53 protein-coding genes and 1 tRNA gene (1 of these 54 running past the window's edge) are annotated in these 57671 nt (G+C 69.4%); 20 read left to right on the forward strand and 34 right to left on the reverse strand.

Annotated features, from left to right (window positions below; all coding sequences use genetic code 11):
• The 5 genes from N553_RS24520 to N553_RS0119285 form a co-directional block, all read left to right on the forward strand.
• A partial coding sequence (locus N553_RS24520; RefSeq protein ID WP_156043915.1) for a hypothetical protein occupies window positions 1-271 on the forward strand: 271 nt, incomplete at its 5' end.
• A gap of 73 nt (window positions 272-344) precedes the next feature.
• Complete coding sequence (locus N553_RS0119270) at window positions 345-542, forward strand: hypothetical protein (RefSeq protein WP_028047884.1); 198 nt, start codon at window positions 345-347, stop codon at window positions 540-542.
• Window positions 543-546: 4 nt separating this feature from the next.
• Window positions 547-1116: a DUF2231 domain-containing protein gene (locus N553_RS23780; RefSeq protein ID WP_231505328.1), complete on the forward strand. Its 570-nt coding sequence runs from the start codon at window positions 547-549 to the stop codon at window positions 1114-1116.
• A gap of 97 nt (window positions 1117-1213) precedes the next feature.
• Window positions 1214-1939 (forward strand): histidine phosphatase family protein, encoded by a 726-nt coding sequence (locus N553_RS0119280; protein ID WP_081844775.1) that lies wholly within the window; start codon window positions 1214-1216, stop codon window positions 1937-1939.
• Window positions 1923-2783 (forward strand): NAD(P)H-hydrate dehydratase, encoded by an 861-nt coding sequence (locus tag N553_RS0119285; protein ID WP_028047886.1) that lies wholly within the window; start codon window positions 1923-1925, stop codon window positions 2781-2783. Before N553_RS0119280 ends, N553_RS0119285 begins: the two co-directional genes overlap by 17 nt.
• 31 nt (window positions 2784-2814) lie before the next feature.
• On the opposite strand, the gene N553_RS0119290 is transcribed toward N553_RS0119285, so the two are convergent.
• Genes N553_RS0119290 through N553_RS0119305 form a run of 4 tightly spaced genes read right to left on the reverse strand, consistent with a single transcriptional unit; the run spans window position 2815 to window position 7141 of the window.
• Window positions 2815-3321 (reverse strand): metallophosphoesterase, encoded by a 507-nt coding sequence (locus N553_RS0119290; protein WP_197030144.1) that lies wholly within the window; start codon window positions 3319-3321, stop codon window positions 2815-2817.
• 59 nt (window positions 3322-3380) lie between these two features.
• Window positions 3381-3809: a hypothetical protein gene (locus N553_RS0119295; RefSeq protein ID WP_034623598.1), complete on the reverse strand. Its 429-nt coding sequence runs from the start codon at window positions 3807-3809 to the stop codon at window positions 3381-3383.
• On the reverse strand, window positions 3806-6262 hold the full coding sequence (locus N553_RS0119300) for a molybdopterin oxidoreductase family protein (RefSeq protein WP_028047889.1): 2457 nt from the start codon (window positions 6260-6262) through the stop codon (window positions 3806-3808). The genes N553_RS0119295 and N553_RS0119300 overlap by 4 nt, the downstream gene beginning before the upstream one ends.
• A gap of 15 nt (window positions 6263-6277) precedes the next feature.
• A complete protein-coding gene (locus tag N553_RS0119305; protein ID WP_028047890.1) occupies window positions 6278-7141 on the reverse strand; it encodes an SDR family oxidoreductase in 864 nt (287 codons plus the stop codon).
• A 177-nt stretch (window positions 7142-7318) separates the two neighbouring features.
• On the opposite strand from N553_RS0119305, the gene N553_RS25220 reads away from it, so the two are divergent.
• The gene (locus tag N553_RS25220; RefSeq protein ID WP_156043916.1) at window positions 7319-7474 is read left to right on the forward strand and encodes a hypothetical protein; all 156 of its coding nucleotides are present in this window, start codon (window positions 7319-7321) and stop codon (window positions 7472-7474) included.
• A gap of 127 nt (window positions 7475-7601) precedes the next feature.
• Here N553_RS25220 and N553_RS0119315 read toward each other — a convergent pair whose 3' ends face one another.
• The gene (locus N553_RS0119315; RefSeq protein ID WP_197030137.1) at window positions 7602-8717 is read right to left on the reverse strand and encodes a glycosyl hydrolase 53 family protein; all 1116 of its coding nucleotides are present in this window, start codon (window positions 8715-8717) and stop codon (window positions 7602-7604) included.
• Between the two features lie 764 nt (window positions 8718-9481).
• Between N553_RS0119315 and N553_RS23785 the strand changes: the two genes are divergently transcribed.
• From N553_RS23785 to N553_RS0119330, 3 genes are all read left to right on the forward strand, one after another.
• Entirely contained in the window at window positions 9482-10336 is an 855-nt protein-coding gene (locus N553_RS23785; RefSeq protein ID WP_051640387.1) for an inositol monophosphatase family protein, read from the forward strand.
• Window positions 10337-10707: 371 nt separating this feature from the next.
• A complete protein-coding gene (locus N553_RS0119325; RefSeq protein ID WP_156043917.1) occupies window positions 10708-11691 on the forward strand; it encodes a diguanylate cyclase domain-containing protein in 984 nt (327 codons plus the stop codon).
• Between the two features lie 244 nt (window positions 11692-11935).
• Complete coding sequence (locus tag N553_RS0119330) at window positions 11936-12223, forward strand: hypothetical protein (protein WP_028047893.1); 288 nt, start codon at window positions 11936-11938, stop codon at window positions 12221-12223.
• A 237-nt stretch (window positions 12224-12460) separates the two neighbouring features.
• On the opposite strand, the gene N553_RS0119335 is transcribed toward N553_RS0119330, so the two are convergent.
• The 3 genes from N553_RS0119335 to N553_RS0119345 form a co-directional block, all read right to left on the reverse strand.
• On the reverse strand, window positions 12461-12640 hold the full coding sequence (locus N553_RS0119335; protein ID WP_028047894.1) for a hypothetical protein: 180 nt from the start codon (window positions 12638-12640) through the stop codon (window positions 12461-12463).
• Window positions 12641-12736: 96 nt separating this feature from the next.
• Window positions 12737-13333, reverse strand: coding sequence for an alpha/beta fold hydrolase (locus N553_RS0119340; protein WP_028047895.1), 597 nt, complete (start codon window positions 13331-13333; stop codon window positions 12737-12739).
• A 1214-nt stretch (window positions 13334-14547) separates the two neighbouring features.
• The gene (locus tag N553_RS0119345; protein WP_028047896.1) at window positions 14548-15693 is read right to left on the reverse strand and encodes a hypothetical protein; all 1146 of its coding nucleotides are present in this window, start codon (window positions 15691-15693) and stop codon (window positions 14548-14550) included.
• 670 nt (window positions 15694-16363) lie between these two features.
• On the opposite strand from N553_RS0119345, the gene N553_RS0119350 reads away from it, so the two are divergent.
• On the forward strand, window positions 16364-17011 hold the full coding sequence (locus tag N553_RS0119350) for a hypothetical protein (protein ID WP_156043918.1): 648 nt from the start codon (window positions 16364-16366) through the stop codon (window positions 17009-17011).
• A gap of 460 nt (window positions 17012-17471) precedes the next feature.
• Here N553_RS0119350 and N553_RS0119360 read toward each other — a convergent pair whose 3' ends face one another.
• On the reverse strand, window positions 17472-17993 hold the full coding sequence (locus N553_RS0119360) for a DUF6650 family protein (RefSeq protein WP_369796729.1): 522 nt from the start codon (window positions 17991-17993) through the stop codon (window positions 17472-17474).
• Window positions 17994-19076: 1083 nt separating this feature from the next.
• On the opposite strand from N553_RS0119360, the gene N553_RS0119365 reads away from it, so the two are divergent.
• The 5 genes from N553_RS0119365 to N553_RS23800 all read left to right on the forward strand — a co-directional run bounded on the left by N553_RS0119365 (window position 19077) and on the right by N553_RS23800 (window position 26153).
• On the forward strand, window positions 19077-19982 hold the full coding sequence (locus tag N553_RS0119365; RefSeq protein WP_081844777.1) for an SDR family oxidoreductase: 906 nt from the start codon (window positions 19077-19079) through the stop codon (window positions 19980-19982).
• 91 nt (window positions 19983-20073) lie between these two features.
• The gene (locus tag N553_RS0119370) at window positions 20074-23271 is read left to right on the forward strand and encodes a BTAD domain-containing putative transcriptional regulator (RefSeq protein ID WP_028047900.1); all 3198 of its coding nucleotides are present in this window, start codon (window positions 20074-20076) and stop codon (window positions 23269-23271) included.
• Between the two features lie 191 nt (window positions 23272-23462).
• Complete coding sequence (locus N553_RS23790; RefSeq protein WP_051640388.1) at window positions 23463-24251, forward strand: CPBP family intramembrane glutamic endopeptidase; 789 nt, start codon at window positions 23463-23465, stop codon at window positions 24249-24251.
• A 68-nt stretch (window positions 24252-24319) separates the two neighbouring features.
• Window positions 24320-24979, forward strand: coding sequence for a hypothetical protein (locus N553_RS23795; protein WP_051640389.1), 660 nt, complete (start codon window positions 24320-24322; stop codon window positions 24977-24979).
• A 370-nt stretch (window positions 24980-25349) separates the two neighbouring features.
• Window positions 25350-26153 carry a hypothetical protein gene (locus N553_RS23800; protein WP_034623551.1) on the forward strand — a complete coding sequence of 268 codons (804 nt, stop codon included), beginning with the start codon at window positions 25350-25352 and terminating at the stop codon, window positions 26151-26153.
• Window positions 26154-26165: 12 nt separating this feature from the next.
• On the opposite strand, the gene N553_RS23805 is transcribed toward N553_RS23800, so the two are convergent.
• From N553_RS23805 to N553_RS0119510, 22 genes are all read right to left on the reverse strand, one after another.
• Window positions 26166-26498, reverse strand: coding sequence for a hypothetical protein (locus tag N553_RS23805; protein ID WP_034623552.1), 333 nt, complete (start codon window positions 26496-26498; stop codon window positions 26166-26168).
• 748 nt (window positions 26499-27246) lie between these two features.
• Window positions 27247-29328 carry a hypothetical protein gene (locus N553_RS0119395; protein ID WP_156043919.1) on the reverse strand — a complete coding sequence of 694 codons (2082 nt, stop codon included), beginning with the start codon at window positions 29326-29328 and terminating at the stop codon, window positions 27247-27249.
• A 493-nt stretch (window positions 29329-29821) separates the two neighbouring features.
• Entirely contained in the window at window positions 29822-30115 is a 294-nt protein-coding gene (locus N553_RS0119400; protein WP_028047903.1) for a hypothetical protein, read from the reverse strand.
• Window positions 30108-30425: an AlpA family transcriptional regulator gene (locus tag N553_RS24860; protein ID WP_081844779.1), complete on the reverse strand. Its 318-nt coding sequence runs from the start codon at window positions 30423-30425 to the stop codon at window positions 30108-30110. The genes N553_RS0119400 and N553_RS24860 overlap by 8 nt, the downstream gene beginning before the upstream one ends.
• A 1080-nt stretch (window positions 30426-31505) precedes the next feature.
• Complete coding sequence (locus N553_RS0119415) at window positions 31506-31838, reverse strand: hypothetical protein (protein WP_156043920.1); 333 nt, start codon at window positions 31836-31838, stop codon at window positions 31506-31508.
• Between the two features lie 265 nt (window positions 31839-32103).
• The gene (locus N553_RS0119420; RefSeq protein ID WP_028047906.1) at window positions 32104-32730 is read right to left on the reverse strand and encodes an RHS repeat protein; all 627 of its coding nucleotides are present in this window, start codon (window positions 32728-32730) and stop codon (window positions 32104-32106) included.
• An 860-nt stretch (window positions 32731-33590) separates the two neighbouring features.
• Window positions 33591-34022 carry a hypothetical protein gene (locus N553_RS0119425; protein ID WP_156043921.1) on the reverse strand — a complete coding sequence of 144 codons (432 nt, stop codon included), beginning with the start codon at window positions 34020-34022 and terminating at the stop codon, window positions 33591-33593.
• Window positions 34023-34113: 91 nt separating this feature from the next.
• Window positions 34114-35619 (reverse strand): alpha/beta hydrolase, encoded by a 1506-nt coding sequence (locus N553_RS0119430; RefSeq protein ID WP_028047908.1) that lies wholly within the window; start codon window positions 35617-35619, stop codon window positions 34114-34116.
• Between the two features lie 576 nt (window positions 35620-36195).
• Entirely contained in the window at window positions 36196-37245 is a 1050-nt protein-coding gene (locus N553_RS0119440) for a site-specific integrase (RefSeq protein ID WP_231505329.1), read from the reverse strand.
• A 177-nt stretch (window positions 37246-37422) separates the two neighbouring features.
• Window positions 37423-37683, reverse strand: coding sequence for an AlpA family transcriptional regulator (locus N553_RS23820; RefSeq protein ID WP_081844782.1), 261 nt, complete (start codon window positions 37681-37683; stop codon window positions 37423-37425).
• Between the two features lie 182 nt (window positions 37684-37865).
• A tRNA-Pro gene (locus tag N553_RS0119450) sits at window positions 37866-37939 on the reverse strand.
• Window positions 37940-37966: 27 nt separating this feature from the next.
• Window positions 37967-38998 carry a hypothetical protein gene (locus tag N553_RS0119455; RefSeq protein WP_081844783.1) on the reverse strand — a complete coding sequence of 344 codons (1032 nt, stop codon included), beginning with the start codon at window positions 38996-38998 and terminating at the stop codon, window positions 37967-37969.
• A complete protein-coding gene (gene der / locus N553_RS0119460; RefSeq protein ID WP_028047911.1) occupies window positions 38995-40470 on the reverse strand; it encodes a ribosome biogenesis GTPase Der in 1476 nt (491 codons plus the stop codon). Before der ends, N553_RS0119455 begins: the two co-directional genes overlap by 4 nt.
• Before the next feature lie 44 nt (window positions 40471-40514).
• Entirely contained in the window at window positions 40515-41195 is a 681-nt protein-coding gene (locus N553_RS0119465) for a 1-acyl-sn-glycerol-3-phosphate acyltransferase (protein WP_051640391.1), read from the reverse strand.
• Window positions 41192-41902: a (d)CMP kinase gene (gene cmk, locus N553_RS23825; protein ID WP_231505330.1), complete on the reverse strand. Its 711-nt coding sequence runs from the start codon at window positions 41900-41902 to the stop codon at window positions 41192-41194. The genes N553_RS0119465 and cmk overlap by 4 nt, the downstream gene beginning before the upstream one ends.
• Complete coding sequence (locus N553_RS0119475) at window positions 41899-43008, reverse strand: prephenate dehydrogenase (protein WP_028047913.1); 1110 nt, start codon at window positions 43006-43008, stop codon at window positions 41899-41901. The genes cmk and N553_RS0119475 overlap by 4 nt, the downstream gene beginning before the upstream one ends.
• Window positions 43005-43751 carry a pseudouridine synthase gene (locus N553_RS0119480; protein WP_028047914.1) on the reverse strand — a complete coding sequence of 249 codons (747 nt, stop codon included), beginning with the start codon at window positions 43749-43751 and terminating at the stop codon, window positions 43005-43007. The genes N553_RS0119475 and N553_RS0119480 overlap by 4 nt, the downstream gene beginning before the upstream one ends.
• Before the next feature lie 536 nt (window positions 43752-44287).
• Window positions 44288-44962 carry an SMC-Scp complex subunit ScpB gene (scpB, locus tag N553_RS0119490; protein ID WP_034623558.1) on the reverse strand — a complete coding sequence of 225 codons (675 nt, stop codon included), beginning with the start codon at window positions 44960-44962 and terminating at the stop codon, window positions 44288-44290.
• Window positions 44959-45858 (reverse strand): ScpA family protein, encoded by a 900-nt coding sequence (locus tag N553_RS23835; protein ID WP_051640403.1) that lies wholly within the window; start codon window positions 45856-45858, stop codon window positions 44959-44961. Before N553_RS23835 ends, scpB begins: the two co-directional genes overlap by 4 nt.
• Window positions 45842-46708: a ParA family protein gene (locus N553_RS0119500; RefSeq protein ID WP_028047917.1), complete on the reverse strand. Its 867-nt coding sequence runs from the start codon at window positions 46706-46708 to the stop codon at window positions 45842-45844. Before N553_RS0119500 ends, N553_RS23835 begins: the two co-directional genes overlap by 17 nt.
• 64 nt (window positions 46709-46772) lie before the next feature.
• The gene (locus N553_RS0119505) at window positions 46773-47708 is read right to left on the reverse strand and encodes a site-specific tyrosine recombinase XerD (protein ID WP_028047918.1); all 936 of its coding nucleotides are present in this window, start codon (window positions 47706-47708) and stop codon (window positions 46773-46775) included.
• A 4-nt stretch (window positions 47709-47712) separates the two neighbouring features.
• Complete coding sequence (locus tag N553_RS0119510) at window positions 47713-48624, reverse strand: heme o synthase (RefSeq protein ID WP_231505331.1); 912 nt, start codon at window positions 48622-48624, stop codon at window positions 47713-47715.
• 409 nt (window positions 48625-49033) lie between these two features.
• Between N553_RS0119510 and tkt the strand changes: the two genes are divergently transcribed.
• From tkt to pgl, 5 genes are all read left to right on the forward strand, one after another.
• Window positions 49034-51199, forward strand: a complete 2166-nt coding sequence (tkt, locus tag N553_RS0119515) for a transketolase (protein WP_028047920.1) — start codon at window positions 49034-49036, stop codon at window positions 51197-51199.
• 65 nt (window positions 51200-51264) lie between these two features.
• Window positions 51265-52407, forward strand: coding sequence for a transaldolase (tal, locus tag N553_RS23840; RefSeq protein WP_034623560.1), 1143 nt, complete (start codon window positions 51265-51267; stop codon window positions 52405-52407).
• The gene (zwf, locus tag N553_RS0119525) at window positions 52404-53945 is read left to right on the forward strand and encodes a glucose-6-phosphate dehydrogenase (RefSeq protein ID WP_028047921.1); all 1542 of its coding nucleotides are present in this window, start codon (window positions 52404-52406) and stop codon (window positions 53943-53945) included. The genes tal and zwf overlap by 4 nt, the downstream gene beginning before the upstream one ends.
• Complete coding sequence (locus N553_RS0119530; RefSeq protein ID WP_028047922.1) at window positions 53942-54859, forward strand: glucose-6-phosphate dehydrogenase assembly protein OpcA; 918 nt, start codon at window positions 53942-53944, stop codon at window positions 54857-54859. Before zwf ends, N553_RS0119530 begins: the two co-directional genes overlap by 4 nt.
• Window positions 54856-56301 carry a 6-phosphogluconolactonase gene (gene pgl, locus N553_RS25950; protein ID WP_369796730.1) on the forward strand — a complete coding sequence of 482 codons (1446 nt, stop codon included), beginning with the start codon at window positions 54856-54858 and terminating at the stop codon, window positions 56299-56301. The genes N553_RS0119530 and pgl overlap by 4 nt, the downstream gene beginning before the upstream one ends.
• Before the next feature lie 72 nt (window positions 56302-56373).
• Here the strand turns inward: pgl and N553_RS0119545 are convergent, their stop codons facing one another.
• The 3 genes from N553_RS0119545 to tpiA form a co-directional block, all read right to left on the reverse strand.
• Entirely contained in the window at window positions 56374-56721 is a 348-nt protein-coding gene (locus N553_RS0119545; protein WP_034623562.1) for an RNA polymerase-binding protein RbpA, read from the reverse strand.
• A gap of 11 nt (window positions 56722-56732) precedes the next feature.
• Entirely contained in the window at window positions 56733-56975 is a 243-nt protein-coding gene (gene secG, locus N553_RS0119550) for a preprotein translocase subunit SecG (protein ID WP_028047924.1), read from the reverse strand.
• 161 nt (window positions 56976-57136) lie between these two features.
• Window positions 57137-57671 carry the 3' portion of a triose-phosphate isomerase gene (gene tpiA / locus N553_RS0119555; RefSeq protein ID WP_028047925.1) on the reverse strand. 260 nt of this gene lie beyond the right edge of the window, so only the last 535 of its 795 coding nucleotides appear in the window; its start codon lies beyond the right edge, outside the window; the stop codon is at window positions 57137-57139.

Genomic DNA, 57671 nt, shown 5'->3' on the forward strand with positions numbered 1-57671 from the left:
CGACGTCACGTTTGACCTCATCTCCGTGCAGTACCACTCCCTCAAAGCAGGGCACGACTACGGCCAGTACGTGCGCGACGCACGCAACGCGGGCAAGGACGACATCGCCTCGTTCTTCGAGCAGGTCATGAGCGAGGACTCCCAGCGCGCCCAGCGCTGCCACGAGTTCCTCTCCGAGCTGACCAAGAACGGGACCTCCGCCACCTCACCGCGCGACGGCGACGGCGCCACGAGCAGCGGCGCCCTGCAGGACGTGGCTTCCGCCGAGTGAGACCCCGGGCGGTGGGCACCCCGTGCCCACCGCCCGCTGCCACGCACGACCCCCAGACGAACGGAGCACTCCCGTGACGGAACCAGGACGGCACGACCAGGGCGTCCCGCCGGAGCCGGTGGTGGAGGACCGCCGCGGCGACGCCTCCCCCTCGATCGCCCAGGCGGACGACGACGTGGCGGAGATGGTGCTCGGCAGGGCGCCCGTGGCGGACGCCCCAGACGACCCCACGGACCCGCCCGTCAACGACGGCCCCGTCAACTCGGCGTGAGCGCATGATGAACCGGACCCGTTCGCCCCTCCCGCGACGCCTGGCTGAGCAGCTCGAGACGTCGTCGACGCTGGAGACCGTTGCCGACGCCCTGCGCCCGGTCGCGGACCTCCTCACAGCACCGCCACGCCTGCGCTCAGCGCTGAGGGGAGAGCCGTTGGGCCATGCGCTGCACCCGCTGCTCACCGACCTGCCCATCGGCTTGTGGACCAGCAGCTCCGTGCTCGACGTCCTGGGCCACGACGACGCCCACGCAGCGGACCGGCTGCTCGGGCTCGGCATCCTCGCAGCCGCACCGACCGCGCTGGCCGGAGCCGCCGACTGGCGACGAGGCGACGGTCGCGTCCACCGCGTCGGCGCCCTCCACGCCGTGCTGAACTCGGCCGCACTGGCGCTCTACACGAGCTCATGGGTGCTGCGCCGGCGAGGTCGACGCGGGGCGGGCATCGCCTCGAGCCTCCTGGCCAGTGCGCTGACGGCGGCGAGCGGGTACCTCGGCGGGCACCTGGTCTTCGTCCTCGGCTCACCGTACGAGCAGGTCCCCGACGCGTCCGCGCGAGGGCCACGCCCATGAGCCGGCCGCATCGCGGCCCGATGGCACGTGCCTCGCGTCGCCCAGCTCGGCCGGCGCCGGAAGTGAGGTGAGGGTGCCCGAAGGACGAGGCGACGGCGTGCGCGAGCTGATCCTCGTGCGCCACGGCGAGAGCGTGGGCAACATCGCCGCGACGGAGGCCGAGAGGGCCGGACGCGAGGAGCTCGAGCTCGAGACGCGGGACGCAGACACGCCGCTGTCCCCGCTCGGGGAGCGGCAGGCGACCGCGTTCGGTTCGTGGCTCCGCGACCATGACGCCGACGGGCCGGATGTCGTCTGGTGCTCGCCGTACCTGCGGGCGGTGCACACCGCGACGATCGCCCTGCGGGAGGCCGGCTCCGAGCTGGCGCTGCGCCCGGACGAGCGCCTCCGCGACCGGGAGCTGGGCATCCTCGACCGGCTCACGACGGCCGGGGTCGATGCCCGGTATCCGTCGGAAAGCGTCCGCCGTCGGCTCCTGGGCAAGTTCTACTACCGTCCACCCGGCGGCGAGTCCTGGGCGGACCTGGTGCTGCGCGTGCGGGCGTTCCTGTCCGACCTCGACCGCGCGCAGGACGGTCCACGCGTCCTCGTCGTGGCGCACGACGCGGTCATCATGTCGATCCGCTACGTCTGCGAGGCGCTCTCCGAGCGCGACGTCCTCGAGCTTGCACGCCACGACCCGGTGCGCAACGCCGCGGTGACCCGGCTGGTCCGCGACGGTCGCGGCTGGCGCGCGCTCGTGGTCAACGACGACGACCACCTGGCCCGGCGGAGCACGCCGGCCACGGAGCATGCAGGAGACTCCGATGCCCTCCCCCACTGAGCACCTCACCCCTGCCGTCCTGCGCGACTGGCCCCTGCCGGCACCGGGCACCTCCAAGTACTCCCGAGGCGAGGTCGTGGTGGTCGGCGGCGCGCGGTCCACACCCGGTGCGGCGATGCTCGCCGGCATCGCGGCGCTGCGCGCTGGTGCCGGCCGGCTGACCCTCGCGGTCGCTCGCTCGGTGGCGGTCCAGGTGGCGGTCACGATCCCCGAGGCAGGCGTGCGCGGGCTCCCCGAGACGGAGGCCGGCTCCCCCGACGGAACGGGGACCGACGTTCTCGACGACGACCTTGGGGCGGACGCGATCCTCGTCGGCCCGGGACTCGACGACCCCGACCGGACGACCGACCTCCTGCAGGCGCTCGTGCCCCGCGTGAGCAAGAAGACCCCGATGCTCCTGGATGCCTACGCGCTCGGCGTGCTTCCCCGGGTCGCCGACGTGGCCGACTCGCTCGCCGGACGCCTGGTCCTCACGCCGAACGCGACCGAGGCCGCGCTCCTGCTCGGCGTCGACGAGATCTCGGACGACGCCTCCTCGCGCATCGCCGCGACCTACGGAGCCGTCGTGACGTGTCGGGGCAGGATCGCCAGCCCGGACGGGCGGACGTGGACGATGACGACCGGTTCGTCCGGCCTGGCCACCTCGGGCAGCGGGGACGTCCTGGCAGGGGTGCTGGTCGGCCTGCTCGCCCGGGGCGCCGACGCCGCACAGGCGACCTGCTGGGCCACGCACCTGCACGCGGCCGCGGGCGACCGGCTGGCCGCCAGGGTCGGGCGGGTCGGCTACCTGGCTCGCGAGCTCGTCGACGAGATCCCCGCGCTGCTGACCGAGCTGTCGGCGTAGACCGCCTGGGCATCACGACCACGCGACGCGCTCACCGCTCGACGCGCCGCAGCTCGACCTCGCTGAGCACGCCGTCACGGACCGTCGCGGTGATGAACGTCGCGAACGGCTGACGGCGTCGGTCGGTCGGCGAGCCGGGGTTCAGCAGCCGCATGCCCGACGGCGTGACGGTGTCCCACGGGATGTGACTGTGCCCGAACACCAGCACGTCCACGTCCGGGTGCTCGACGTCGCAGCGTCGCTCCCGACCTGCGGCCTGCCCGGTCTCGTGGACGACGGCCAGCCTGACCCCGGCCAGGTCGACCCGGGCCACCCGAGGCAGGAGCAGGCGAAGCTCCGCGCCGTCGTTGTTGCCGTAGCACCCGACGAGTCGGCGGGACCGGCCCGACAGCTCGTCGAAGAACTGCTCGGACACCCAGTCACCCGCGTGGACGACGACGTCGGCCGCCTCGACGGCGGCCCACACAGCGGCCGGCAGGTCCCGGGCCCGGCGCGGCACGTGCGTGTCGGCGAGCAGGACGAGGTGCACGCCTCCCATCATGCCGCCGGTCGCGTCGGACCGGACGCGGTCACCATCCGGGACCGACGTCGCGGACGTCACTCGTCGAGGATCTGCGCCGCCGACACCTTCCGCTGGGCGCGCAACCACGTGACCTGTCGCCGGTTCCGCGGGGCGCACAGCTCGACCAGGTCGAGCAGCTCGTCGTCCCGGTGCGCCTTCGCCGCCTGACCCAGCACGTCCCAGTCGGTCGCCAGGCCGCACGCCGCCGCGTAGACCGAGCGCAGGTCGCTCAGCAGCGCAGCACCGGGCTCGTCATCGCCGGCCGACGTGTCGGGCGGATCGGGCAGCAGCGCGTCGGCGTGCTCGGCAAGGGCTGCCGCGTGATCCTGCGACCAGTGCGAAAGGTCGCGTGCGACGTGGTGCACGTCCTGCTCGGCCGCGTGGTCGTCGGCGAGACGCGTCAGTGCAGCGGCCAGACCCGCCTCCGACGCGGCCATCTCGATGAGCAGGCGAGCCACCTTCACGGCGCGCTCCACGGTCGGATCGCCTCGTCGGCCTCGGCGTCCGGACCGCCGCTCGTGGCGGGGACGTCACCGGACAGCGGTGCGGACGCGGTCGTCGTCGGAGCAGGGGCAGCCCGCCCGTCCGCCGCAGCAAGCTTGCGCACCCGCGCGGCCCCCGACTTGAACAAGGGCTGCTTCGACACCGCATCCCACTCGGTCGGCGTCAGCTCGTTCGCGGCGCGGCCGGCACCATCGGGCTCGCTGGGGTCTGCGGCGTCCCAGTACCCGTAGTGGAACGGCAGGAAGATGACGCCAGGACGGATCGCGGTCAGCCGGACCTGTGCCCGGACAGAGCCGCGCACGGTCGTCACCTCTGCGAGATCACCCTCCGAGAGCGACAGTGCCTGCGCGTCGTCGGCCGACATCTCGACCCACACGTCGGGCGCGGCCGCCTGCAGCTGGGGCGCACGCCCTGTCTTGGTCCGCGTGTGGAACTGGTAGAGCGTGCGGCCGGTGAGCAGGGCGAGCGGGTAGTCGTCGGACGGCTGCTCGTGCGGCGCACGGTAGTCGGCGCCCTTGAGCAGCGCCTTGCCGCTCGGGTTGAGCGCGCGGTACTCCGTGACCTCGACCGGCGCCCCGGTCAGCAGGTCGCGACCGTACGTCTCGCAGCGGTCCGGGTCCGCCCAGAACCGTCCGTCCGTGTAGAGCCGTTCGGTGCCCGCCGGATGGTCGGGCGTGCACGGCCACTGCACCCCGCCCGAGCCGCGCAGCACGTCGTACGACAGTCCGCTGTAGTCGCACGGGCGGTCTGCGCTGCACCGCTTCCACGCCTCGAACGCGTCCTGGGGAGTGCGCCAGCCGACGAGCGGGGCGCCGTCCTTGTCGACCAACGCCATCCGGTCGGCGAAGTCGACGAAGATGTCCAGGTCCGAGCGCGCCTCCCCTGGCGGCTCAACGGCCTTCTCCGAGAGGTGCACGGTGCGGTCCGCGTTGGTGAACGTCCCCGTCTTCTCGGCCCAGGCCGCGGCGGGCAGCACCACGTCGGCCAGGCTCGCCGTCTCGGTCAGGAACATGTCCTGGACGACGAGGAACAGGCCGTCACGGGAGAGCACCTCCCGGATCCGCGCCAGCTCCGGCAGCGAGACCGCCGGGTTGGTCGCCTGGACCCACAGCATCCCGATCGAGCCCTGCTCGGCATAGCGGAAGATCTGCATGGCGTGCGTGGGTGGCGAGTGGTGCGGGATCGTCGACGGCTCGATGTTCCAGATCTCGGCGAGCTGTGCGACGTGCTCCGGGTTGGCCCAGTTGCGGAACCCGGACAGGTCGCCGTCCGCCCCGCACTCGCGCGTGTTCTGCGCGGTGGGCTGGCCGTTCATCTGCAGCACGCCGCACCCGGGGCGCCCGAGCATCCCGCGCAGCAGGTGGATGTTGTTGACCTGCACCGCGGCGGCCGTCGCCTGGTTGGCCTGGTAGAAGCCCTGGAGAACCGTCGACAGCAGCCGGTCCGCCTTCCCCACCAGGCGCGCGGCGGACCGCAGGTCGTCGACCTCGATCCCGCAGATCGCCGCCGCCCGCTCGGCCGGGTACTCCTGGACGATCGCCTGCAGATCCTCGAACCCGACGGTGTGCGCCGCGACGTACGCGGGGTCGAACCAGTCGTTCGCGATCAGCTCGTGGAGCAACCCGTTCATCAGCGCGACGTTGGTGCCGGGCCGGGGTGCGAGGTGCACGGACGCCGCGCGCGCGACGGGGGTCGGTCGTGGGTCGACGCACAGGATCGCCGGAGGGTGTGGGCCTGCCAGCCGGTCGAGGATCCTGGACCACAGGACGGTCTGCGTCTCCGCGACGTTGTGGCCGTACAGGGCGATGACGTCGGCGTGGTCGACGTCGGTGTACGAGCCCGGCTGACCGTCGCAGCCGAACGACTCCTTGAGCGCCTCGGCCGCCGTCGCCGTGCACAGTCGGGTGTTGCCGTCGAGGTGCGCCGTGCCGATGCCGCCCCGAGCGACGACGGCGAGCGTGTAGTACTCCTCCAGGAAGAGCTGACCCGACGTGTAGAACCCGATGCTGCTGGGCCCACTCTCCGCCAGGAGCTGCCGCGTCCGGGCCACCACCCGGTTCATCGCCTCGTCCCACGACGCCTCCACGAGCCGGCCGCCGTCTCGCACGAGGGGACGCGTGAGCCGGTCCCGCGAATGGTTCGCCTGCCAGCCGAACAGGTCCTTCGGGCCGAGCCGCCCGTGGTTCACCCGGTCGTCGGCACGCCCGCGCACCCCCACGATCGGCCCGTCCCGCACGGCGATGTCCAACCCGTCCCCGTTCGAGTGCAGGACCGACGCGCTCTGCACCCACCGGTCCACCTGCTCGCTGGAGGTGCCCTCGCCGAGGTAGGTGTCCACCCGCACCGGCCACGGCTCGCCCGGGCCGTAGGGCGTGCGGGCGCCCCACGGCTCGGCGATCCGGTCTCGCTTCATGTCGAGTCCCGCGGCTCAGAACACCGGTTTCCCACCGGTCACGCCCAGGACCGTCCCCGAGACGTAGGAGGCCGTGGAGCTCGCCGCCAGGAAGACGAACGCCGGCGCAACCTCCGCGGGCTGACCCGCGCGACCGAGCGGCGTGTCCGCACCGAACTTCTCCACCTTGGCCTCCGGCTGGGTGGCCGGCTGCAACGGCGTCCAGATCGGTCCCGGGGCCACGGCGTTGACGCGGATGCCCCGCGCCCCGAGCTCGCCCGCGAGGTTGACCGTGAAGTTGTTGATCGCGGCCTTCGTCGCGGCGTAGTCGAGCAGCGACTCCGTCGGCTGGTACGCCTGGATGGACGACACGTTGATGATCGAGCCACCCTCACCCAGGTGCTCGAGCGCGGCCTGGGTCACCCAGAACAGTGCGTAGAGGTTGGTCTTGAACGTCCGGTCGAGGTCGTCCGTGGTGATGTCCGCGACCGACTCGCGCCGAGCCCACTGGAACCCGGCGTTGTTGACCAGGATGTCCAGCCCGCCGAGCTCGCTGGCCGCCGACTGCACGGCGCCACGGGCCTCGTCCTCGTTTCGCAGGTCCGCCGGGATCAGGACGCACTTGCGACCGGCGCGCTCGACCCACTCGGCCGTCTGGTCGGCGTCGGGCTTCTCCTCGGGAAGGAACACGATCGCGACGTCCGCGTCCTCCCGCGCGAAGGCGATCGCGACGGCCCGTCCGATGCCCGAGTCGCCGCCAGTGATCAGGGCTTTGCGTCCGCTCAGGAGCCCGGACCCCTGGTAGCTGGACTCCCCGTGGTCGGGCGCGGGGGACATCGGTTCGGTCAGGCCGGGAGGCTGTTGCTGCTGAGGGGGGAACTGCTCGTCGGACTCGGACATGCGGGCTCCTCGTGGGGTGCGAGCTCCGTGTGTCGCCGTCTTCTCCAGCCCAACGAGCCTCCCACTGACCCGGGCCGTCGACCACCCGACCGAAGGACGGCCCCGCGTCGCCTCACCGATTGCCGGCCTGCGCCCACCGGCGCAGGCTGGGAGGGATCCGACGAAGGAGGGCGAGCAATGACTGCATCGGACGACCCCCGGCACGAGGGCAAGGTGGACGACCCCGAGGAGCTCGCCCGGGCGGGTGGCGTCGGCATAGGGGCAGGCGAACCGTCCACGTTCGAGCCCGAGGAAGACACGGAGCCCGTGCAGGACCCGGCCTCGGACGATTGAGGCCGCAGCGCCACGGCGCGACGAGGTTCGGTGAAGTCGAGGATTCCGCAGATGAGCCGACAACGCCCTGCCACCATGCCACGACGCCCCCGACCTCCGGTGCGGGAGGCCGGGGGCATCGTCGTGGTCAGGGCTTCCAGCTGATGCCCGTGTTGAACTTGCCGTTCCAGTCGAAGACGGCCATGTTGTCCCACTGGTTCCCGGTGCCGTTGATGTTGGCCGGGTCCCACCCGTTGCCCTTCACGGCGGTCCAGGTGGGCTCCCACCAGAAGACGCCGATACCGCCCGCGTTCCGGACGGTGTTCTGGACGTACTGGAACATCGTCGCCTGGCTGACCCAGCTCGCGTCGAAGCCGTTGCAGGTGCCGTTGGTGCTGTTCGCCTCAGAGTCCGCGTTGGCCGTCGTGAACGGGTAGGCGGTCTCGACGATGGCGACGGGCTTGCCGTAGCGGGACTTCGCGGTGGTCACGGCCGAGTACAGCTGGTTCAGGTCACCGTGCCACATGCAGTAGTACGAGAGACCGGTGATGTCCCAGCTGACGCCCTTGGCCTTGATGCCGTCGTAGAACCACTGCAGGTTCCCGACGGAGTCGGCGTCGGCGGTGTGGATGATCACCTGGGTCGAGGAGCTGCACGCCTTGACCGCGTTGTAGCCCTGCTTGAGCAGCAGGCTCACGTTGGTGAAGTCGTTGTTCAGGACCTTGCCCTCGTTCCAGAGCATGCCGACGTTGATCTCGTTACCGATCTGGACGCTGTCGGGCGTCGTGCCCTGCGCCTTGAGCTTGGTGCAGGTGTCGTACGTGAAGTTGTAGACGTCGGTCTGCAGCTGCGTGATGGTGTGGCTCGCCCAGGCCGCCGGCTTGTACTGCTTGCCCGGGTCGGCCCAGGTGTCGGAGTAGTGCAGGTCCACCATGAGCTTGAGGCCCTTGCCCTTGACCGTCTTGGCGTCGGTCAGGAGCTTGGCCTGGTTGTTGTAGCCAGACGCCGGGTTGTTCCAGACCCGCAGTCGGGCGTAGTTCATGCCGGCGGTCTTGAGGGTGTCGAGCGGGTTCGCCTGCGCCCCGCTGGCGTTGTAGTACTTGACTCCGAGATCGAGGCTGCGCTGCAGGCTCGACACGTCCGCGCCGAGCATGGTGAGGCTGTTCGCAGCCTGGGCTGGCGGAGCGATCGTCAGGGCCAGAGCGGGTGCCGCCAACACGACGGCGACGGTAGCGATGGCGGCCAGGCGCTTTTGTACCTTCACGGCAATCTCCTTTGATTGTCCTGAGTAGGCAGGCGGAACCGAGGCCAACTCCTCGCCGGAAGAGGTTGTACCGGCGCGGCCCGTAGGCCTCGGAGTGGCGTTGTACGCCATCCGATCCTGTGCACGGTCACAGTAGCCGGGTTGCCATCAGGACGGAAGCAGGGTGCTACAGGGCAAGGCGTTCGCCGAGAGGGCGCGCACTGACAAGTCCTGCCTCAGCTATCCGAGCCGCATACCCGCACTTCAGCGGGGGGATGCGAGGAATACTTTGCGTTCCATGCGGGACGGAGTGGGCCAGGAGTGCTCCACGTCGCCGCCACCGTCTTGCTGAGATCGCTCCCAGCCAAAGCACATTTTGTGAGCCAGCAACCCTCGGCACCGTGGCGACTGGCCTCGCCGCGCCCCTGCCTATCCGCGGTCGCGCGCTTGCCGATCGGCCGAGTGCTGCGCTAGTTGGACGTGGCGCGCGGCTGCCCAAGCAGATGCGTCCTCTCGGCTCATCCAGATGCGTCCTCTCGGCTCATCGCGCCGGCCAACAGTCCATCGATGAGTCGAAGGATCTCGGCTCGGTTTGGAGTCGTCATCGCAGGTACCCCACGTATTTTGCCCAGTTCATCGAAGAGACGGTGTGGGTTCGCCCCCGGCCCCCCAGCTCGGCACCCCCGCTGGGAACGCTCTAGGCCGAGATCCTGGCCCGGCGCACGGACCTCGATCCCTAGTTCGGCGTTCACGTGCCGGACACCGGGTGCCGGGATGCTGGCTCCATGACGACCACCATCGACCAGCCGCGCGTCCCCGCAGACCTAGCCGGCGATGTCGAGCTCGCCCTTCGCGCCACGGCCATCGGGCTGTCCGTAGCTCAAGGGGACGGCGACCGTGGCGTGCTCCGGCTCAAGGGCCCGAACGACCTCGTGACCGCGATCGACCTGGCCACGGAGGCCGCCGTCGTCGGGGCGCTGGCCGAGGGGTCTCTGCTGCCTGTCCAGGGCGAGGAAGGCAGCCCCGGAGAATGTGCTCCGGATCGCTGGATCGTCGATCCGATCGACGGCACCGCCAACTTCGTCACCGGACTCCCCCTCGTCGCGTGCACCCTGGCCCGGCTCGCCGGCGGGAACCCCGTCGTCGGGGTGACTGCGGATGTCACGACGGGCGAGACGGTCTGGGCCGCGCGCGGTGCCGGCGCGTGGCTTCGCATGCCGGGCGCGTCGAACGACGTACGCGTGACCACGCGCTCGGCGGCGATCGACGCGCTGACGGTGACCATCGGCGACCTGTCCTGGACCTCGGTCGCGCCGTGGCCACTCGACGTCCGTTCAGCGGTCCTGCGCGAAGCCGCGACGATGTTCGGCAAGCTCAGGATGGTCGGCACGTCCGCGACCGAGCTCTCCTGGGTAGCGACCGGTCGCACGTCAGCGTCGCTGGCGTTCGGGAACGCAGCCTGGGACGTCGCCGCAGGGGTCGTGCTCGTCCGGGAGGCCGGCGGCGTCGTGCGCGACGCTCGCGGTGAACCATGGTCGCTCGCTTCGGACTCGATCCTGGCCGCGGCGACACCCGAGATTGCCGACGCGATGGTCGACGCCGTCAGGCGGGGCTTAGCAGATGTCCAGGACCCCGCATGACCGGTGTTGCGGGGTGACCCACATCCCGGCTCTCACTTGTGGGCGAGTTGCGCTCGGCCCACATGACCTGTGTTTCGATGCTGGCGGCGGCGTCGATCGGGAGTGAGTGCGAGGCCGGGCGCGACGCGAGCGGCGAGCGATCGGCGACGAGCAGAGCGTGACCGAGTTCGAGACTCGATCATCCGCGACTCCGGTCCCGTACTGGTCGAGCACAGGTTCGCCAGCGCGACTGCTCAGCCACCCACTGCGCGTTCGGAGTGGCAGCCGCCCAGCCGCTGGCCGTGAATGTTGCCTGAACGCTGGGCAAACGCGGTCGATCGCGACTCATCGTCGTCCTGACCTGCGCCGATACTGCTCGAGTGGATTCCGACTTGACTCTGTTGACCCAACGGCTCTCCGGCGCAGTCGGTGAGTACCGCGTCTCTGCCGCGACCACGGTCGCGGACCTCGCGCACGCGGTCGAGGTGGTGGACGCTGCCCTTCCCGTGGCCCAACTGGAGGTCGTCTTCCGCAACGCTCAGGTCGCGAGCGTCGCCGTCCGTGACACGCAGGACCCTCGCCGGATCGGGCTCGTGACCAGACCGCGTTTCACGGCCGCGATGACCGGGCGGCTCGGGTTCGGCCGGGCCGTCTACTCCCGGCGGCCGACGACCGAGATCACGGACTGGGCACCGATGGTCGTCGAGCCGGCGACGCCAGTCTCCGAGGTCGCCGTTCGCGCCATGGCGCGGCTGGACGACCGGCGCTACGACGACGTGCTCGTGGCCAACGACGTCTGGCGGATTGTGACGACCGCTGACCTGGTGCGGTCCTTGTCGACGCTGCTGGCGGTCCGGTCACTGCACGACGCGCTCACGGGTCTGCCGCACCGTTCGATGATCCTGCACTCGCTCGGCCGCCGGTGCACGTCCGCGCTTGGCACCGACGCACGCGTCGTCGTGGTCCTGGTCGACGTCGCCGGGTTCGCCCGCCTGAACGCTGCCCACGGCCAGCAGTTTGGTGACGTGGTGCTCACCGCGCTCGCGGCGAGGTTGCGTGGCGGGGTGACCGCCGGCTGCGAGGTGGCGCGCACCGCGGGCGACGAGTTCGCCGTCATCGCGACCATCCAGGCGGCCGCCTCCCAGGAGCACGCGAACTCGCTCGCTGAGGGCCTGCGGCGCGACATCGTCACGCTCGCCGCTGCTGCCCCGAAGGGGATCGCGCCCGCCGGGTGGCCGTCGCTGCACTCGGCGGTGGTGTGCTCGGCGGCCGGGTCCGCCAACGCAGACGAGCTGTTCCGTGGGGTCCAGGCGCGCCTGCGACAGGCGAAGGAGGGTCGGGCGCTCGTTCAGAGGCCGCCCGGAAACCCCAACTGACGCCAGGCCTCGTAGATCCCGACCAAGGCGGCGCAAGAACAGGTCATCGACCGGCGGTGCGACCTGGGCCGTGCGCGTCACGGCTCTACGCCCTCGGCGGACGCCGCGTGGACCGATCGAAAGTGGGGGTTTTGCGTGGGCTTCTGGTCCGCCCGGTCAAGTCTCAGGCCTGGTGAGACACAGCCTCCCCACGCTGGGCGCCGACCTTCCGGACCTCAGGGTTTGACGTGCCGCCGTCCGCGGGATGAGTTGCAAGGGAAAGGCCGGCGCCTACGGCTACTCGCCCCTGCCCCTCAACCTGGTCCAGGCTGGGTTCGAGCAGGTCGGCAAGCTCGGCACCGCCGACCCCGCCGTAGACGTTGCCGGTAGGGACGCGAGCTCGTGCAACAACCCAACCTTCGTCCCAGGTGACCTGAGCCGCAACAAGCTCGCGCAGATCGCGCCACAACCGGCGGCGTGCGACCAGGCGGGTTTCGGGCCATGCCTGGCGCTGACCTGCATCTCCTACGTCCGCCCCATGATGGGCCGATGACGCCCCGACGCGGATGGCGACGGCCTCAATGACGCGACGATGACGGCGCCCAACCCATGTGTGTTCTCCAGGCCCGTCATGGTGCTGTCTATCGCCCGCACCAAGCACGTCTGGGCGGTGCTCCGGTAGCCCAGGCGCCATTCCGGCTCGCGGCCGTTGCCGGCTACGGCCTCTGCGACAGCACGCCGCCCGCCACGGCCGTTCTGCCGTGCGGGCCTTGCTCGACGGCACACCGGTTTACGCTGGCGTCGCAAGGAATGCGTGCAGAGCAGGCGAAACCTGCGCCCGCGCCGCCGACCCGATCCAGAACAGGTGGCTCGGCGCGTCGAGCTCGACGAGTGTCGCCATCGCGATGGTCTTGGCGAGGTCCTCGGCGTGCCGGAAGGCGACTCCTGCGTCGTCCCGGGACGCAGTCACCAGGGTGGTACACGGGACTCGGGTTTGCATGAGACGGCGGTAGGCGCTGCGCTGGGCCCGCCCCTGACGCAGGTCGTTGGCGAACCCTGCCCCCGACTACATTGACGCGAAGAGCTCCCGGGCACGGTTCCGGTCGTCCGCTGACCACGAGTCCCACCAGTCCTCGAGCGGTCCCGTCGAAAGGGTCGCGACCATCGTGCGCAGGCCCACACCCGAGCCGACCAGCCTCGAGATCGCCGCCCAGACGACGCGCTGCGCGCCCGGACCGAACAGCAGCGGCCCGAACATTGCCTCCCTCGCCGTGTCCGGGTACGGGTGGGTGGACGGTGCACAGCTGTGCAGGACCAGGCGCGGCACCAGGTGGGGTAGCACCACCGCGCACTGGATCGCCTGCATGCCTCCGAAGGACACCCCGACGGCGCCGGAGGTCGCGCTGATTCCCAGCCGCTCGCAGCACTCGGCCACGGCCGGCACGAACTCCGCAGCGCTGAGCTGTCCCACCTGGGTGGCGCCGTACCCGGGCCGGGAGAACGACAGGAGGCCGTAGCCGGACGAGGTATACAGGCTCCACCCCCAGTCGACCGCCGCGGTGCAGTGGCCGCCCGGGAAGAAGAGCACCGGCGGCTTGTCACCCCTCAGCAGCTTGACCTCGACGTCTCCCAGGAGAGTCCGGACCACCGTGGTTGCGTGCACCTGACGAGGATAGGAGCGGGCGCCGGGGGTACGTCGGGCTCACGTCTCTGCTCGGGTGGCGCGCGGGACCGAACCGCAGCGTGACGGTACGGCCGATGTGCGAGCCGTTCAGATGCTCGGCGGCGAGTTGAGTGGCAGGCAGTGCGTTCATGGAAGCCCCCGTTCCAGTGCCTCGCTCGTGTGGTTGCACAAACTTACGACGCGATCACAACCCTCGACCGAACGCAACCGCCGGATCTCCGCCCAGTCCTCCACGGTCATCACCCTCCTCAGTGTTGCCGAGGGGGTCCGTTTTCATCCGTCGCCACGGGGTCAGTTTTCACGCGTCGTCGACACCGTGCGTAATCTGCGGATATACGCGATCCGTGGCGGCCGACATCACGCATCGTCAACCGTTGTCGAGCGCTAACATGCGGCGAATCCGTGGGGTAAATGTGGGACTGCGCTCCGCCGCTGGCCACGTCTTCGCCAATCACTCAAGAATGCCTCAAGGCGCACCCACTGACCACGGTGAGTTGCCACATGCGGGTCTTTCAGGCGACCACAGCATCCACAGTCCCCAGACCGCACCCTGGAACCGGTTCGCGACCAACGGTGGCAGCCACGGCAAGCTCCGATGAGCCGCTATCCGTTCAGACCCGCAACCCAGGCTGCGAGCGCTAGTAGCGGGCGATCACCGCCGGTGGAGTGCTCCACGAAGACTTCTGCTCACAACCGGCCATCGCGTGGCGCTGAAGTGTTCAGGTCATGGACCGCGACGCCGAGGGCGCGTAGCGCGCCGATGTCCGCGTCGAACTCGGTGATCATCGCTCGCATGCCGAGAGGGTCAAGTGCCTGTGTTCTGAGGCGTGCCCCACACTCGAACGGCGAAGTGAGGCCCCGCTCCTCGTCGTAGTGACCCGCAACGCTGCAGGATCGAAGTAGGCCAATAGCTCTGCCGGGACGGGTCGGGGTTGGCACGAGGGACGACTCGGCACCGGTAGACCGCCGCTTCAAGCCGCGTGTCGCAAATGGGCTCCTCCACGAGCTCCCACATGGCGTCCCAGAGCAGCTGGTACAAATCCGGGGACACGAAGCGGCGCGGCGGCCGTCGGCGCCCTGCGGATGGGCTCGCCCCCGCGCCTTCGCCGAGGGCCTCTCTGCTCCAGCCGAACACGTCGGCGATCCGCTGGCCGTGGTGTCGTGTCGTGTCGTGAATTTGCGTTCCGCCAGTATCACACCGCGGCCGCAGCATTCCAAGCAAAGCCGTACGCGACGAATCGCCGCGGGTTCTCAATCCGCAACTCAAAGACCATCATGTCTCCGATTTCTTCTCGAGTTACCGAGCATCGTGACAGTTCGTCGGCATCCGGTACGAGATAGGACCCGGTGGTCCCATACCCGCCCGCAATAGGGACTATGTCATAGTACCCAACACGCAGGCCTCGAGACAACTCGAGTCGCTTGACGAAATGTGTTGTCACCGAACCCACTAAATTCACGTCCACGCAGCGGTACTCGGTCCCGTTGATGGTGGCCGTGAGTCGAGAGGCCTCCGCCTCGATGCTGTTGCGCGCAATGAACCGTGGAGAACTACACGAGAAGTTTATCGTCAGGAGTGCACCCGCCGGGTACTTCCTGGCTGGTTCGAGCGAAATCCGCACGTCTGTCGCAGTGGCTTCAATGGATCGCTGCAAGTCAAAGTCGGTGCCATGCTCGTCGATTCGTAATCCGAATTCGAGCAGCGCGCCGCTGGATACAGCGTCCGGGTCTGGCGCGTCGACACTGTAGTCGACGCGTATCGCTTGCGCGTTGTCGGTGAGGAACTCGATCTCTCGCGAAATTTCTGTGCTCCAAATGAACTCACTCGCAACCCTTTGCCCTCGGGTCAAAACCACATATCGCCGGTCCAGACGCCCCATGGCTTCAATCGTCGACGAGTGGGCGCTTCTTTCGATGTTTCGCCTAAGAGTCGAAAGTGCGGATGCGTGGTCGCCATTCTGCTCTATAAGCGCACCTCGATCGAACGATCCGAAGGTTCCGAAGCCGGTAACGAAACCGAGGGGAGCAACGCCGCTTTCCAGGAAGATGAGAGTCCGCTTGCCGAGGCCGTACGCCATCGCAATCTCGTGCGAAACCGCCTCCGGCATTAGCCAAACGCCGGCTGCAGTTTGTGTACGCCTAGTCGCGACCGCTATGAGCACCTCATATTCGGTAATCATCTGGCGCGCCTGCTCGGGCGGAACGGAGGAAAAAGCCCCGGTTACGTTTCTACAGAGGAACCCGAGAGCCTCCGCAAGCCTCATAAAATATTGGTTCACCTGCTTGTCGTGCGGCGCGAAACTGCAGGAGAAGAAGGCGGTCACCATCTCAGTAGCCACGCGGTGCTCCAATCAAGCGGCAGGAACCATATAGTCACACCGCCCGAGCCATAGGCGCGCGAGCGCGGCTATCCGTGAGCGCGTTGTGACTTGACCCTAGTGTGCGACCTGTGGTTCGGGAGGGCGTTTGTGCAGGCCGAGGTCACCAGAACCGATCGCCATCGGGCGCAACCCTGCGGTCGTCGCGCGGCGTCACGGGGTGTCACGTCGAGCCCTCAATCGGCCAATCTGTCGGCGACCGCCGTGCACTGGGCACGCCGTGGCCGACCATGTGACGGGCGATCGCCGAGGTCCCGAGCGAACCCGGTTCGACTCGACCTTGATAGTCGCCGCCCTGGCGTCCCGGCGCAGGCGTCTGGGTCAACCGGAAGCGGTGCGGCGGGTCATGCGCCTGGGCGGCTGCAACGCTCCCGCAACAGCGCCCGACTGCGTCGACGGGCCGCTTCCGGTCTGGCACCCGAATGAGTTGTAGTACCTGGATATGACCGAGGTTGGACGACGGCGCACACGCCGCGCTGCACTTCGCGGTGGACTGCTCGACTCACGCAGCGTCGTTGCTGCATCTAGCCGCACCAGACGACTGCTGGAACTCCTCCCACGACTGCATATGAGCTGCGGGCCAACTCGGTGGGATATGGACAAACCGGGGCGAACCCGGCATATTCGAGCGATGAGCGATCTAACGTTCGAAGCGGTTCAAGGGCAATCAGCTTCCGCACCGGTACAACCGGCGCCGGAGGTCGCGACAGCGCGCGCAACAGGTCCGAACGCAGACCCGTCCGAGATTGACAACACCCACGCCGTCATCTGGACGACGGTGATCATCGCGGTGATCGTCGCGTTGGCTCATGGTCTGTTGGGCCTCAACTATTGGCTAGGGACGAACGACGATCCGGGAGATGACCTGGGGCTAGCGTGGCAGCCGATTGTCGCGGTGGCCCTGTCGATGACATCGATCGTCACCTTCGGCGGCTTCTACGTCGCGTCACGACGCGCCAGAATCGCGATCGGTTCAGCGTTCATCCTCACGTTCCTCGTGATGCTCCCGTTCGTGCTGACCATTCCCGCGATGGAGAAATCAGCGGACACGGCATTCGCGACGAGTCTGGTTGATCAGTTCTCGACGACGGTGGGTCTAGTGGTGGCGTTCTATTTCGCCACTGAGGGCGCGATTGCCGGCATGAAGATCTTTCAGGTCGCTCGGAATCCGCAGGATGCGGAAATTATCAAGCGGGCCGACCGAGACCTCGCGACTCATCAATCGTCCCCCACCGGCGAGCCGCGGCCGACTTCGGGAATCGCACGACGAGAACAGTAGAGCGCGAGTAGACCGCGCCCGGCACGACACCGTCCGACGCCACGATCGGTTGCCGACTCCCCCGAGCGTGGGCGCGTATCCCCGCGGCGCCGGCCCCCCGGCTTGCTACCAGTCACGTGAGGCGCTCTCTTGCATTGATGTCGAAGGCGACGATGTCACTGTCGTAGGCGATGGCATGAACCGCGTCGGGGTCGTTCGTCACTGCAAGCATCACCGAACTGGTCTGCCTGTCGGCTCGGTGATGACGAGCGCGAGGACGTCCGAGCCAATTGTGCGCGTCAGAGCTACGCGTGCACGGGACAACCGAACAACCGCACCAAGACCGACTGCAAGCGCGGCCACGAGCGCACGCCCCCAAAAGCACTCGTGCCCTAATAAAGGGGGGCCGTGTGTGCCGGACGTGCGCCGGGCGCCCGATGCGAGAAGCCTCGAAAAGAGGCTTTCGACGGGTCGCCTGTTTCTACGCCCCGCCCACCCATTCGAAGAACCAATTGCCCTGGTCGGGGATGATCGTCGCTAGTCGCTCGTCAACATCCAGTTGGTACTTCGAGACGATCACCGCAAGTCGCTCACCCACACCTCGCCGAAGGACTCCGAGAGCGACCTCGAGCCCATTGAAGTCCAGCCGAGGCATGTCCGTCATGTAGTCCGCGAAAAGACTCCGAATCTCCTTTAGCGTCTGGGCGAGGTCACGCCCGATGCCCAGCGTGTTGATCTGTGCCGTGAGTTCAGTACGGGTCCGCGACGCGGAGTCAGCGCATTCACTTGGCGTCTCCCAGGCGTACTCGAGCCATAGCATCCGGCGATCTTCAAGGATCGAGACGACGCGACGAGCGATCTCAGAATCGCCGTCAAGGTACTCCCAGTCCACGCCCCCGCCTAAACCTGACACACCCGTTAGTCGAATTCTCGCCATACGGGAGACGCTAACGCCTCCTGCCCTATAAGGACATACCCCGGGGCCTCCGGCCCCGGACCGCATAGGGCCTCCTTGTGCGCGCGGGTTCCACGGTCGTAGCAATGCCTGTCCGCCAACTCAACGCGCGCCGTCGAGCGCCAAACGCGAACGAGCCGCCCGAACGACACGCCGCAACGGCTTCGCGTCACGCCGCCGCGTGCCGTCGCGGGCGCCGCTCTGCCGCAACGGCACACGCCGGCTGGCGTCATGGGAGTCGCTGAAGGTCGACAAGAACCCATTCCGCGGTGGCGCCGGCGTCGATAGGGGTCGGTTGGGCCGCGCGCGACCCTGACGCGCACGACCTCGGCGCCATAGAGCCGCGTCAGGAGACGACGGGTGCGCGTGCGACGTAGAGGCGCCAACTCCAGCGCTGCGCCGTACTTCGAAAGACACTCAGCTACGCGGCCGAGAAGCGTCACCATTGCGTTGCCAACCGTCCCGCTCGTCCATTTGGTGCTCACGACGATCCACGTCGACGAGGAGGGCGTCAGCGGCGCCGCGAAGACACTGCCGCCACCGTCCGTCGCTCATTGCGGTATCCGTTGCGGCATCAACGGCGAGTGGCCGCCTCCCGAACGTGGCCGACGCCCTGACCTACGCTTTACTGTCAGGCTGACAGGATTTTAACCTGCGAGCCCTTGAAGAATCCCGGGGCGGACAGCGTCTCCCCCGACATTTCGCACCATGGGGTGAAACGGTGTGTGATCTGCAGATTTATGCGGTGCGCGGCACGACCGCCGCGCGCCGTTCCCTGGTGTTCAGCGTCGTCATGCGGCGATTTCCTGGGGTAGACGTGCCATCCCCGCCGACCGGGCACGCGATCCGTGAAGCATGCATTAAGCGACGCTGGGATGCGCCGCCGGAGGCCTCTCGAAGACCTCATCGGCGGCTGATGCGAGGCGTCGGACTCGCCACAAGTGAGTGCTTGCCGTTCTTCAGCTCCGGCTCACCCGGTCTTCCCGCGTCCGGGCGCCCGATGCGGCACCAGTGGCACACCAGTCACCTCCCAGCCGTCACTGCCAGCGTTGCGTCAAGAGGTCGCAGCCAGGTCCTCGAGACCGAGGGTTTGCGCCGCCACGCCCGGATCAGTGAGCGGAAGGAACGACAGTGACGATTTTGGTCGCCGGTGCCACCGGCAACATCGGCAGGGAGGTCATCGCAGGTCTCGTGGCGCGCGGTGCGACCGTGCGGGCCCTGGTCCGGAGCCCTGCGGGAGCTGCGCAGCTGCCGAACGAGGTCGAGCCCGTGCTCGGCGACCTCCGGGACGCCCGTTCGGTCGAGGACGCGCTGACGGGTGTCAGCGCGGCACTGTACGTGTCACCACACGACCCGGACGAGGTGCAGCTGGCGAAAATCTTCGTCAGCGCCTGCGAGCGGCTCGACGTCCGGCTCGTCTTCGCCGGCGTGGCCGTGACCGCGCAGAACCCGTTGCTGCGCTGGGGCATGCGGGCGCTAGTGAACGCGTTCCTCCCGCACTACCGGGGCAAGCTACGGATCGCCAAGCGGATCGGAAGGGCGGTCCGGACACGTCCGGTGATCCTCGGTCTGGCCAACTACTACCAGAACGACGAGCTGATCCGGGACGAGATCCTCGCAGGCGCCTACTGCTTGCCGGCCCATCGGTCCGGGGTGAACCGGGTCGACCTGCGCGACGTCGGCGAGATCGCGGCACGGGCCTTGATCGATCCGGCCTTCCCCGCCGGTGCTTACGGCCTGGTGGGCCCCGCGTCCGTCAGCGGCGTCGAGGCCGCAGCTACGTGGAGCCGAGTGCTCCACCGGCCCGTCGTCTACGACGGCGATCGCCCGGGCCGGCCGGATGTCCTGGCCCGACATCTCGATGGGCCCAAGCTGGCTGACTACCGGCGCAGCTACGCCTTCCTCGGGAAGCACGGCGTACCTACCTCCCGGCGTGACGTCGCTGTCACGACCGATCTGCTGGGACGCCCGCCGCGCGACTACGAGGCCTTCGTCCGGGACACGGCACGTCGGTGGGGCGCGCTGCAGCAAGCCTGACGGGACCCCGTGACGGACCGCGAGCCAACCCGCCGGGCGACCTGAGGCGACCCGCGAAGACGACGCGTTCGGGCCCGGTACTGTGCCTCGCATGCTGGAGGTGCGGGTGCTCGGTCCCACGGCGGTGACCCAGGACGTCGGCGCCGAGCTCGACCTCGGCGCCCGCAAGCACGCCGAGGTGCTCGCGGTGCTCGCTGCACGCCGCGGCCGCCACATCAGCGCCGAGACCCTCGCGGACCTCGTCTGGCGGGGCGAGCCGCCACCCTCGGCGATTACGACACTGCAGGGCTATATCGCCCGGCTGCGCCGGATCCTTGAACCCGACCGTCCAGGGTCGTCGTCGTCCTGCATCGTCACGGTGGCGGACGGATACCGCCTCGATCTCGAGACTGATGCGACCCGGTTCGAGGCCGAAGTCCGAAGTGGCCGAGAGCTGGTCGTGACGGCGCCCGCGCGGGCGGTGGAGCTGCTCGCCGCGGCGCTGGCCCGCTGGCGTGGAACGGCCTTTGCCGACGTCAAGGACATCGGCGCGCTCGGACCCGAGATCCAGCGGCTGGAGGAGCTGCACGTCGTCGCCCGCGAGGCGCACGCGCAGGCTCTGCTGGCAGCCGGGGGCGAGGCTGAGGCCGTCCCGGAGCTGCGAGCGCTCGTCGTGGAGCACCCGTTGCGGGAGCGCGGACCAGAGCTGCTCGCCACCGCGCTCTACCGCGGCGGCCGGCAGGCGGATGCCCTCGCCGTGCTGCGTGAGCTGCGCGAGCGCCTCGTCGAGGAGCTCGGCGTCGACCCGGGTCCCGACGTCGTGGCCTTGGAACAACGGCTGCTCCAGCACGATCCCGGGTTGTCGGCACGACCCGCGGCCGTCCCGGCGCCGTCCCGGCGGGGCTTCGCCGGCCGGGATCGCGAGGTGACGGCCCTGCGCGGTGCTTGGGACCGTGCCCGCGCAGGAACCGTGGCGACGGCCGTGATCCGGGGGGAGGCGGGGATCGGGAAGACGCGGCTGGTCGAGGAGCTGCTGGACCACGTCGTCATCCCGTCGGGCGGGCGCGCGCGCTGGGGACGCTGCCCCGCGGCGCCGGGCGCACCCGCCTACTGGCCGTGGGCGCAAGTGCTCGGCGGGATGCCAGCGATCGACGCGCAGATGGAGGCCGGGCGCTTCGCCATCGGCCTCGACCTCGGCAGGCGCCTCGGCGAGCTGGCCGGCGGCGGCACCGGGGTCGTCGTCGTGCTCGACGACGCGCACTGGGCCGACCCGGACTCACTGCTCGTGCTGGAGATCGCCCTCGACACCCTGGTCAACGTCCCCCTGCTCCTGATCCTCACGGCGCGGGACGACGCTCCCCACGCTCCCGAGGAGCTGGGCCGGGTGCTGGCGGCGGTGGCGCGCCGCCCCGAGCACCTGGATCTCCGGTTGACCGGCCTGTCCTCTCAGGACGCGGCGAGCCTGCTCGTCGAGCTCAGCGACCTCCCCCTGGCCGAGGGAGCCGTTGAACGTCTGGTGGTGAGGACCCAGGGCAATCCCTACTTCCTCCGGTCGCTGGCCGCGCTCGGCCCCGACGCCGACGTACCGAGCGACGTCCGGGACACGGTTCGCTCTCGGGTCCGGGCCCTGCCGAGCGACGGCGTCGACCTCGTGGGCGCACTCGGTCTGGCCGGTCGGGAGCTCCCGCTCGCGGTCGCGGCGGCCGCCGCTGGGACGACGCCCGAGGCGATCGAGCTCCCGCTGGCGGCGGCCATGCGCGCCGGACTGATCGAGGAGTCTGCGCCCGGTCGGCTCCGTGTGACGCATGAGCTGGTCCGCGAGGCCGTGGTGGCCGATCTCGGACCGGGCGCCCGGCTCGCCATCCACACCCGCCTGGCCGATGCGCTCGCGACGGGGGGAACCTCGGCGTCCGCTGCCGTCGCCGAACACCGTCTGGCGGCGGCAGCGGGATCCGCGGACGACCGCGCCTCACGCGCCGCCCTCGCCGCCGCCTCGGTCGCGCTCGCGAGCGCCGCGCTCGACGATGCGGTCTCCTGGGCGCACCGAGGACTGGCCGCGGCCACGGACGACGACGTGCGCGCCGACCTGCATCGCATCGCCGGCACGGCCGCCCGTCGTGCTGGGCGACTCGAGCTGAGCGAAGCAGAACTGCGCGAGGAGGCACTGATCGCCCGTAGATCGGGCGACTGGACGAGGCTCGCCGAGTCGGCGCTGGAGTCGGCACCAGGCGGGATCGGTGGCTACTGGTCCCTGTTCGGGATGCCCTTGCTCGGCCGGAACACCCTGCTGGACGAAGCACTCACCCATGTGGACGATGTCGAGCCCACGCTCGGGAGCCGGCTGCTGGCGGCTGCGTCGACTCAGCTGACCGCCTCGGACTCCCCAGGGGCGGCCGCGCTCGCCGACCGCGCCCTGGCCGAGGCTGGGACCGATCGCGATGCACGGGCCCGCGCGCTGGTCGCGGTGCTCCTGGCCACCTGGACCCCTGACACGGCGGTCCAGCGGCTCGGCCAGGTGCAGGAGCTGCTCGCGCTCGGCGCGCTGAACACCGGACTGGAGGCGACCGCCGCGCACCTCCATCGCTGCGTCCTGCTCGAGCTGGGCCGCCCCGGGAAGTCGGCTCAGGCATCACGCGCGTTCACGGAGATCGCCCGGCGCACCCAGGACCCCGATCTCGCGCTCCTCGACACCTGGTGGGAGGCCGGCCTTCGGCTGTTGCGGGGAGAGCTGGACGAGGCCCGCGAGCTCGCGCGCGCAGCGGCCGGTACCGCGGCGCTGGCATCGCCGGCGGCCGCCACGCTCGACCTGATCTCCCGATCCACCGTCGAAGGGATCGCCGCCTGGCACGCCGGGCGGCTGATCGACGTCGTCGGCCAGGCGGCCGATCTCGCCGCCGACACCGACCCCGCGTTCCTCCTGGTGGTAGCCCTCGGGCACGCCGAGGCCGGGAACGGTGACATCGCGATTCCGCTGATCGACGGGCTGCTCGCCCAACCTCCCACCGGGCAGCGCGCGGCTCCCTGGTCCGTCATGCTGGCGGCCGCCCTCATCGCGTTGGGAGACGCCGGGCGCCTCGCACCTCTTATCCCCATCCTCCGGTCGTTCGGGCCCCATGTCGTGGTGTTGTGGCCAGGCATGGTCACGCTTGGACCGGCCCAGCTCTACCTGGGCGGCGCCCTGGCGGTCACCGGCGAGACCGACGAGGCGCGCCGGGTGTTGTCCGCCGCGTTGGACCAGGCCGAGGCGCTCGGGGCACGCCCCTTCGTCGAGCGGGCACTCAGGCTCTTGCACTCGTTGCCGGCGGCCTAGCACTCTCGCTCGGCGGCTGGCTCCTGTCCTGACGCCCACCAGCGCCGCACCAGCCGTGCACCAAGGCCCGCCGTGATCCTGGCGGCATGACAACTACGACACCTAGCAGTCACGCGCGTACCCCCACGCCGTCCGCACGTATCGCTCGACGCGAGGTCGTTCGCTTCGTCGTCGTGCAAGCCGTCCTCGGAATGGCCTGCACCGCCGTCGCCGCCTCGCAGGGCGTCGACGTGCTCACCCTCGAAGAAGCCTCGCCTCTGGGACAGGCCGCTACCTACGGTCTGGCCCTCACTCCGCTCGTCGCCGCCCTCGCGACACGTCTGAGCACGACGCACCGCATGCGCGGCTGGGGCTTCCGCAGGGTCGGAGGCCGCACCCTGCTGCTCGCCTGGCTCGTCGGACTCGTCCCGGTGCTCGCGGCATACGCCACCGTGTGGCTGAGCCGGGCCGCGGGCTACGACGGCGATCTGCGCTCGGCTCTCCTGGCCGCGACGGTCATGGTCCTGCCCTACCTCGTCCTCGCGATCGCCGAGGACATCGGCTGGCGTGGGCTGCTCGTCGCCCGGCTCGCCGAGCTCGCCCCGACGCGCATCGTCTTCCTGGTCAGCGGCGTGCTGTGGAGCCTGTCCCATGTGGGCCTGATCGTGTTCCTGGGCGGTACTCCGGCGGGGGTGTCGACGGTCTACGCGGTCGCCATGTTCACGATCGCGACGACCGCTCTGGGGTCGATCCTCGCGGCGATGCAGCTGCGCTGGGGGCTGTGGCCAGGTGTCCTCACCCACGCCACGGTGAACGCCGTCCTCTACCAGTTCGCGGACCCCTCGACCGTGCAGACCTCTCCGTGGACGCCGTGGATCGCCACCGAGACCGGCATCGCCTACGCGGTCGCGATGCTGCTCGCAGCCCTCGTCTTCCTGCGCTGGTTCGGAGTTCCGGCCAGACACCAGTCACCCACCAGCGACGTCGCCGACGCTGGCTGAGGTCAGCGCCGCTCGACCGAACGGCCGACCAGGCCCGATCACAAGATCCCCAGACAAGGAGCACTGCCATGAACGCCCTCACCCTCCGCCGCCTCAGTGGCGTCGCTGCCATCGCCGCCGGGCCGCTCTGCCTGCTCGGCGGAGTTCTGCACCCCGTCGTCGAGGGCAGGGCGCACAGCGCCGAGGCGCTCGCCGGACCGCATGCCACCGGGTCTCTGGCCCTGCTGCTTGGCACGCTCCTGCTCCTGCTCGGCCTGCCCGGGGTCTACGGATGGATCGCCCCACGCCTCGGCACCCTCGGCCTGATCGGATACGTGCTGTACTTCCTCGGCAACATGCTCAGCGCCGTCCCACACCTGGTCCTCATGGCCTTCGCGGCATCCGACGTGGCGCACACGCACCCGGAGGTCATCTCGGACCAGGACGCGATCATCGGCGCTCCGGGCTTCGAGGTCGAACAGCTCACGACAGGGTTCGCGATCATGCTCGGCCTGCTGCTGTTGGGCATCGCCCTCCTGCGTGGCCAGGGCGTGCCGCGCTGGATCGGCTGGGCCGGCCTCGCCGGAGCCTTGGTCATGCTGGCCCCGTTGCCTGTCATGCCCGTCGTCAGCGGCGTGCAGATCGAGCTCCTGCGAGGCGCCATGATCGTCGGATTGGGCGCGATGGCCGTCCGGTCGACGCAGGAACGGCCGGTCGCCATCGAGCGGGAGCAAGTCGCCGCCCTCTGACCGGCCGCGACGGGGCCAGGCGGGTCAGGCAGGCCTGGGCAACGGACTGACCCCTCGCCCTCGCCAGACTCCGGTTTGTGTGGTGGACCGCGAACCCCTCGCGGACCGACGCGCACGGCTGGGCGCGCCCGACCCGAGGAAACCGTGCACCCGCACGGGCACGTGCCCGACGCCGGTCGGCACGAGGCGACCAGGGAGTCGGGTCTCGGGAGCTCCATGCGCGGAAGCTACTCCTCCGGCCAGTCGGCGTCACGACCTCCGCGTGGTGCGAAATGTCACGGACTCAGCCCCCTGCGCGGCTGCAAGACTGACCGTGCGCCGATATCCGGGACGCCCGCCCGTGACACGGCGACGACCAGGGGGAATCACCGTGCGACGTCCGAATCTCCTCACCCTGCTCTTCGCCGCCGTCCTGGCGGCCGCTCTGTCCGCCTGCGCTGGTGCCGCTGCCGACTACCCGTCCGAGCCGTCCAGCGCGCCGTCCGCGACGGCGGCCGAGCCGTCGGCGACTCCCACCGCGGTCGCCGACGAGCTGACCGCCCAGACGCTCTTCGCGCGTCTCGACGCCGGGCTGGCGGCGGTCCAGAACTACGACCTCACGATGACGATGACCGGCGTGGCACCGGTGCAGCTGACCGGCTCCGCAGACGTCGCGGACGGCAGGAAGAACTTCGCCGCGTCGGCTTCGAACGGCGCCGAGATCCGGCTCGTCGACGGGGTGCTCTACGTCAAGCCGGGAGAGCTGGCCGGCGGGAAGTTCGTGCGGATCGACCCCGACGATGCCTCCAACCCGCTGGCGGCGCAGTTCTCGGCGGTCCGGGACGACATGCTCAGGTCGGATTACGACGGCATGGACGGCGCGGTCACCAGCATCGCCACCAACGGTGCCCACGAGGCCGTCAACGGCGTCGTGGCGACGCCTTACACGATCATCCTCGACACGTCCTTGCTCACACCCCAAGCCGCCGCGAGCCTGCCCGCGGACCCCGCTGGGGAACTGCCGGCGACCATCCGGTGCACCTTCTGGATCGACGACCGGGACGTGCCCGTCCGCGCGGTGCTCGACATCGCAGGTTCGACGACAACCACGGACATCTCGAACGTCGGCTCCGGCACGCCGGTCGTCGCACCCCCGGCCGACCAGGTCACGACGAAGATGCCGCCGCTCGGCTGACCTCGGTGCGCCTCACGGGGTCGAGCCGATCACCACCCGGTCGCTCTCGCCGTCCGACGGGAACGACGCGGTCGCGGCGCCCTCGTCGGCGACAGCGGAACGCTCCGCGCGGGCCACGGTGCGCAGCGGGGTGACGGACACCGTGGCGGCGTCGACGGTCCACTTCGCCGAGGCGCGGCCGCCGGAACCCACGTCGTCCTGGTCGACGGAGCAGTGCGTTGTCGAGCGCGGGCAGGAACCGCACGGGCGGGGGATGTCACGTACGCGACCACTGAGCACGCGTTCAACGCCTTCAAGACGAACCGACCCGACCGAGAGAACGACGAACCGGTCGATGGCGCTCATCTCGGGATCTCTTCAGAACTGGCCTGGATAGGTGGTCGCAGTGGCGGGGCCGACGGACCCGGGGGGCGTCGCGGGTTGATGCACACGGGTGTGCGACCCGGTGCGCAACATGCGACGGCGATGCGCACCGTTGATGGCGATCGAGGGTGTGACGTGCTGCGTCCGCCCACCCCGGCGGGATAGACACGGGATCGAGCAGGTCCAGAGACTCCTCAGGCCTGGTGAGACACCGTCTCACCAGGCCTGATACGTCGGGCTGACAGGATTTGAACCTGCGACCCCTTGAAAAAGCCCGGGGCCGACCGCGTCTCCCCCGTCATCTGGCACTGCCTGGTGAAACCATGTGTGATCTTCGGATTTACGTGATGCGTGGCGGTGAACACCGTGCATCGTTGACTGCTGTCGAGCGTCGCCGAGCCTTGAATTCGTGGGTAAATGTGGCGGTGTCATCCCCCGCCGACTGCGCGCTCGCCGATCCCTCAAGCCTGCAGCAAGTCACACCACGTCGGCCAGAATGAGGTCCAAGCAGACTCTCGGTACTGGCTGGCCGGGCTCCGACCACGAGCCGCCATCTGTCTAGGCGGTGTCTGCCGGAACGTTGCCGCAGAGCTGTCGCGGGGTCACCGAACCAAGTCCAGCGACTGTGGCGCCGGACCGCGTGCACCCTGCAGGTCAGCTTCTTGCGCCGAGTCGACATTGGGTCCACGTCTCGGCAGGCTCCGTCGGTAGGGATCTGGAAGCAGTCGGGTTAGAGCGTTCCCAGCGGCGCGCTGGCCGCGTGCGTGAGGATGTCCACAGCGGCCTGTGGGCCGGTGTCTGGCCCCAGTGTGTCGCGAATGAATTCCAAGGCGCGCGGAAGGCCGAAGTCCCGGCAGATGGACACGACGTCAGGAACGGCGAGCTCACTCGCGCCGGGGACACTGCGGGCGGCTTCGCCGACTGCCTCACACGACTGGTCGCCATCTCGTGCCGTCAACGTGTCACGCAGCCGAGCGATCACCTGGCTGTCGAGCTCGAGGGCTGGCCATTGGTCTAGGACGGCCGTGCCGTCCGAATCGTAGTGTCCGTTTCCCCGCACCGTGCCCGGGTCGCGCAGTGCTGAGCACGCACGCACAGGGACCTCGTAAGCCCCCCAGCTGCACCGGTACTCCTGGTCACGCGTCGCGCTGAGGTACCAGTCGGGGCACTCGGCCCCGAGGTATCCGCATGACCGAGTGCCGTCTTCGACTACTCGGGACAGCTCGAGGAAGCATGCACCCGGCTGCGCGCAGTCCGGGTACGTGCTGGGGATCTCTCGAACCGATGGTGCATTCAGTGTCGGCGGCACGACTGCTACGGACTGGGAGCCTGGCGCGGCGGGCGTCCAATCGACGCCGAAGGAGTCGAGCGTGCTGCCTGGTGCGCACGTCAGGTCCGGGACGTCGTAGCTTGCGAACGTCGTGATGTTGCCCGACCAGGTGGATTCGATACGTGTGCTCGACACGTCGGGCGTCATGCACACTCCCCAGCGCGTCAGGGTCCCGTCGCCCGGATCGTAGGTCGGTGGCCGTTGCGCGGACCATGCCGGGTACCACGTGTAGCACGTTTTGGAAGGGGCCAACACGGCCCCGCAGCCATCGGAGCCGACGTAGTTCTGGTCGAAAGCGTCGATACGCGTAAGGACGTAATTGCCGTTCTTGGTCGGGATCGAGGACGTTGCGACCCATGGGGACCCGCAACTCAGATCCCGCCAGGATTTGATATCTGTGACGTAGTAGCTCCCTGAGTACGGGTTGGAGTAGTACGCGATCTGGCCGACGACGTCGCTAAAGGAGCTGCCGCCGGAAAGGCACGCCGACACCTGATTCCTGACCTGCACCGAGGTGTCGGCCGCCGGGACGACCGGGTCGTTCGTCACCGACCATGATGCACTGTAGTTGTAGTTCGTCGCATTCTTGGTGTAAACGTGCTGACCGCCGACCCATCCTCGCTCCGCGCGAGGTGGCAAGGGCAAACCGGTTGGGTCGCCCGAGACGTGCAACGTCTGGTCGTGCAGGTAGCCAGTTGCCGACACCGCGAAGGAGTTGTCGTTGGGCTGGCCAAAAGTGAGACCCGAGACCCCGCGGGCCGGTCGGGCGGCCACAGTCGCACCACTGGGCCCGGAGACGCTCGTTGCGTCGACGTACGAGTTCTCATAGGCGATCGTCCGGAAACCGTCCATCCACCAGGGCGCTACCCCGTCACACTCCATGACGCTTAGATAGAAGAATTCCATTTGATCAAAACCTGACGTCCAATCCGCGAAGTCGACGCCCTCGTCGATGGCCTGGAGGTAAAAGTCGATCAGCGGCTTGTACGGCTTCAAGTACGGTTTCAGGGGCTTGATCTTTTCTGCTTCCTTCGTTGCCAACTTGAAGTAGGACCTAAGTTGATCTGTTTGGTGCTTTGCCTGGGCAATGTCATACGCGCTGCGCGCGATCTCCTTGCGCACGCACATTCGCCACGACGCCCGCCCTCCAAATTTAGACACCTCGCCCTCGAGGTCCACGACGAGACTATGATTATGTTCATGCAGATAGGGTGCCGTAAGGGCGGTGACGCCCGCCTCAATGTCGGCGTAAGACAGGTTCCACGCGGTGGTCGACATATCCTGATACCAGTCGAGTGTTGCGCACGACCACTCGTCCGTAAGCGGCGAGGGATGTTCTGAGCACTCGATCTGGCTTGGGTTGATGGGCCAGGGATCATCTGGACCGGCCGATGCGGGCGAACTGAGCAACCCGATCGACAACAACGCGCCAACGGACGCCACCACGACACTGATGCGGCGTCGCGCAGAAAACATGAACATTGACTTCCGTTCCTCCAAAGGCGCCCGCACTTCACTGCGGCACGTTTCCCAACCGAGTGGACTGTTTCACGGGTCACGCCACGCCGAGTTTGTAACGGCCCTCACTCACCCATACGGGTGTACCGGGCGTATCGCCGCCTCGCTGGCCTCGCCCGGCTGGCGGTCGAACGACACCGCGCTGTACTGCTGGCTCTCCGTGTAGCCGCCGGGCGGACGGTTCGGTCCGGCCCGACACGCGGCTGTGCAATGACTGTCAGTCTCTCTGGAGCCGGATCCGCGTGGATCGCCTAGATGCACCGACCTTGAGCGTTGTTGACGCGGTCGATGGGGGCTGGCCCCGATGCCGATGTGGGATCCTTCCAGGTTGTAGTGCGAGAGCCAGGTCGGCAAGAGCGCGCAGCGCTCGTCGTTGCTGGCAGACCCACTGGGGTCAGGCCGTACCACTACACATCCACAGCCCACCCGCCGAAAATCAGGACGCGCGTATTCCCGCTCATCGGCCATGTAACACGAGGCGCACACCGGTCGCTACGTCCGCACACGTCCGTGACGAGGGGTCATCGAGGGCCCTCATGAGAATCCGGGCAACGTGTCTGCCGTCGGAGTCGAACGATCCCAGCTTCAGCTCGATCATCTGCTCCTGGATCACATCGAGCGGCGGATGCTCACCGTCGCGGTCGATAGAGAACAACGGCACGTGCTCACACTGGGACGCGGCTGCCTCAATCTCCTCGAGATCCGCGAGAGTCCTCGGAAACTTGGTAGCCGCACACAGATCGTCAGTCATGCCATGCCATCGGCTGGGGATGCCGACAGAGTGAGCCAATCAGCATGTCGAGTGGCAGCGCTGCCACCTCAGAGTCGCACAACTCCCGGCCCTCGAGGGGACCAGGTTGCACATCCGCCAGCGCGAACTTGAGGTGCCGACCGATGCGCACGGCGCACGGTCCCTTGCCCTCGGTCCGCCACCGGTAGATGGTCACGACGGGAACGCCCACGTACTCCGCCAGCGTCTCCATGCTGAGCAGTGGCTCCAGCCCGTCAGTCGCCAGCGGTGAGGTCGTCAGGGCTTCTTCGGATTGCTTGTTCGTGTTCATGCACACGGGTGTGCGAGCGAGTGCGCAACACGCGACGGCGATGCGCTTCGTTGCGCACGATCGAGGGGGCGACCCGCTGCGTTCGCCCGTCTCGGCGGGATAAACGCGGGGAAAACGCGGGATCGATCATATCTAGAGACTCCTCAGGCCTGGTGAGACACCGTCTCACCAGGCCTGATACGTCGGGCTGACAGGATTTGAACCTGCGACCCCTTGAAGAATCCCGGGGCCGCCGGCGTCTCCCCCGACATCTCGCACCACATGGCAAAACCGTGTGTGATCTGCGGATTTACGCGATGCGCGGCTGGAAACACTTTGCACCGTTGCCTGTTGTCGAGCATCGTTTTGCGGCGAATTCGTGGGGTAAACGTGGGGCGCGCAATCCCCGCCCACTGCGCGCTCGCCGACCTCTCAAGCATGCCTCAAGCCACCCCCCTCGCCCAGGACGGGGTTCTCCGGCCCGGGGCTGTCCGCGCGTGAGACGTCGCCCCTGCGAGCACATTGCCTATCGGATCCATGATGTCGCGCCTTCTCTTCTAGCGTCCGCACGCCCGATGTGGGCGTGCGCAAGGCAAAGTCGGTGTGCTGGGGTGGTCGGGCAGCGACGCAGCACGAGGCCGCGTCGCTGCCCGACCCTGGTGGTACCGGTGGGGTCGGTGGACTCCCCCGCGTACCCGAACCGGCTCGCGGTCGAGACGGCGGTCCCGGCGGTGGCCAGCGGTTGGCCGTAGGTGTCGTAGTCGGCGTCGGAGGTTACCGCGCCGGCCTGGTTGGTGGTGGTGCGGACCGAGCCGATCAGGTCGGTGTGAAGGTAGGTGGCGGTGTCGTCGGCGCGGGTAATCTGGGCGAGCGGGGTGCTGGCCAGGCCGTCGACTGGTTCAACTTGACACCCGCCGGCGCCCCACCCTCGGCTACCGACCACCCAACGAGGTCGAAACCGAGCCCTACCGTCCGTCCCGAGGATCGCCATCGAAACGCCTTCGCAGCGCCTGGATCTGTACTCGCAAAGGCGACGGCCGATGTCACCACGTCCCGGGGGGCGGAAGCGAATCGGCCCGGCCGCCCGAGAGGGCAAACCGATCACTGAGACCGCTCGGCTGCCTTTCGCCCCAGTTCTGTCAGGCGCAGCCAGAACCCATCGCCCATAGGCGCCCAGCCGAAGCGATCAAGCTCGTCCATGGCACGCCCCACCCAGGCGGAGATGGGTAGGCTCCAGTCCTCGAAACCAGATTCGGCGAGCCCACCGGGAACCATCAGGCCTTCTTCGAAAAGCCGACCCAGCACATGTTGGGTGAGCATCCGAGTCTCGGGAGTGATCGCACCATGTGTCGAGTACCAAACGACGTCGTGCAGCGAGACCCAATCTGCGAGGCCTCGCTCCAGCAACTCTGCGACGGTCCGAGACTCACTCACCACGGGACACCGTCCGCGAGGTGAACCGTCCGTGCCGGACCACTCGGCGGGAAGATGTCAATAGCGGGCCCGCCAGTCGTCGACCCGGTTCGCCATTGGACAACCCCTCCGTCTGGCAACTGGAAAACATCAGGCACCCTGGGTCCGCGAGCTGGCAGCCGTTCAGCACCCACGACCCAGGCGTCGAACGTCCGCTGCATCTCATCGACCGATCCGGCAGTGCGAATAGTCCGGTTGTCACCTCTCGCAAGTCTCCGGAATGAGTCTAGAACCAGGTCCGAGTTGCGAGCCGGCGGCCCGCGGTGTCCGTCGAGGTGACCTGACGGCCCGCCGCATCGTAGGTGTAGATGGTGCGCCCACCGGCCGCGTCGGTGTACGTGGTGAGCTTGCCGGTCGGGTCGTACGCCCAGGTCAGCCTTGAGGCGTCCGCGCGCAGCACCGATACCGGACGACCCGCGAGGTCGTACGTCGTGGTCCCGGCACGCCCGTCGGCATCGGTGACCGTGACCGGGCGGCCGGCCAGGTCGTAGGTGGTGACGGTCGTCGCCTTGCCCAGGGGGTCGGTGACCTTCACCATCTGGTCGGCCACGTCGTAGGTGTATGTGGTGCGTGCACCCGAAGGGCTGACCGTGGCGGTGACCCGGTTGCCCGCGTCGTACTCCGTGCGCGACACCCGACCCAACGCGTCAGTGGACGTGACCGGCCGACCCAGGGCGTCGTACGTCGTGCTCGTGGTCTTTCCGGCCGGGTCGGTGACCGTGCTCGGACGCCCGGCGGCGTCATAGGCGAAGGTCGTACGCGCACCAGCGGGATCGAGCACGGCGGTGAGCCGCCCGGCCCGGTCGTACTCGCGGATGCTGCTCGCCCCGGTGGCGTCGGTCGAGGACGTCACCTGCCCGGCCGCGTTGTACTGCGTAGAGGTGACGGCGCCCCGCTCGAAGGTGCGGGGTTTGCGTGGGGTTTTGGTCCGCCGATCAAATCTCAGGCCTGGTGAGACACCGTCCCACCAGGCCTGATACGTCGGGCTGACAGGATTTGAACCTGCGACCCCTTGAAGAATCCCGGGGCCGACGATCTCTCCCCCGTCGTCTCGCATCAACTGGTGAAACCGTGTGTGATCTGCGGATTTAGGCTATCCGCGGCGATGAACTCCGCGCATCGTCGGGTGTTGTCGAGCCTCGCCATGCAGCGAATTCGTGGGGTAAACGTGGGGACTACGATCCCCCGCTGGCCAAGTTTTCAATCACTCAAGCATGCCTCAAGGCGCACCGCCTCGGCCACAGCGACGTCCCGCAGATCCGACCTGTGGGTCGTCGGGCGACTACAGCATCCACAGTCACCAAGCGCACCCACGAACTGGTTCGCGACGGCCAACGGCGACGGCAAGCTCCGATGAGCCGCTATCCGTTCCGACCCGCAGCCCACGTCGGCGGAATATGCGCGGCGATTTCTGCAAAGACGGAGGATTCATCCAAACGGCTCATCGATGTTTGACTGACGCCGGGCGTACCTCAAGGTTCGCTGCACCGGTGAAACGAACAGCTCCACGATTGTGCGGATCGTGAACAAACCGGCGCATGCCCGTGGACAGGTAGGACGTCGCTCCGCGCTCCGACCTCGACCTCCTGCTCGAGGCAACAAAACGTTCCCCCGACGCAGCTGGCGAAGTCCGGCACGCTCACTGGCCGTCAGCCGAGACTGTTGCCGTCCTCGACGTCTGCCGCATGTATTCGTGGCAGCGTCAGTCGCAAGTCATCCGACCTTCGGTCGGCACGCGCTCTCGCCGGAGAAGACAGTGCCGTCGGGGCCTGTGAGCACGTACACGGTGCCCCCGTACTGGTCGGTTCCGCTGAGCCCGCGTACGTCCTGGCCCATGTTCCGAGGCTGCACGACCAAGTCGCGCTGCTCCCACACCTCACGGATCGTCACGAAGGCAGCATCCACGTCCTCCAGTGCCGGCCCCTGCATCTCTTCTAGGTGAAGGGTGTATGCGGGCGCGCCATCGAGCTCGCAAGAGAATGGCGCGGCCCGGACGACGTTCGTCTCCGTCGGTAGCGAGATGGCCGCAACGGCGTCCTGCATCGCGGCGGTCAGCGCATCACGGGACTGCGTCGCGCTCAGTGCAGGCTCGTCGGGCACGGTCTCTCCCTTGTTCAGCATGACCACAACGATCAGGACGCCCACCCCGGCGAGCAGGGCACCGATCGCCCACACCGCACGGCGACGACGCGGGGGCACCCCGGGTTGCGGGTGTGTGGCGGTCGGATCGGTCGTCTCAGAAGCCAAGGTTGTCGTCCATGTCGTCTCGGATCAGGTCACCCATCCCGGGGGTGAAACCGGTGGTCATGCTGTCAGTGTGCCCGGTCACCACCGCGGCGATGTTCCACAGCGACTCAGTGTTCGCCAGGTAGTACTGCGAGTGCCCACTCGAGGCGAGCGTGTCCTGACCCGCGAGCGGCTGGTCTCCGCCGTCGGTCTGGAACGTGGTCACACCCTCCAACCGGGACGGGTCCGGACCGAACCGGTCCAAGTCCGCCACAAAGTCTCCCTGCGCCTCACCGACGAACACATGCCCTGCCGGGATCTTGAACTCGTAGGCGGAGTCGACTGCGGCGCCCGGCGAACCGAACAGCACCAGCTCATCTATCGGGTTGTCCTTCGTCGCGGTCAACCCGGACAGGAACGACCCATAGGAGTGACCGAGCACGCTCAGGTGCGGGTCGTTGCCCGCCGCATCGTGTGAGGCTTGGATGCCCCACAGCGTGCCCGACAGCAACGGTTGGCCAACGTTCGCGTCATGGGTGAACACGACATCCAGACCGGGTGCGTCATACCCGATCCACGCCAGCGTCGCTGTTGTACCCGAGTCGTGACGGATCGCCTGAATCTCGTTGGCAAGGATGGTGGTCCGGGCGGCGTTGTCGCTGATGTAGCCCATGTAGTTGGTCACGTGTGAGCCCATGCCCGGTACCAGGACGGCGATGTTCTCGGCGCTGTCCATGTCTCCGAACGCGATCGCTGCCCTGCCTGGTAGCGACGTGCCATCGAACAGATACAGGCTCGGCGGATACTTCTGCTCGATGTTCAGTTGGGTGTCGACTGCTTCCAGCATCGCAAGACGCCTTCGTGCCTGGTCCAAACTGTTGGAGAGGGCCAGGGTGTCCCCGTAGTACTGCTTGTGAGACGCCTCGGTGAATAGCCGTTCCAACCGGTCGACGTCAGCGCGAGCGTCACTCAGTCCGCCCGCTAGGACGGCCCGGTTCGCTATGTCCCGCGAGGCGGCCGGTAGGCCGTCCAGATTGCCGAGTTGCGACCCGAACTGCTCCAGGGCGAGATCGTGCAAGTCGCTGGACACGGACGCCCACCAGTTGGCGACCCATCGCGGATCGTCACCGACACCGCTTACCTGCAGCGCGCGTGGCAGATCGTTTAGGCCGGCAGGCGTTGCCAGGTGAACCGTGAACAGGTGCCCCACGCTCTTGAGCGCTTGCGGGCCGAAAATCGTGTCGTCGTCGAGCTGTTCCACGACAGCGGATGTCAGCGATACGGACGCGATCGTGCGCGGGTCATCCGGCTGTGTGAATGTGGTGGCGGCCACGTCGAGCGCGGCGGTGACCGCAGCCTTGCCGTCCCACCACACTCGGTGCCCCAGGTAATACGCGACCCGCTGTTCACGGTCAGCGCCGGCGAAGAACGTCAACGCGGACGCTGGGTTCTTCGTCAGTGCGCTCATGAGCGCGGCCATCGGGCCTGCGGACTCGCAGCCGCTGGTCGTCGCCACCGCGCGATCGAGGTCTCGCGACGACGTTCGCGTCTTGAGCCGGGAATCGGCGGCCCGGCGGTGACCACCGGCAGACGCCGCACACCTGGGCCCACAGAACTCACCCGCGTGCCGGAGTCGAGCGGCCGCGCGCTCGACGGAGGTTCGCCCACCCGGGTGGCCTCCCGTCATCGACTCGGTCGACCTTCGGCAACCGGCGACGCGGCCGTCGCTCTTGGAGCCACCAGCCAGCTGACCGACCTGGCCACGTCGCCCGCGCGTAGCCACTCGTGGCGCTCCGAGTAGGGGTCCTTCGGTGAGTCTCGCCACGCGACCATGACGTGCGTCGGTGTCCATCGCACCGCCCTCGCCGGTCGCCACTCCTCCGAACCGTCGGACCACACGACACGTGCGATCACCGGCACGTCGCCCTGCGGACGCAACGGCGCCGACTCAGGGATCTCACGGTTCGCCACAGAACGAGGATCTCGACCACCACTCACACCTGAGACGATATCGAACGTTTGTTCGATCGAGGTCCGGCGCGCACAGGTACACGGTCAGTGCGCGACCCTAATCGCGCTGCCGGCCTCGATTTCACTCGTCACGCTCTCGATGCTCGTCAGCGGCCCTTCGTTGGGCCGCTCCTGGGGCAAGGCTCTCGAGGATCTCGGCCGTGCGCGGGTCTACACGTTCGTCGGGCTGGATGTAGTGCAACCTCGTGATCGCGGTCGACGTGTGCCCGAGCAGTTCGGCGGCCAAGTCGAGACCCGCTTCTCGGTCGATCACAGTCGCGACGGTGCGGCGGAACGCATGTGGTGTCACCGCCTCGACGCCTGCTGCACCGAGCGCTTCGCGCAACCTCCGGCGGATGTTGGCGGTGGTCAGCGGCGTCCCGTTCCGGCTGAAGAAGATCAGATGCTCGGGTGGAAGGGGGCCGGTCACATCCAGGCGTGCCCGGAGGGCATCCACGGTGAACGAGGGGACGACGACGGTCCGGATCGCCTTGGCCGACTTAGGGTTGTCCTGCCGATAGGTCGGCCCGCTCCTGGGTGACACGATCGTGCCGGCGATGCGGACGGTCGGCCGCTCAGCGTCCAGGTCGACGTCGCAGATCCGGATGGCGAGCGCCTCGCCGATCCGGGCAGAAGTGCCGACCATCACCTCGATGATCGCCTGGAGCTGACCGTCAGGCTTGGGGCCCATGCGCGTCGCGTCGCGGCGCCAGGAGGCGACGGCATTGCGGATGACGTCGAGCTCCACGTCCTCGATCGCCATCGGAGTGCCCGGTGGCCGCTTGATGCGCTTCGTTCCCGTCACGGGGTTGTGGTCGATCGCCTCCAGCCTCACGGCGACTCCCATGACGAGGCTGAGGATCTTCTTGGAGTGGACGGCCCGCGCGTAGCTGAACGCGCGCTGCTGCGTGAGCCAACGTTCCACCCTGCCGACGGTGACCTCGCGCACGGTGAAGTGCTGGAACGCCGGCAGCAGGAGGTGCTCTGCCTCCCACGCGTACCGTTCCCGCGTGCTGGTGGCCAGTTCGCCCTCGGCCTTGATTCCCTCGAGCCAGTACGTGACGAGATCAGGAAAGGCGGTATCCCCGGTGATCTCCGTGGACGACTGGATGACGGTCTTCGCCTCTGCCATCTTCTGCCGCAATCGCCGCTTGGCTTCAGCTGCGCTCGCCCCGTGGGCTTCGATCTGCCGACCGCGACCGTTGGTATCGCGGTAGCGGACCCGCGCGCGGAAGCGACCGACGCCGAACCGTTCGGACGAGATCTCTCCGAACACCCCCACTGGGTTTCTGGGCCTAGCCATGGGTGTTCATCTGCTGGCGCGTTCGACTCCCGGAGCAGCCTCGCGCACGTTGCCGAGCCACGCCTGGATGTCCGAGAGGGCGAACCTGAGGTGCCGACCTACCCGGGTGGCGCACGGGCCCCTGCCCTCGGTTCGCCAGCGATAGATGGTCACGACCGGGACGCCGACGTAGTCGGCCAGCGTCTCGATGCTCAGTAGTGGCTCGAGGCCAGGGACCGGTGTGCGCGGGCTCTCGTCGCCGCCCGCGGGCGTTGCGTAGGAGTTCATACCGGCAGGTGTGCACGCGAAGGTGGCAAGACGCGACGCTCTGCGGGGCGATGCACATCACCCTGCCCGCCGACGGTCGAAACGGCCGGTCCTGGAGGGGTTTGTGTGGGGTTTCTGTGGGGTTGGGCAAGTCCAGAGACTCCTCAGGCCTGGTGAGACACCGTCTCACCAGGCCTGATACGTCGGGCTGACAGGATTTGAACCTGCGACCCCTTGACCCCCAGTCAAGTGCGCTACCAAGCTGCGCTACAGCCCGATGGCTCCCGCAGAAGCCTCGGAAACTCTACCTCACGGGCGAGGTCCCCTCTGCACCACTCAGCACGTCGAGCTCGGCAGCGACGAGACCGAGGACGACGAGGTCGAGAACGAGGCCGATACCCGCGTCCCAGGGCGAGAGCTGGAACAGGAAGACCTGGGTCACGAGCAGGGACACGAGGACGGCTCGGCGGAACCAACGGTAGCCCGACTCGCGGTCGGTGCCGACGCGACTGAGGCCGACCAGGGCGAACGCGGTCGAGACGAGCGCGCTGACGACGATGCCCACCAGGATCCAGGTGGCTTCGTCGCCGCCGTAGACGCCTCGCGCGAGCGTGACCCCGGAGGTGAGCAGCAGCAGGCCGACCGTGAACCAGGGTGCCCACTGCTCCCGGACCACGCGCCGGGTGACCGAGACAACGGCGTGCGAGATCACGCCGAAGGGGTTGGGCAGGACGTCCGAGTCGTGCTGGAGGGTGTCGAGCAGCGCGCGAACCTCGGCGGATCCCGGGGCGTCGCCCGCCTTCTCGAGGTAGCGGTACGCCGTCTCGCGGTCGCGTTCGCTCAGGCCACCCACGAGGCCGGCGACCGTGTGGTCGGCGGCGGCGGCGAGCAGCTCGGCGGGGTCGCGCGGGTGTCGGCGCTGCAGGGACTCGGCGCCGATCGCGAGCCCGACGACGACCGCGTAGATGACGGCCGCGGTCGGTCGCCAGAAGTAGTCGTAGTCGGCGGTGACGAACTTGCCGATCTCGTCGACGAACAGCCCGAAGCCGACGCCGCCCACGAGGACGACCCCGCTGCGGACGACCGGGCCCATGAAGACGATCTGCAGGAGCAGTGCGACGGCCATCAGCAGACCGCCCCACAGGACGTGGGACACGTGCGCTCCCCCGCCGCCGAGCTGCGGGAACCCCGTCGCGAGCAGCAGCAGGCGCACGAGGATGACCGTCGCGAGCGTGGTCACCAGGAACGCGGCGATGTGGCTGTTCGCGGCAGGGTCCCGGGGCAGCCCGAGCCGTAGGAGCCGCCTCCGTTGCCGCACGGAGGCGGCGCCGGTCACCGCTTGCGCTTCTCCCGGACGCGCACCGAGATCGAGATGGGCGTGCCCTCGAACCCGAACGTCTCACGGAGGCGACGCTCGATGTACCGGCGGTAGCCGGGGTCGAGGAAGCCGGTCGCGAAGATCACGAACCGCGGCGGGCGCGTGGACGCCTGCGTGGCGAACAGGATGCGTGGCTGCTTACCGCCGCGCAGGGGATGCGGGTGCGACGCGACGAGCTCGCCGAGGAACGCGTTGAGGCGACCGGTCGAGATGCGGGTGTCCCACGACTCCAGCGACCGCTCGAGGGCAGGAACAAGGCGGTCGGTGTGCCAGCCCGTCTTCGCTGAGATGTTCACCCGCGGGGCCCAGGTCACCTGGACCAGGTCCTGCTCGATCTCGCGCTCGAGGAACGGGCGACGGTCCTCGTCCATGAGGTCCCACTTGTTGTAGGCGATGACCAGCGCTCGGCCCGCCTCGATGACCTGCGAGATCACGCGCGTGTCCTGCTCGGTCATCTTCACGGACGCGTCGACCAGGACGACGGCCACCTCGGCCTTCTCGATCGCGGCCTGCGTGCGCAGCGACGCGTAGAAGTCGGCACCGGAGGTCTGGTGCACGCGGCGGCGGATCCCGGCGGTGTCGACGAACACCCACGGCTTGCCCTTGAGCGCAACCAGCTCGTCGACGGGGTCACGCGTGGTGCCGGCGACGGAGTCGACGACGACACGCTCGGAGCCGAGCACCTTGTTGAGCAGCGACGACTTGCCGACGTTCGGGCGACCGATCAGGGCCACGCGGCGCGGTCCGTCCGGCAGCGGCGTGCCGTGCGCGGAGACCTCGGGCAGCACGTCGATCGCGGCATCGAGCAGGTCGCCCGTGCCGCGGCCGTGCAACGCGGACACCGGGAACGGCTCCCCGAGCCCGAGCGCCCACAGGTTCGCGGCGTCGGCCTCACCTGCGGGTCCGTCGACCTTGTTCGCGCACAGCACCACGGGCTTGCCCGAGCGACGCAGGAGCCGGACCACCTGGGTGTCCGTCTCGGTCACGCCGACCGTGGCGTCGACGACGAAGATCACGGCGTCGGCGAGGGAGATGGCGACCTCGGCCTGCTGCGCGACGCGCGCCTCGATGCCGGCCACGTCGACCTCCCAGCCGCCGGTGTCGACGAGCGTGAACCGCCTGCCCGACCAGTCCGCGGGGTAGCTCACGCGGTCGCGGGTGACGCCCGGCTTGTCCTCGACGACGGCCTCGCGACGGCCGAGGATGCGGTTGACGAGCGTCGACTTGCCGACGTTCGGGCGGCCCACGACGGCGAGCACCGGGTAGACGACGACGCGCTCCTCGGCGCCGTCACCGTCCTCGCCTCCGTGCAGGAGGGCAAGGTCCTCGTCCTCGAGCTCGTACTCGGTCAGTCCGGCGCGCAGAGCCTGCTCGCGTTGGGCGTCGCCGGCCTCGTCGGGCAGCACCAGGGCAGGATCAGTCTCGGTCATGGCCCCAGTGTCCCAGGTGTGCCCACCCGTCGACGACCGTGGGGTCAGTGCGTCCGCTCACGCTGCGGGTCGTCGGTGGGCAGCGGGATGCCGGAGCGGGCCGACGCGCCGTCCACCAGCCGCGCGAGCGCGACGCGGATCGCCTCGTTGGCTTCTTCGACGGCCGCCTTGCCGGACGTCCCGGGAGCACGTTCGATGACGAGCGGCTCGCCGAACTCGATCGCGATCCTTCGCCGTAGGCCGGGGACCTTGTTGACCGACTCCCCCGTCCGTCGCGTCCCCAGGACCGCCACGGGGACGACGGGTGCATGCCCGTTCAATGCGAGCCACGCGATGCCCGCACGGGCGTTCGTCGCGGCGCCCCGGCCCCGGTTGCCCTCGGGAAACACGCCGACGACCCCGCCGCGCTTGAGGACCCCGAGCGCCTCGGTCAGCGCGGTCCGACCACCGTCGTCACGGTTCACCGAGATCTGCCCCGAGCCGTTCAGCAGCCAGGCGAGCGGACCCCGGAAGATCTCCTCCTTGACCAGCACGTGCGACCGCCTCGGCGCGACGCCGTACAGCAGCGGGCCGTCGAGGACGCCCGTGTGGTTGGCCGCCAGCAGCACGGGTCCCGTGGCGGGAACGTTCGCGGCGCCGGTGACCGCTGTGTTCCAGATGACCCGCGCCATGATCCAGCCGATCCAGCGCGACCAGAGCGGTTCGCGCGCGGAGGGCACGCTCACGAGCGCGGGCCGACTTCCGTCTCGACGACCTCCAGCACGGCCTCGACGGTCTCGTCGAAGTTCAGGTGCGAGGAGTCGATCGTGACGACACCGTCTGCGGCCACATGGAACTGCACGACGGTCGAGTCGTCGCGGTCTCGCCGCAGCACCTGGTCCTTGGTGGCCTCGACGGCCGCCGCGTCGTCGGACCCGTGGACGTCGCGTGCTCGTCGGGCGAGCCGGGCTTCCTCGCTGGCCGTCAGCAGCACGCGCACGTCGGCATCGGGGGCGATCACCGTGGTGATGTCCCGTCCCTCCGCCACGATCCCCCGCCCGTCCGAGAAGGAGCCGGGCACCTGCGACTCGGCGATCGCCTCACGCTGCAGCCGGGCCAGCGTCGCGCGCACCTCGAGGTTCGTGGCGATCGCACTGACGACCGCGGTGATCTCGGTGCTCCGGATCGGCTCGTGCACGTCGACGCCACCGACGTGGACCGTCGGGTGCGCAGGATCGACGCCCATGACCAACGGGAACCCGTCGACCGCGGCCGCGACGGCGGCCTGATCCGTGAGATCCAGGCCCTGCGACACGCACCACCACGTGGCCGCCCGGTACATCGCACCCGTGTCCAGGTAGGCCAGCTCGAGGGCGCTCGCGACCGCCCGGGACACGCTCGACTTGCCCGACCCCGAGGGCCCGTCGATCGCCACGACAAGGGTCGTGCTCAACTCACCAGTCTCCAACCGCGGGCACTGAGCTCCGCCTCCAGGTGCTCGACGCTGCCGGGCAGCACCGAGATCTCCGCCATGCCGACCGGCCGGCCGGCCGCGTGCTCGAGGTGCAGGTCCTCGAGGTTGACGCCCGCATCGCCCACGTCGGTCAGCAGCCGCGCGAGCTCTCCGGGCGAGTCCGGCACCAGGACCGTGACGACCGCGTACGTCCGCTGCGCCCCGCCGTGCTTCCCAGGGACGCGCGCCACGCCGACGTTTCCCGCGCTGATCGCGTGGGCGATCGACGCCAGCGCACCCGGCTCGACCGTCTCGGGGTCGGCGGCCTTGGCGGCGTGCGACAACGCCTCGATCACCGCGTCCAGGTCCGCGCGCAGGTCCACGAGAACGTCGTGCACCGCCGATGCGTTGGCGGCGAGGATCGAGGTCCAGAGCGCAGGGTCCGAGGCTGCCAGACGCGTCACGTCCCGCAGGCCCTGTCCGGCAAGCCCGAGTGCCGCGTCGTCGGCGTCGCGCAGACGCGCGGCGACCAGGCTGGCCGCGACCTGCGGCACGTGCGAGACGGCAGCGACGGCCGCGTCGTGCGCGTCGGCGTCCATCGTGACCGGGACGGCGCCCAGGTCGACAGCCAGCGACCGGACGGCGAGCAGGGCGTCGGGCCGCGACGAGCCCGAGTCCGTGATCACCCAAGGACGTCCGAGGAACAGGTCGGGGACGGCCGCACTGGGACCGGACCGCTCCCGCCCGGCCATCGGGTGCGATCCGACGTACCGGGTGAGGTCCGCCCCTGCTGCCCTCAGCTCTGCGAGCACGTAGCCCTTGACGCTGGCCACGTCGGTGACGATCGCCTCGGGGAACGCTTCCAGCTCAGCGCGAACGACGTCCGCGGTCACGTCGGGCGGCGCCGCGACGACGATGATCGCGGGCGCCGCATCGTCGCTCTTCGCGGGACGTCCCGCTCCCACGTCACGGGCCAGGGCCAGCGCCGTCCGCGACGGGTCGTGCAGGACGACGTCGACGCCGCGGGTGGTCAGGGACAGCCCGACCGACGCGCCGAGCAGCCCGGTGCCCACGATGCGCACCGGTCCACGGGTCGCAAGCGTCACATGCCCACCCGGACCATCAGGGAGCCCACCTCGGTCTTCGACAGCACCCGCGTGCGTCCGGACTTCAGGTCGCCCAGGCGTATGGGGCCGATCTGCATGCGGACCAGGCCGGTGACCGGGTAGCCGGCCTCCTCGAAGATGCGGCGGACGATGCGGTTGCGGCCCTCGTGCAGCTCGACCTCGACCAGGCTCGCCTGCGGGGTCGTCTGCACGATCTGGAACTTGTCCAGCTTGGCCGGACCGTCCTCGAGCTCGATGCCCTTGAGCAGCCGCCCACCCAGGGAGTTGGTCACGCGACCCTCGAGCTGGACCAGGTACACCTTGGGCACCGCGTGCGCAGGGTGCGCGAGCCGGTTGGCCAGCTCGCCGTCGTTGGTCAGCAGGATCAGGCCCTCGGTCTCGGCATCGAGCCGGCCGACGTGGAACAGGCGCTCCGTGCGGTCCTGGACGTACTGGCCGATCGAGGGCCGACCCTCGGGATCGTGCATCGTCGAGACGACGCCCTTCGGCTTGTTCAGCGCGATCGTCACGATCGACGTGTCGAGCTGCACACGCAGCCCGTCCACGTGGATGACGGCCGTCAGGGGGTCGACCCGCACACCGAGCTCGCGCACGGTGGTGTTGTCGACCGTCACGCGACCGGCCGCGATGAGGTCCTCGCAGGCGCGACGCGAACCGAGACCGGCCGCCGCGAGCACCTTCTGCAGGCGCACGCCGTCAGGGTCGTGGACGTCGATCGTCACCTCGGGCTCGCGCGACCGCGGAGGACGGGTCGACGTGCGGGACCTGCTGGCGCCTGCTCCGGTGGGCGCGCTGCGCGGGTATCCCGACTTGGCGCGCGGGGCACCACCCCGCGACGAGCTGGGAGCGCCGCCCCGCGACGAGCTGGGCGCACCACCGCGCGACGAACCTGGCGCGCCTCCGCGCGATGAGCTGGATGCCCCTCCGCGCGACGAGCTGCCGGCACTGTCGCCGCCGCGCGACGAACCGCCCGCGCTGGCGCCGCCGTGCGACGAACCGCCGGTGCTCGAGCCGCCGCGGTAGCCGCCGCCGCTGCTGCGGTAGCCGTCACCGCCACCGGTGCTCCCCCGGTAGCCCTCGCCGCCCCCGGAACCGCGGTACCCACCGGAGCTGCCGCCGCGCGACGAACCGCCGCCCGAGCCGCTCGGGCGCGACCCGCCGGAGCGACCCCCACCGGAACCGCTGGAGCGGCCCTGGCTGGAGCCCCCGGAGCGTCCACCGGCCGACCCGGTGCCTCCCGAACGTGGTGCCTGCTGGCTCATCTGGTTTCTCCGATCGCCTGGTCGACGCCCTCGAAGGCGTCGATGTCCGGCAGGTAGGGCGCGAGCGGAGGCATCTCGTCCAGGCTGGACAGCCCCATCCGCTCCAAGAAGTATCCCGTGGTCGAGTAGAGGACCGCACCGCTCGACGGATCTGTGCCGACCTCGGCGACCAGACCGCGGGCGGTGAGGGTCCGGACGACGCCGTCGACGTTCACGCCACGCACGGCGGAGACCTGCCCACGGGTGACGGGCTGGCGGTACGCGATCACCGCGAGCGTCTCGAGGGCGGCCTGCGTCAGCCGGGCGGTCTGCCCGTCGAGCACGAACCGCCCGACGACGTCGGCGTAGACGGGCGCCGAGTAGATGCGCCACCCCTCACCGACGCGACGCACCTCGAAGCCGCGCGGACGGCCACCGTGGTCGCCCCGGTACTCGGCGGCGAGGGCCTCGAGCAGCTCCTCGACCCGGTCCGTGGGCAGAGCGAGCACCGTGGCCAGGCGGATGGCGGAGATCGGCTCGTCGGCCACCATGAGCACGGCTTCGAGCGCGGACAACGCGCCTCCGGGCAGGTCGTCGACGTCGAAGGCGAGCTCGTCTGCCGCGGCGGTGTCGACGGCGGTCTCGTCGACCACGGCGTCGACCGTTGCGTCGGTGGGCGGCTGCTCGGTCATGTGGTCTCCTCGGGTGCGGCCTCGGGCACCGTGTCGATGGTGGTGTCCAGCTGGTCGAAGTCGTCGGACACCTCGATGTCCCCCTCGGCCGAACCCGTCCAGCGCACGGTCAGCTCACCGAGCGGCGTCACCTGGTCGAAGCCGACGGCGCCCTCACGGAAGAGCTCCAGCAGAGCCAGGAACCGGGCGACGACGACGATCGTCGCGTCCGCGTCGGCCGTCAGCGCACGGAACGACATCGCGCCACCGTGCCGGAGCCGGTCCACGAGCACCGCGGCCTGCTCCCGGACGCTGACGGCCGGTGCGTGCAGGTGGCTGATGTCGACCGCGGCTGCGGCCGCTCTCGGCTGCTCAGCCTTGGCGGCCAGCGCGGCGAGCTCGTCGGGACCGATCTGCCAGACGAGCTCGGGCAGCAGTGCGGCAAGGTGCGGCTCCAACGTCACCAGCCGCGGGAACCTGCGTCCCTCGGTGGAGAACCGTTCGGCCAGGTCGGCAGCGACGAGCTTGTACGCGCGGTACTGCAGCAGCCGCGCGAACAGCAGGTCCCGGGCCTCGAGGAGCTCGATGTCCTCCTGGTCCTCCACATCTGCGGACGGCAGGAGGCGGGCGGCCTTCAGGTCGAGGAGCGTCGCTGCGATGACCAGGAACTCGCTCGCCTGTCCGAGGTCCCACTCCTTCTCGGCGGACTTGAGGTACCCGATGAACTCGTCGGTGACCTGTGCGAGCGCGACCTCGGTGATGTCGAGCTTGTGCTTCGCGATGAGCCCGAGAAGGAGGTCGAACGGCCCGCTGAAGTTGGTCAGGTGGACGTTGAACGCCTGGGTGCCCGCGGGCGCGACGGCACCCGGGGTCGACTCGGAGAGCGGGGCCGCGCGCTCGTCAGGCGGCGTCGCCACGGGCGACGAGCTCACGTGCCAGCTGCCGGTAGGCCGCCGCACCGGAGTGCGTCGGGGCGTACGTCGTGATGGGCTCGGCGGCGACCGTCGCGTCGGGGAACTTCACCGTGCGGCTGATCACGGTCTGCAGGAGTGCGTCCCCGAAGGCCTCGTGCACGCGCGCGACGACCTCCCGGGCGTGCAGCGTGCGGGGGTCGTACATCGTGGCGACGATGCCGTCGAGCTCCAGGCGGGGGTTGAGACGGTCACGCACCTTGTCGATCGTCTCCACGAGCAGCGCCACACCGCGCAGGGCGAAGAACTCGCACTCCAGAGGGATCAGCACCCCGTGCGCGGCCGTCAGGGCGTTCACCGCGAGCAGACCGAGCGAGGGCTGGCAGTCGATGAGCACGACGTCGTAGTCGTCGAGGACGGGACGCAGTGCCCGCGCGAGGACCGTCTCGCGGGCGACCTCCCCGACGAGCTGGACCTCGGCCGCCGACAGGTCGATGTTCGCGGGCAGCAGGTCGAGCCCGGGGGTCCCCGTGTGGTGGATCAGCGAGTGGATGTCCGCGTCCCGCTCCATGAGCAGGTTGTAGACGGTGCGGTCCAGCTCGTGCGGGCTGATGCCCAGGCCGACGGACGCGGCACCCTGCGGGTCGAAGTCGACGATCAGGACGCGGCGGCCGTACTCGGCGAGCGCGGCACCCAGGTTGATCGTGGTGGTCGTCTTGCCGACGCCACCCTTCTGGTTGCAGAGCGCGATCACACGGGCGGGACCGTGCGAGGCGAGCGGCGCGGGATCGGGGAACTCCGGCAACGGACGCCCGACGGCGTCGAGCTGCGGGTCGGTCGTCTGCTGGCTCACCACGCCGCACAACCTACCGGAGCGGACGGCCTCGATGCCGCGCGACAGACCGGTGGGGCCACAACGCTCACCGGGCCCGCGGGTGGGTGGCGGCGTAGACCTCGCGAAGCGTGTCCGGCGTCACGAGCGTGTAGATCTGCGTCGTCGTGACGGATGCGTGCCCGAGCAGCTCCTGGACGACGCGGACGTCGGCACCGCCCGCGAGCAGGTGCGTCGCGAACGAGTGCCGCAGCGTGTGCGGCGAGACGTGCTCGGCATCGGCCAGACCGGCCTTCTCGGCGGCGGATCGCAGAACCGCCCAGGCGCTCTGCCGGCTCAGCCGCGCACCGCGCGTGTTGAGGAACAGCCCGGGCGATCCCCCTCTGCTACCGGTCGACATCGCGGGCCTCCCGCGGACCAGGTAGGCGTCGACCGCGTCGAGCGCGAAGCTCCCGACCGGGACGACCCGCTCCTTACGACCCTTGCCGAACAGTCGGACGGACGCGAAGCCCGGCGTGCGGTCGAGGTCGTCGACGTCCAGGCCGATGGCCTCCGAGATCCGGGCGCCGGTGCCGTAGACGAGCTCGAGCAGAGCGCGGTCCCGCAGCGGGACCGGTCCGTCTCCCAGCCCTGCGGCGTCGAGGAGCCGTTCGACATCGTCCACGGAGATGGCCTTCGGGAGGCGCTTGGGCTGCGACGGCGGACGGACCGCGCTCGCGGCATCGGTGCCCGTCACGCCGTCCAGGAGCAGGAACCGGTGCCACCCCCGCACCGCCACGACCGACCGCGCCGCGGAGGACGCCGACAGCACGGCGCGCCCGTCGCTTCCGGTGCGGACGGCGAGCAGGTAGTCCTCGACGTCGCGTTCACGGATCTCGCCGGGGTCGGAACAGCCACGCTCCGAGAGGAACGTGACGTACCGGCTCAGGTCCCGCCGGTACGCGAGGAGCGTGTTGGTGGACAGGCCCCGCTCGACGGTGAGGTGGGCCAGGTAGGTCTCGAGCGAGACCTCGATGGTGGTCACGGCGTCAGAGCGGCAGGAAGACGTCCACTGCCAACGCGAGCGACAGCAGCGTGAGGTAGGTGATCGAGGCGTGGAAGACCGTCATCGCCTTGAGCTTGCCGCGGGCGGGGTCCTCGGCGCGCCGCAGCAGGCTGATGTTGGTCCACAGGAACCAGATGCCCAGGCCGGTGGCGACCGCGCCGTACACCCAGGTCATGCCTTGGACGGGCCAGATCAGCAACGAGCACGCGATCATCGCCAGGGTGTACAGGATCATCTCCCGCGCCACCTTGGTGTCCTTGGCCACGACCGGAAGCATGGGGACGCCGGCCGCGGCGTAGTCACGCTTGAACTTCATCGACAGCGGCCAGTAGTGCGGCGGCGTCCAGAAGAAGATCACGCCGAACAGGAGCACGGCGGTCCACGACAGCCCGCCGGTCACCGCGGACCAGCCGATGAGCACGGGCATGCAGCCGGCAGCGCCGCCCCACACGATGTTCTGCGGGGTGCGCCGCTTGAGGATCATGGTGTAACCCACGACGTAGATCAGGATCGCCGCCGCGGTCAGCCAGGCCGACGCGGGATTGACGACGAACCACAGCCACGCCAGCGAGAAGGCACCGAGCACCAGACCGAAGACGAGCGCCGCGCGCGGAGTGACCTCACCGGTGACCAGGGGGCGCCGCTTGGTGCGGTTCATGATCTTGTCGATGTCGCGGTCGAGGTAGCAGTTGAGCACGTTGGCCGACCCGGCCGCCGCGGCTCCCCCGACGAGCGTCGCGAGCACGAGGCCCAGCCCGGGCCAGCCGTCGGCCGCGAGGATCATCGTCGGGACCGTCGTGACGAGCAGGAGCTCGATGACACGAGGCTTCGTCAGCGCGATGTACGGCCCGACCACGCGTCGCAGGCGGCCGGCCGGGACGGTCGAGGACGTCACCGACGAACCGTGCAGCGGGCCGACAGCGGTCTGGTCGTCCGACGCTCCGGCGTCATCGACTGACAGAGGGCTGCTGAGGCGCACGCGCTGCGGTTTCCGTTCGAGTCGGGCGGGGTTATGTCGCGCAGCCATGCTAAGGCCTGCACCTGCCCGTGGTGCGACAGCGAGGCGTGATGACGCCCGGCCGCGTGTGTGAGATCGGTCGCTCGCACGACCGCCGTACGCGCGGTCCTGGTCACGCCCCGCGGCATCACCCGGGTGCGCTATAGGCTCGCCGTGCACGGTCCGACGACCGCCGCGAAGGCGTGACGCCGACCTGCCGGAAGCCCACAGTGGCTGACAGATGTTGTCTCACAGACTCGTCCGACACGTCACCCGGCCGTCCAGGCGTGGGTGGGAATGAGGTGCGGTGAACGCGAAGGCTCCCCTGGCGCAGACGGTCGGTTGGACCGATCTTGACGTGAAGGCGGTGGACACGGTGCGTGTCCTGGCCGCGGACGCGGTCGAGAAGGTCGGCAACGGCCACCCGGGGACGGCGATCAGCCTGGCCCCCGCCGCCTACCTGCTCTACCAGAACGTGCTCAGGCACGACCCGGCCGACCCGCACTGGCTGGGGCGCGACCGTTTCATCCTGTCCGCGGGCCACTCGAGCCTGACGCAGTACATCCAGCTGTACCTCGCCGGTTTCGGGCTCGAGCTGGCCGACCTCGAGGCGCTGCGCACGTGGGGCTCCAAGACCCCTGGGCACCCGGAGTACAAGCACACGACGGGCGTGGAGATCACGACCGGTCCGCTCGGCCAGGGCCTGGCGTCCGCCGTCGGGTTCGCGATGGCGGCCCGCCGTGAGCGGGGCCTGCTCGACCCCGAGGCCGCGCCGGGCACCAGCCCGTTCGACCACTTCGTGTACGTCATCGCCTCCGACGGCGACCTGCAGGAGGGCGTCACGAGCGAGGCCTCCTCGATCGCGGGCACGCAGGAGCTCGGCAACCTCATCGTCCTGTGGGACGACAACCACATCTCGATCGAGGGCGACACCGAGATCGCGTTCACCGAGGACGTCGTCGCACGGTACGAGGCGTACGGCTGGCACACCCAGTTCGTCGACTGGACGGCCGGCCCCGACGGCTACGTCGAGGACGTCGACTCGCTCCACGCCGCCATCGAGGCGGCGAAGGCTGTCACCGACCGCCCGTCGTTCATCGGCCTGCGCACCCTCATCGCCTGGCCGACGCCGGGCAAGACGAACGAGCACTCGGCGCACGGCTCCAAGCTGGGTGGCGACGCGGTCCGCGGGCTGAAGGAGGCCGTCGGGTTCGACCCCGAGAAGTCGTTCGACGTCGACCCCGAGGTCCTGGCGCACACCCGTGGGCTGAGCGCGCGTACGGCCCCGGCCAAGGCCGCCTGGCAGGAGTCGTTCGACGCCTGGCGCGTCGCCAACCCGGACAACGCAGCCCTCCTCGACCGTCTCGTCGCGGGCGACCTGCCCGACGGCTGGGCGGATGCGCTCCCCGTGTTCCCTGCAGGCAAGGCCGTCGCCACACGTGCGGCGTCCGGTGACGTCCTCTCGGCCCTCGCGCCCGTCCTGCCCGAGCTGTGGGGCGGGTCCGCGGACCTGGCCGGCTCGAACAACACGACGATGAAGGGCGAGCCGTCCTTCCTCCCGGCCAAGCGCTCGACCACGGAGTTCGCGGGTGACCAGTTCGGGCGCACGCTGCACTTCGGCATCCGCGAGCACGCCATGGGCTCGATCCTGTCGGGCATCCGCCTGCACGGTCTGACCCGACCGTACGGCGGCACGTTCTTCACGTTCAGCGACTACATGCGCGGAGCGGTGCGGCTCGCCTCGCTCATGGGTGTGCCCGCCGTGTACGTGTGGACGCACGACTCGATCGGCCTCGGCGAGGACGGCCCGACGCACCAGCCGATCGAGCACCTCGCGGCTGTCCGCGCGATCCCCGGGCTGACCGTGGTCCGTCCCGCGGACGCCAACGAGACGGCGGCCGCCTGGAAGGCGACCCTCGAGCACACGACCGGACCCGTCGCCCTGATCCTCACGCGCCAGAACGTCCCGACGTTCCCGCGTGGCGAGGACGGCTTCGCCTCCGCAGACGGGGTCGCCCGCGGCGCGTACGTGCTGCTCGAGGCGAGCACCGGGACCCCGGACGTGATCCTCATCGGGACAGGTTCCGAGGTCCAGCTCGCCGTGGAGGCACGCACCACGCTCGAGGCGGCGGGCGTGGCCACCCGTGTCGTGTCGGCGCCGTCGCTCGAGTGGTTCGGCGAGCAGGACGAGACCTACCGTGAGTCGGTGCTCCCGTCGTCGGTCCGTGCCCGCGTCTCTGTCGAGGCAGGGATCGCACTGTCCTGGCACAAGCTGCTGGGCGACGCCGGGCGGTCCGTGTCGATCGAGCACTACGGCGCCTCGGCGTCGGCGGAGAAGCTGTTCGAGGAGTTCGGCTTCACCGCCGACCACGTCGTGGCGGCGGCGCACGAGTCCATCGCGGCGTCGAACAGCGGCCCCGCGAACACGCCCGGTCTGCCGCTCTCCACCGGCACGGGCGACCAGCAGGTCTGAGTCTTACCGGACGCGCCGGCCCTGGGAGACCACCGGGGCCGGCGCTCGGACGAAGGGGATGGATCATGGCACCGAGCAGCAGCCCTCTGGCACGCCTGGCCGACGCGGGAGTCGCGATCTGGCTGGACGACCTGTCGCGCGAGCGACTCCGCAGCGGGAACCTCGCCGATCTCGTCGCGGACAGCGGCGTCGTGGGCGTCACCACCAACCCGTCGATCTTCGCCAGCGCACTGTCCAAGGGCGACGCCTACGACGCGCAGCTGCGTGAGCTCGCAGCCCAGGGCACCGACGTGGACGACGCGGTGTTCCAGATCACCACGGACGACGTTCGCCAGGCGGCCGACGTCCTGCGACCGGTGTACGACGAGACGGACGGCGTGGACGGTCGCGTCTCCATCGAGGTCGACCCGCGGCTCGCGAAGGACACGGACGCGACGATCGCCTCGGCGAAGTCGCTGTGGTCCACGGTCGACCGGCCGAACGTCTTCATCAAGATCCCGGCGACCCGCGAGGGGCTGCCGGCGATCACGGCGGTGCTCGCCGAGGGCATCAGCGTCAACGTCACCCTGATCTTCTCGATCGAGCGCTACGGCGCCGTGCTCGACGCGTTCGAGTCCGGCCTGGAGAAGGCCAAGGCGAACGGGCACGACCTCGCGCCGATCGCCTCCGTCGCCTCGTTCTTCGTGTCCCGCGTGGACGCCGCCATCGACCCGCTGCTCGACAAGATCGGGTCCCCCGAGTCGGCGGCCCTACGCGGCAAGGCGGCCATCGCCAACGCCCGGCTCGCCTACGGGCTCTACCAGGAGGTCGTCGCGGACGACCGGTGGAAGGCCCTCGCCGCCGCCGGGGCGAAGCCGCAGCGTCCGCTCTGGGCCTCGACCGGCGTGAAGGACAAGGCCTACCCCGACACGCTCTACGTCGACGAGCTCGTGGTGGCCGGTGTGGTCAACACGATGCCCGAGGCCACCCTCAAGGCAGTCGCGGACCACGGTGGTGACGGTCACGACACCGTGACGGGGACCCGTGCGGCGGCCGAGGCCGTCATCGCCGGGCTGCGCGACCTCGGCATCGACATCGACGACGTCACCGAACAGCTGGAGGTCGAGGGCGTGGACAAGTTCACGACCGCGTGGGGCGAGCTGCTCTCGACGGTGTCCGACGGTCTCGCCGGCGCCGCCGAGCAGGTCGGTTCGGGGGCAGCCAGATGAGCCCGACCAAGGTCAGCGCGGACAACAACCCGCTGCGCGACGCGCGCGACCGCCGACTCCCCCGCATCGCCGGGCCCTGCGGCCTGGTGATCTTCGGTGTCACCGGCGACCTCGCCCGCAAGAAGCTCATGCCCGCGGTGTACGACCTCACCAACCGTGGGCTGCTGCCGCCCGGGTTCGCGCTGACCGGGTTCGCGCGACGCGACTGGGCCACGCAGGACTTCGCCAAGATCGTGCACGACTCGGTGCGCGAGCACGCCCGCACGCCGTTCCGGGAGGCCACCTGGCGCCAGATGTCCGAGGGCATCCGGTTCGTCCAGGGCACCTTCGACGACGATGACGCGTTCGACCGCCTGCGCGAGACCGTCGAAGAGCTCGACGTGAACCGGGGCACCGGCGGCAACCACGCCTTCTACCTGTCGGTGCCACCGAGCTCGTTCCCCGTCGTGTGCAAGCAGCTCGCCCGCTCGGGCCTGTCCCAGCCGGAGGAGGGGACCTGGCGCCGCGTCGTCATCGAGAAGCCCTTCGGCCACGACCTGAAGAGCGCCCGGGAGCTCAACGAGATCGTCTCGGACGTGTTCAATCCCGACGACATCTTCCGGATCGACCACTACCTCGGCAAGGAGACGGTGCAGAACCTGCTGGCGCTGCGCTTCGCCAACCAGCTGTTCGAGCCGATCTGGAACAACAACTACGTCGACCACGTCCAGATCACCATGGCGGAGGACATCGGCATCGGGGGCCGCGCGTCGTACTACGACGGCATCGGCGCGGCCCGCGACGTCATCCAGAACCACCTGATGCAGCTTCTCGCGCTCACCGCGATGGAGGAGCCGGCGTCGTTCGAGGCCGACGGTCTGCGCGCGGAGAAGATCAAGGTGCTCTCCTCGGTGCGGGTGCCCCGCGACATCGGCAAGCACACCTCGCGTGGGCAGTACTCGGCGGGCTGGCAGGGCGGCGAGAAGGTCGTCGGCTACCTCGAGGAGGAGGGCTTCAACAAGGAGTCCACGACCGAGACGTTCGCGGCGATCCGCGTCGACATCGACAACCGCCGCTGGGCGGGCGTCCCGTTCTACCTGCGCACCGGCAAGCGTCTGGGCCGGCGCGTCACCGAGATCGCGGTCGTGTTCAAGCGGGCGCCGCACCTGCCGTTCGAGTCGACCGCGACGGCCGAGCTCGGCAAGAACGCGTTGGTCATCCGCGTGCAGCCCGATGAGGGCGTCACGCTGCGGTTCGGCGCCAAGGTGCCGGGTACGGCGATGGAGGTCCGCGACGTCACGATGGACTTCGGCTACGGGCACGCGTTCACCGAGTCCTCCCCCGAGGCGTACGAGCGGCTCATCCTCGACGTCCTGCTCGGTGACCCGCCGCTGTTCCCCCGGCACGAGGAGGTCGAGCTGTCCTGGAAGGTGCTCGACCCGATCACGGCCTACTGGGCCGCCCACGGGAAGCCCGACCAGTACCGCTCCGGCACGTGGGGTCCGGAGTCGGCCGACGAGATGATGGCGCGCGACGGACGGACCTGGAGGCGGCCATGATCATCGACATGCCGAACACGACCACCCGCGACGTCAACCGGCGGCTGCTCCGGGAGCGGGACGAGGGCGGCGCGATCGCGCTCGGCCGCGTGCTGACGCTCGTGGTCGTCGTCGGGGACCGTGATCCCGAGGAGGCGATCGAGGCGGCGAACGACGCCAGCCGGGAGCACCCGTGCCGGGTCATCGTCATCGCGAACGACGTGGCCGACAAGGAGTCGAGCCTCGACGTCCAGATCCGGCTCGGCGGCGACGCGGGTGCCAGCGAGGTCCTGATCCTGCGCCCGTCCGGCGCGCTCGAGCGTCACCTCGACACGCTGCTGATCCCGCTCCTGCTCCCCGATGCACCGATCGTCGCCTGGTGGCCCTACGAGGTGCCGAAGAACGTGGCCGAGGACCCGATCGGTCGGATGGCGGCACGTCGCATCACGGACACCACGCAGGTGCTCCACCCGCTCGCCACCCTCAAGCAGCTCGCGGCGACCTACGTGGACGGTGACACGGACCTCGCCTGGACACGGGCGACGCTCTGGCGCGGTCTCATCGCGGCCACGCTCGACCAGCCGCCGTTCGAGCCGGTGCACAAGGCCGTGGTCGTCGGGCAGGCCAACCACCCGTCCGTCGACCTCATCGCGGCGTGGCTCGCACAGTCCCTTCGGTGCCCGGTCGAGATCGAGCGCGTCACCGAGGCGCTCGCCATCACGCAGGTCCGGCTGGAGCGGACGTCCGGGCCGATCGTGCTCGACCGGCCCGACGGCAAGACCGCTGCACTGCACCAGCCGGAGCAGCCCGACCACCGCATCGCGCTGCCGATCCGCCAGCTGCGCGAGTGCTTGGCGGAGGAGCTGCGTCGGCTCGACGCCGACGAGGTGTACGGCGAGGTGCTGCAGAAGGGACTTGCGAGGCTCCACGCGTGACCGCACAGGTGTTCCCCGCGCACGGCCCACGCGACGTCATCGTCCACCCAGACCCCACCGTGCTCGCCGAGGCCGTTGCTGCGCGACTGCTCACACGTCTGGTCGACCTCCAGTCGCACCGGTCACCGCTGCACGTCGTCCTCACGGGCGGCACGGTCGGCATCGCGTCCCTGCGTGCCGTCGCCGCGAGCCCCGTGCGCGACGCGGTGGACTGGTCGGGCGTGCACCTGTGGTGGGGCGACGAACGGTTCCTGCCGGACGGTGACGCCGACCGCAACGAGACGCAGGCTCGCGAGGCGCTCATCGACCCGCTCGGTGACGCGCTCCCCGCGTCGAACGTGCACCCCATGCCCGCGCTCAGCGACGAGGTCCCGACGCCTGAGGTGTCGGCCGAGCTGTATGCCACGGCCCTGGCCGAAGCGGGGGCACCCGCGTTCGACGTCCTGCTGCTCGGCATGGGTCCCGACGGCCACGTGGCGTCCCTGTTCCCCGGTCACGAGGCGCTCGGCGCCCAGTACGCGACCACGGTCGCGGTGCACGGCTCCCCCAAGCCGCCGCCCCTGCGGGTCTCCCTGACCTTCGAGGCCATCCGGCGTGCCCGGGAGGTCTGGGTCGTGGCTTCCGGCGCCGAGAAGGCCGACGCGGTCGCGTCCGCACTCGGTGGCGCGTCGGTGACCGCGACGCCGGCTGCCGGTGCGCTGGGTCTCGAGCGGACGCTCTGGCTGGTCGACGCCGCCGCAACAGCCGCTCTCGCCACGGCGGAGGCGCCGCCGGCAGCACCGGCGACCGACGTGTGGACCGCGGTCGACGACTACTTCGGGGTGCTCGTCCCGGAGGACGTCGCGCTGGTGGACACGCGGGCGAGCGCCGTCGCAGCGGGCCTGCCCGACATCGCCGTCGCCCCCAACCAGGGCAAGCTCCTGCACCTGCTCGCGCAGGCCGTCGGGGCGCGCCGGATCCTCGAGGTGGGAACGCTCGGCGGGTACAGCACCGTGTGGCTCGCCCGCGCCCTGCCCGTCGGCGGCTCCTTGACCACGCTCGAGATCTCGCCCGAGCACGCCGCCGTGGCATCGGACTCCCTGGTGCGTGCCGGTCTCGGTGACGTCGCCTCGGTGGTCGTCGGTCCCGCCGTCGACACGCTCGACCGGCTGATCGCCGAGGACACCGAACCCTTCGACCTCGTGTTCATCGACGCCGACAAGGAGTCGATCCCCGGCTACCTGGACCAGACGCTCGCGCTCACCCGGCCCGGGTCGCTCGTGATCGTGGACAACGTCGTGCGCGGTGGCGGTGTCCTCGACCCGTCCCACCCCGACGCGCGCGTGCAGGGCGTGCGGACGATGGTCGACCTGCTGACGTCGCACCCGCGCTACGACTCGACGGTCATCCAGACGGTCGGCGCCAAGGGCTACGACGGGTTCGCGCTCCTGCGCGTCCACTGAGCGCACCCGGCACGTCGAAGGGCCCCGCACCATCGGTGCGGGGCCCTTCGACGACATCGTGAACCGTTGCGGTCATCCGCCGCGCTTCGCCCGCAGCGCCGCCAGCGCCTCGTCGAGGATCGCGGCGCCGTCCTCATCGGACCGCCGCTCCTTCACGTAGGCCAGGTGCGTCTTGTACGGCTCGTTCTTGCTGGGCGACGGCGGGTTGGCCTGGTCCTGGCCGGCCGGGAAGCCGCAGCGCGGGCAGTCCCACGTGGGAGGGGCCTCGAGCGCCGCCTCCTCAGCGAAGCTCGGACGCGTCTCATGACCGTTGGCGCACCAGTAGGACACCCAGACGCGGGGAGCGGTGTCGCCACGCTCCGCCTCGCCCATGGGACCGGCTCCGACTCGCGACCCCCTGATCGCACTTCCGCTCGCCATCGCCGACCGCCTCAGACCGTCTTCTCGAGCAACCCGAGAAGGATGATGATGACCGTCCAGACCAGCGCCGTCCCGACCGTGATCCGGTTGAGGTTGCGCTCCGCAACGCCTGAGCTGCCGGCACTGCTCGTGATGCCGCCGCCGAACATGTCCGACAGGCCTCCGCCCTTGCCCTTGTGCAGCAGGACGAGCGGGATGAGCAAGAGGCTGGTGAGAACCAGCAGCACCTGAAGGGCGATACGCAAGGCGTCCACGTCTGTGTCGGTTCCTTACTGGGAGGGCACGTCACGAGCCGATTGGGCCCGGCAACGCTGCGGTTGACCGCGGTACAGGGTAGGCGACGAGCGGCCGCAAAGCCACCATGCAACGGACCGGGTCCCGCCCGACGAATCGGACGGGACCCGGTCCGCGGATGTCAGAGACCGACCGAGTGCGACTGGTAGCGGGCGATCGCGGCGAACTCGTCCGGGTCGAGGCTCGCGCCGCCGACCAGGGCACCGTCGACGTCCGGCTTGGCCATGATCGACGCCACGTTGGACGACTTCACGGAACCGCCGTACAGGACGCGGACCGCGTCGGCCGTCTCGGCGTCGTAGAGCTCGGCGATGCGGGACCGGATGGCCTCGCACAGCTCCTGCGCGTCCTCGGGCGTGGCGGTCTCGCCGGTGCCGATGGCCCAGACGGGCTCGTAGGCGACGACGATCGTCTTGACCTGCTCCGCCGTGAGGCCGGCCAGCGCACCGTCGAGCTGCGCGAGGGTGTGCGGGACGTGCTCGCCGGCCTTGCGGACCTCGAGGACCTCACCGACGCACAGGATCGGGACGATGCCCGAGGCGAGCGCGTTGAGCACCTTCTTGTTGATGAGCTCGTCGGACTCGTTGTGGTACTGACGACGCTCCGAGTGGCCGACCGCGACGTACGTGACGCCGAGCTTGGCCAGGAACGCCGGC

Source organism: Cellulomonas sp. URHE0023 (assembly GCF_000688475.1).
Classification (GTDB): domain Bacteria; phylum Actinomycetota; class Actinomycetes; order Actinomycetales; family Cellulomonadaceae; genus Cellulomonas.

Bases quoted from the DNA above. Each gene is read 5' to 3' on its own strand.
- N553_RS23780 (WP_231505328.1), top strand. From the start codon at position 547: ATGATGAACCGGACCCGTTCGCCCCTCCCGCGACGCCTGGCTGAGCAG.
- N553_RS0119285 (WP_028047886.1), top strand. From the start codon at position 1,923: ATGCCCTCCCCCACTGAGCACCTCACCCCTGCCGTCCTGCGCGACTGG.
- N553_RS0119290 (WP_197030144.1), bottom strand. From the start codon at position 3,321: ATGGGAGGCGTGCACCTCGTCCTGCTCGCCGACACGCACGTGCCGCGC.
- N553_RS0119300 (WP_028047889.1), bottom strand. From the start codon at position 6,262: ATGAAGCGAGACCGGATCGCCGAGCCGTGGGGCGCCCGCACGCCCTAC.
- N553_RS0119305 (WP_028047890.1), bottom strand. From the start codon at position 7,141: ATGTCCGAGTCCGACGAGCAGTTCCCCCCTCAGCAGCAACAGCCTCCC.
- N553_RS25220 (WP_156043916.1), top strand. From the start codon at position 7,319: ATGACTGCATCGGACGACCCCCGGCACGAGGGCAAGGTGGACGACCCC.
- N553_RS23785 (WP_051640387.1), top strand. From the start codon at position 9,482: ATGACGACCACCATCGACCAGCCGCGCGTCCCCGCAGACCTAGCCGGC.
- N553_RS0119330 (WP_028047893.1), top strand. From the start codon at position 11,936: ATGAGTTGCAAGGGAAAGGCCGGCGCCTACGGCTACTCGCCCCTGCCC.
- N553_RS0119350 (WP_156043918.1), top strand. From the start codon at position 16,364: ATGAGCGATCTAACGTTCGAAGCGGTTCAAGGGCAATCAGCTTCCGCA.
- N553_RS0119360 (WP_369796729.1), bottom strand. From the start codon at position 17,993: ATGCGGTCCGGGGCCGGAGGCCCCGGGGTATGTCCTTATAGGGCAGGA.
- N553_RS0119370 (WP_028047900.1), top strand. From the start codon at position 20,074: ATGCTGGAGGTGCGGGTGCTCGGTCCCACGGCGGTGACCCAGGACGTC.
- N553_RS23790 (WP_051640388.1), top strand. From the start codon at position 23,463: ATGGCCTGCACCGCCGTCGCCGCCTCGCAGGGCGTCGACGTGCTCACC.
- N553_RS23795 (WP_051640389.1), top strand. From the start codon at position 24,320: ATGAACGCCCTCACCCTCCGCCGCCTCAGTGGCGTCGCTGCCATCGCC.
- N553_RS23805 (WP_034623552.1), bottom strand. From the start codon at position 26,498: ATGAGCGCCATCGACCGGTTCGTCGTTCTCTCGGTCGGGTCGGTTCGT.
- N553_RS0119395 (WP_156043919.1), bottom strand. From the start codon at position 29,328: ATGTTCATGTTTTCTGCGCGACGCCGCATCAGTGTCGTGGTGGCGTCC.
- N553_RS0119400 (WP_028047903.1), bottom strand. From the start codon at position 30,115: ATGACTGACGATCTGTGTGCGGCTACCAAGTTTCCGAGGACTCTCGCG.
- N553_RS24860 (WP_081844779.1), bottom strand. From the start codon at position 30,425: ATGAACACGAACAAGCAATCCGAAGAAGCCCTGACGACCTCACCGCTG.
- N553_RS0119440 (WP_231505329.1), bottom strand. From the start codon at position 37,245: ATGGCAGAGGCGAAGACCGTCATCCAGTCGTCCACGGAGATCACCGGG.
- N553_RS23820 (WP_081844782.1), bottom strand. From the start codon at position 37,683: ATGAACTCCTACGCAACGCCCGCGGGCGGCGACGAGAGCCCGCGCACA.
- der (WP_028047911.1), bottom strand. From the start codon at position 40,470: ATGACCGAGACTGATCCTGCCCTGGTGCTGCCCGACGAGGCCGGCGAC.
- scpB (WP_034623558.1), bottom strand. From the start codon at position 44,962: ATGACCGAGCAGCCGCCCACCGACGCAACGGTCGACGCCGTGGTCGAC.
- tal (WP_034623560.1), top strand. From the start codon at position 51,265: ATGGCACCGAGCAGCAGCCCTCTGGCACGCCTGGCCGACGCGGGAGTC.
- zwf (WP_028047921.1), top strand. From the start codon at position 52,404: ATGAGCCCGACCAAGGTCAGCGCGGACAACAACCCGCTGCGCGACGCG.
- N553_RS0119530 (WP_028047922.1), top strand. From the start codon at position 53,942: ATGATCATCGACATGCCGAACACGACCACCCGCGACGTCAACCGGCGG.
- N553_RS0119545 (WP_034623562.1), bottom strand. From the start codon at position 56,721: ATGGCGAGCGGAAGTGCGATCAGGGGGTCGCGAGTCGGAGCCGGTCCC.